Below are 56,397 nucleotides of genomic sequence, written 5' to 3' on the forward strand. Positions count from 1 at the left end.
GAGCGCACGGCCATTATCCACGGTGCCTTCCGCCAGGACTGGGGCAGCACCCGCGATCGCTGTCGCCGGCTGGCCAGCGCGCTGGCGAAGCGGGGCGTCAGGCGCGGCGACACGGTCAGCGTCCTGGCGCCGAACACGCCGGCCATGCTGGAGGCGCACTTCGGCGTCCCGCTCAGCGGCGCGGTGCTCAACGCCATCAACTGCCGGCTCGATGCCGACGGCGTGCGCTTCATTCTCGAACACGGCGAATGCCGCGTTCTGCTGGTGGACCGCGAGTTCGCCGGCCTGGCCGCCGCGGCGCTGGCCGGGTCGGCGCTCAGGCCGCTGGTGATCGACATCGCCGACCTCGAAGCGCCACCGGGCGAAACCATCGGTTCGCTCGACTACGAAGCCCTGCTCGCCGAGGGCGACCCGACCTTCGAGGGCGTGTGGCCCGACGACGAATGGGATGCCATCGCACTCAACTACACCTCGGGCACCACCTCCCAACCCAAGGGCGTGGTACCCAGCCACCGCGGCACCTACCTGATGAGCCTGCTGCAGATGACGGACTGGGGCATGCCCCGCGCCCCGGTGTATCTGTGGACGCTGCCGATGTTCCATGCCAACGGCTGGTGCTTCACCTGGGCCGTCACGGCCGCCGGCGGCACCCACGTCTGCCTGCGCAAGGTCACCGCCCCCAACATCTTCAACGCCATCGTCGAGCACGGGGTCGATCACTTCTGCGCCGCCCCCATCGTCCTGGCCACGCTCGCCAGCGCACCGGCCGAAGCGCGCCGCCCGCTGCCGCACACCGTGCGCGTGCGCACCGCCGGCTCCCCGCCGCCGGCCACCGTGCTGAAAACCATCCTCGACATGGGCTTCGACGTCGAGCACGTGTATGGCATCACCGAGGCCTCCGGCACCCCGGTCAGCTGCGTGGTCGACCCGGCCTGGAAGGCCCTGCCCGGCAACGAGCGCGCCCGCCTGATGGCGCGCCAGGGCAACCGTGCCGCCGGCCTGGAGGGCCTGTGCGTGGCCGACCCGCTCACGCTCGAACCGGTCCCCCGCGACGGCAAGACCCAGGGCGAGGTCCTGATGCGCGGCAACATCGTCATGAAGGGCTACCTGAAGAATCCGTCCGCCACCGCCGGCGCCTTCTGCGGCGGCTGGTTCCACACCGGCGATGTCGCGGTGATGCATGCCGACGGCTACCTGCAGATCACCGACCGCTCGAAGGACGTGATCATCTCGGGCGGCGAGAACATCTCATCGGTCGAGGTCGAGGAGGTGCTGTATCGCCATCCCGCCATCCTGGCGGCGGCCGTCGTCGCCCAGCCGGATGCCAAGTGGGGGGAGACGCCCTGCGCCTTCATCGAGCTGAAGCCGGGGGTCGCGGCACCCGCCGAGGCCGAGGTGATCGGTTTCTGCCGCGAACGGCTCGCGCACTACAAGTGCCCGACCCGCGTCATCATCGGCACGCTGCCGAAGACCGGCACGGGGAAGATCCAGAAGTTCAAGTTGCGCGAGATCAGCGGCAGCCGAGAAGCGATCACCGAACTCGCCCGCCTCGCCTCCTGAGGCGACTTCCGTCCGCCACGCCCGGCGCCTCCGCGCGCCGGGCGCTCAGGCGCCATGTCCGCGCACGAAGTGGCGCAGGCCCTCCAGGTCGAGAATCTGCACCGAACCGTAGCTGACGCTCAGCAGGTGTGCAGCCGCCAGCTCGCGCAGCGCGCGGTTGGTGTTCTGACGCGACAAGCCCGACAGACGCCCGATCTCTTCCTGCGACATCTCGAGCGTCGTGCCGGTCGCCGGGTAGAGCTGGGGGTTGAACATTTCCGACAGGCAGAAGGCGACACGCACCGCGGCATCGTTGAGGCGCAGGTTCTCCACCAGCGCGACGTAGTACCCGCAGCGGATGTTCAACTGGTCGATCACGAAGCGGCTGAACGAGCGGCTGTGATCGACCAGCCATTCGAAGGTGCTGCGCGGCACGAAGGCAACCCGGCTGGCGCGCACCGCAACCACCGAATACGGCCGCGGATCGCTGCGCAACACCGCCCCTTCGCCGAACCATGCCCCCGCGGGCACGCCCGCGAAGGTCGTCGGCCGCCCGTCGCGCGAGACGGTATCCACCTTGACCAGACCCTCGATCACGCCCAGCCAGTGATCGACCGGGGTGCCGCGATGGCACACCACGGCGCCGGCCGGGAACTGCCGCTCGAAGGCCTCCTGGCGCACCCGCGCCAACGCGTCGGCGCTCAGGCCGGCCGACCAGCGCGACTGCGCGATCAGGGATTCGAATTCGGGCGACAAGGGCATCGGGCAAGCACACTCCTCGGGCAGCGGGCCGGTTCGCCGGTAGCACGAACCGCCTTGCACTATACCGCCCTCGCCCGAGGCGAAGTCGGCATCGGCGCCGCCAGTGCGCCAGGGCAACGCTTGTCGCAGCGGCCGGTCTCGCGTTAGATTCCGAAGGCATCCCGGCCGTCATGAGCGGCCGGGCCCCATGTTCGCCAGGCCATCCCGCCCGGCCGATCCCGGAGCCCCGCATGATCCCGCTGACCGACCTCCTCCTGTTTGCCGGCGCCGCCTTGCTGGTGGTGCTGACGCCCGGCCCGAACATGATCTACCTGATCTCCCGCTCGATCTGCCAGGGCCGCAAGGCCGGCGTGATTTCGCTGCTCGGTGTCATCGCCGGCTTCCTGGTGCACATGCTCGCGGCCGCCATCGGCCTCACCACCTTGTTCCTGTCGGTGCCAGTCGCCTACGAGCTGCTCAAGTGGGCCGGTGCGCTGTATCTGCTGTACCTGGCCTGGCAGGCGGTGAAGCCGGGCGCGCGCTCGCCCTTCGAGGCGCGCCAGCTGCCGGCGGATCGACCACACAAGCTGTTCCTGATGGGCTTTCTCACCAATCTGCTCAATCCCAAGATCGCGGTGTTCTACCTGTCGATCTTTCCGCAGTTCGTGTCGCCGGAGCGCGGCTCGGTGTTCGTCCAGAGCGTGGTACTCGGGGTGACGCAGATTTCGGTGAGCTTCACCGTGAACCTGGCCATCGCGCTGTCGGCTGCCGGTCTGGCGCGCTGGTTCGTGCGCCATCCGCAGTGGCTGGCGGCGCAGCGCTATGTGATGGGCAGCGTGCTGGCCGGCATGGCATTGCGCCTGGCCTCGGAGCAGCGCCGGAGCGCCTGAGCGCCCGGCCGCCATGCTCACGCTCCCGCCCCCCCATACCCTGATCGCCTTCGAGGCCGCCGCCCGCCACGGCAGCTTCCTGCGCGCGGGCGAAGAGTTGTGCATCACACCGTCGGCGGTGAGCCATCGCATCAAGGCCCTGGAGGACTGGCTGGGGCAGGCGCTGTTCCTGCGCATCAACCGGCGCATCGAACTGACACGCGCTGGCGCGGCCTATCTGGCCGAGATCCAGCCGGCGCTCCAGCGTGTCGACGCCGCCTCGCGCCAGCTGCGCCGCCAGGCCGGCCACACCTTGCGCATCAGCGTGGCGCCGGCCTTCGGCGCCAAGTGGCTGGTCGGGCGACTGGCCGGCTACCAGCAGACGCATCCGGCGCTGGAGTTCACGCTGTCGGCCTCCACCCGGCTCGACCCGATGCTCGACGGCAGCGCCGACCTCGGCCTGCGCTACGGCCGCCCGCCCTGGCCGGGCCTGAGCGCCTTCAAGCTGAGCGACGAGACGGTGGCGCCGCTGTGCACGCCGGCGCTGGCCGCCAGGCTGACGACGCCGGCCGACCTGGCCCACACCCGTCTGCTGCGCCATCCGCTGCTGCGCTGGCAGCCCTGGTTCGCCGCCGCCGGGCTCGACTGGCCGGAGCCGGACAGCGGTGCGGAGTTCGACGACGCGATGATGATGCTGGAGGCGGCCGCCGCCGGCACCGGCGTGGCGCTCAGCGTCGGCCTGCTGGCGCGCAGCTACCTGGCGGCCGGCACGCTGGTGGCGCCCTTCGACATCGCGGTGCCGGGCCAAGGCTTTTATGCGGTACTGCCGCCGGCGGCGGCCGGCCAGGCGTGGATCCGCGATTTCGTGCGCTGGCTGCAGCAGCAGGTGCGCGCACCGCAGGCGGGCTGACGCGCCATTTTCCTGCGCTGGATCAGAGCGGCGCCGCGCCGGGGGCGGCACACTGCGCGCTGTTTTCCACTGCATCGGAGCGTTTTCATGCGTTTGCTGTTCGCTGCCCTCGCCCTGGCCGTCCCCCTGACCGCTGCCGCCGCGCCAGTGGCCTGCCCGGACGCGGCCACCGTCAAACAAGTCAATGCCTGCCCGTCGATGGAAGAGCTCAAGTACACCTTCGACGGCTACTGCGGCGACAACGCCCGCCTCTACAACCCCACCGACACCACCTGCGAGACCTTCGAGAACTATCGCAAACTCAAGGACATCGCGCTGTGGGAGTCGGCCGACGGCGAGTTCGCCAACTATCTGTCCTGCGACATGGCGGCGGCGGAGATGGCCAAGGCGCGGCCGGTGAAGATCAGCGTGAGCCAGAAGAAAGGGCTCACCCTGCTGCGCTGCGACTATTCCAACGGCACCTATTTCGTGCATCGCACCCGCGCCACCTGCACGCTGCCGGCCGAGGGCGCCTGCCCCGCCGACGGCCCCTGCGTGGCCCAGTGCGAGTGATCAGTCACCAGCGCGTGTCGCCGTAGATTGGTCGGCCCCGGCGAGGGCGAACTCGCCCTGCGCCACCACGGCCAGGAAATCGGCGTTGAGCGCGCCCTGGAGCGCCAGGCTGCGCGCCGCTGGGCAGAACAGCTGGACCGAGAAGCTCAGCAGGCCGGCATCGGTACTGCCCACATGGATGACCGGGGCGGGGCCTTGCACGTCGGCCGACAGGGCCCGGTCCACCGCCACACTCACCCGCCCGGCCTCCTCGGCGAAATCCGCGCAGGCGGCACTGGCGGCCCGCGCCCACCAGGCCAGCGCCGCCTTGACGTCGATACCTGCCTCGACCGTCACCGAAAAGGCGTGCTGGACATAGTGGTGCTTGAGTCGCCCGCTGCGCACCGGGTGGCTGAGGAACAAGCTGTTGGGGATCACCACCACCTCGCCGGTGTAGCCATGGCCGCGCTCGGGCGGGGCCAGCACCAGCAGCGTGGTCGACAGCAGGTTGTAGTCACTCACCTCGCCGCGCAGACCGTTCACTTCGATCCAGTCGCCGATCGAGAACAGGCTGGCGCCGGTGCGCAGGGCAAAGCCGCTGACGCACATCAGCAACTCCTTGGTCGCCAGCACCACCGCCACGATCACCGCGGTCAGCGACAGCACCAGGTTCTGCACATGGCCCAGCCAGATCATCAACAGCGCGAAGGCCAGCGCCAGGTTGAAGGCGCTGCGCACATAGAACACCTGGCGGCGCCCCATCGCGTCGAGCACATCGGCCTTGCCCCGCACCAGACGCGTCGCCATGCGGCGCGCGGCGACGAAGACGATGAGCAACACCAGGGTCAGCGCCACGCGCGGCAGCCACTGGTCGTCGCTGAAATAGTCCTGCAGCTTCATTGGTATTGACACATTTTCGGAAAGGCCCAAGGATACCCGCTGCAACTGCCCTACGCCCAATGTAGGCTGGAAAGCATGCCGAAACAGGGGTCTACCCCGACTTGGCATCCCGCATCGAAGCGGCGATCATGACCAGAATGTTGCAGCGCAACCCTGCATTGGTACGGCGTGGCCAACCCGCCGGCCCCACCCCCTCCCCGTTTTCGACAGAGCCCCTTCATGCACCCGATCCAGAGCATCCTCGTCGCCAACCGATCCGAGATCGCCATCCGCGTGTTCCGCGCTGCCAGCGAGATGAACATCCGCACCGTGGCCATCTACTCCAAGGAAGACCGCCTCGCACTGCACCGCTTCAAGGCCGACGAGGCCTATCTGGTGGGCGAAGGCAAAGGCCCCATCGCCGCCTACCTTGACATCGCCGACATCATCCGCGTGGCCAAGGAAGCCGGCGTGGACGCCATCCACCCCGGCTACGGCCTGCTCTCCGAGAACCCGGACTTCGCCGAAGCCTGCGCGGCCGCCGGCATCCGCTTCATCGGCCCGAGCCCGGCGGCGATGCGCGAGCTGGGCAACAAGGTGGCAGCGCGCGCGCTGGCCGAGCGCGCCGGCGTGCCGGTGGTGCCGGCCACCGGCGCCCTGCCCGCCGACCTCGACGCCTGCAAGGCACAGGCCGCGGCGGTCGGCTACCCGCTGATGCTCAAGGCCAGCTGGGGCGGTGGTGGCCGCGGCATGCGCGTGGTCGAGACCGAGGCCGACCTGGCCGGCGCGCTCGAAGTGGCGCGCCGCGAGGCCGCCAGCGCCTTCGGCAACGATGAGGTGTATCTCGAAAAGCTGGTGCGTCGCGCCCGCCATGTGGAAGTCCAGGTGCTGGGCGACACCCATGGCAACCTGGTGCATCTGTTCGAGCGCGACTGTTCGGTGCAGCGACGCAACCAGAAAGTGGTCGAGCGCGCCCCGGCGCCCTACCTCGACGACGCCACGCGCAGCGCCCTGTGCGCCGACGCGCTGCGCCTGGCGCACGAAGTCGGCTACAGCCACGCCGGCACGGTCGAGTTCCTGATGGACGCCGACACCGGCGCCTATTACTTCATCGAGGTGAATCCGCGCATCCAGGTCGAGCACACCGTCACCGAAGAAGTCACCGGCATCGACATCGTCAAGGCGCAGATCCGCGTCACCGAGGGCGCACGCATCGGCGATGAGGCCAGCGGCATCCCCGCGCAGGACAAGATCCGCCTCAACGGCCACGCTCTGCAGTGCCGCGTCACCACCGAAGACCCGGAGAACGGCTTCGCCCCCGACTACGGCAAGCTCACCGCCTACCGCAGCGCCTCGGGCATGGGCGTGCGCCTCGACGGCGGCACGGCCTACGCCGGTGCGGTCATCACGCCCTACTACGACTCGCTGCTGGTCAAGGTCACCGCCTGGGGCAACACCGCGCGCGAGGCGGCCAGCCGCATGGACCGCGCGCTGCGCGAGTTCCGCATCCGCGGCGTGACCACCAACCTGGCCTTCCTCGAAAACGTGATCGGCCATCCGCAGTTCGTCTCGGGCGAGTGCATCACCCGTTTCATCGACCAGACGCCCGAGCTGTTCGAATTCACCCCGCGCCGCGACCGCGCCACCCGCCTGCTCAACTTTATCGGCGAAGTGACCGTCAACGGCAACCCCGAAATGAAAGGCCGCACCGCGCCGGCCGGCCCGCTGGCCGCGCCGATCCTGCCCAAGTGCGACCTCACCGCCGAGCCGCCCGCCGGCTCGCGCGACCGCCTCAAGACCATGGGCGCCGACGCCTTCGCCAAGTGGATGCGTGAAACGCCGCAGGTGCTGCTCACCGACACCAGCATGCGCGACGCCCACCAGTCGCTCTTCGCCACCCGCATGCGCACCCGCGACATGGTCGCCGTGGCCCCGCACTACGCCCGCCTCGCCCCCGACCTGTTCTCGATGGAGTGCTGGGGCGGCGCCACCTTCGACGTGGCGCTGCGCTTCCTCAAGGAAGACCCGTGGGCGCGCTTGGCCGAACTGCGCCAGGCCATGCCCAACCTGCTGCTGCAGATGCTGCTGCGCGCCTCCAACGCGGTGGGCTACACCAACTACCCCGACAACGTGGTGCGCCAGTTCGTGCAACGCGCCGCGGCCGGCCGTGACGGCGAAGGCGGCATCGACCTGTTCCGCGTGTTCGATTCGCTCAACTGGGTGGACAACATGCGCGTGGCCATCGACGCGGTGCGCGAGACCGGCGCGCTGTGCGAGGCGGCCATCTGCTACACCGGCGACCTCTTCGACACCGCGCGCCCCAAGTACAACCTGCAGTACTACGTGAAGATGGCCAAGGCGCTCGAAAAGGCCGGCGCCCAGATCCTCGCCATCAAGGACATGGCCGGCGTGTGCCGCCCGCGCGCCGCCAGCGCGCTGGTCAAGGCGCTGCGCGACGAAGTCGGCCTGCCGATCCACTTCCACACCCACGACACCAGCGGCATCGCCGCGGCCAGCGTGCTGGCGGCCGTGGAGGCCGGCGTGGATGCGGTCGACGGCGCGCTCGATGCGCTGTCCGGCCTCACCGCCCAGCCCAACCTCGGCTCCATCGTCGCCGCCCTGCAAGGCCATGAGCGCGACCCGGGTGTGAATCTGGCCAACCTGCAAAAGCTCTCGCGCTACTGGGAAGGCGTGCGCCGCCAGTACGCGCCCTTCGAGGCCGACATCCGCTCGGGCACCTCCGATGTCTACCTGCACGAAATGCCCGGCGGCCAGTACACCAACCTGCGCGAACAGGCCCGCGCCGTGGGCATCGACCACCACTGGCCGGAGGTCGCCCAGGCCTACGCCGAGGTCAACCTGCTGTTCGGCGACATCGTCAAGGTCACCCCCACCTCCAAGGTGGTCGGCGACATGGCGCTGTTCATGGTCACCAACGGGCTCACCACTGCCGACGTGACGGACCCCGAGCGCGACATCGCCTTCCCCGAATCGGTGGTGCAGCTGATGCGCGGCGAACTCGGCTACCCGGCCGACGGCTTCCCCGCCGCCCTGCAGGCCAAGGTGCTGGCCGGCGAGAAGCCGATGGTCGGGCGTGCCGGCGACCATCTGCCGGCGGTCGACCTGGCGGCCGCGAGCGCCGAACTGGCCAAGCTGCTCGAGCGCGACGCGACCGACGCCGAACTGGCCGCCTCGCTGATGTATCCCAAGGTCTTCCGCGACTTCGCCGCCCATGAGGCCAAGTACGGCGACGTCTCGGTGCTGCCCACGCCGGCCTTCTTCTACGGCCTGGCCGACGGCGAAGAGATCGTGGTCGACATCGACCGCGGCAAGACCCTGGTCATCCGCCTGCTCGGCCGCGCCGAATCCGACGACGGCCACATGAAGCTGTTCTTCGAACTCAACGGCCAGCCGCGCCTGATCAAGGTCCCCATCGCCGGTGTCGCCAACACCAGCGAGCGCCCCAAGGCGCAGGACGGCAACGCCGACCAGGTCGGCGCCCCCATGCCCGGCGTGATCGGCAGCATCGGCGCGCGCGAGGGCAAGCTCGTCAAACGCGGCGACACGCTGATGACGCTCGAAGCCATGAAGATGGAACTGGCCATCAAGGCCGAACGCGACGGCACCATCGGCGCCGTGCATGTGAAGCCGGGCACGCAGGTCAACGCCAAGGATCTGCTGCTCGAGTTCAAGGCCTGAGGCAGCGTGCAGACGCCTGCGGGCCTTGGCGGGTCCGCAGGCGGTGCACGGCAGATTTCAGCTTCCCGGTAGAACGCAAGCCGACCGGCAGACGACGCCCGATCAGGGGGGCGACGACATGACGGCACCCGGCAGGTAACCCACCGCCAGCGCCTCGAAGGCAGCGACCTGCGCCGCCACCCAATCCGTGTCGCACACCAGCTCATCGGCCAGGATGCGCGCCACCTCGGGCGCCGCTTCACGCGCCGCGGCGGCGTCCAGAAACAGCGCACGGCTGCGTCGCGCCAGCACGTCTTCGACGCCGAGTGCGAACTGTTCGCGCACGGCATGGCGCACCTGCGCCTCGGTCAGGGTCAGGCGCGGATGCAGGGGCTCACCCGCCAAGGGCGCGGGCTCGGCATGTAGCGGCAGATGCGCCGTCCGGCAGGCGCGTGCCGTCAGAGCACCCTCGCGTGCGGCGCGGTCGACCACCTCCTCGGCCATCTGCCGGTAGGTGGTCCATTTGCCGCCGGCGATGGTGACCAGCCCCTGCGGCGAGACGCGGATCACATGCTCGCGGGACAGCGCGCTGCGTGCGGCGTCGGGGTCGCTCGCGATGAGCGGGCGCAGCCCGGCGAAGACGCTGCGGATGTCGGCACGGGTCGGTGCGCGTTCAAGGTAGCGCGCCGCGGTGCGCAGGATGAAATCGATCTCGCCGTCGAGCGCCTGCGGCTCGAAGGGGCAGTCTTCGCGCGGGGTGTCGGTGGTGCCGAGCAGCACCTTGCCCTGCCACGGAATCATGAACAGCACCCGGCCGTCGTCGGTCTCGGGCACCAGCAGGGCCCGCTTGCCGGGCAGCCAGGCGGCATCCACCACCACATGCACACCCTGGCTGGGGGCGAGCATGGGGGGCGCCTGCGGCACCGCCATGCGGCGGATGTCGTCGACCCACACGCCGGTGGCGTTGATCACCGTGCGGGCGGTAAAGGCCAGCGCTTCGCCGGTGATCGCATCGCGCGCCCGCACCCCGGCGACGCGCCCGCCCTGCATGTCGAGGCCGGTGACCGGCGCATGGTTGAGCGCCAGCCCGCCATGGTCGAACACCGTGCGTGCCAGCGCGATGGCCAGGCCGGCGTCGTCGAATTGGCCGTCGACATACTCCACCGCACCGATCAGCCCATCGCGTCGCGCATTGGGCAGCGCCGCCACCGCATCGGCCACCGTCAGCCCGCGCACCCGGCCCAGGCCGTAGCGCCCGGCCAGCCAGGCATAGGCGGTCAGGCCGAGGCGCAGCTTGAGGCGGTCCCAGCGGCTATACACCGGCACCACGAAACGTAGCGGCTTGACCAGGTGCGGTGCGTTGCGCAGCAGGCGGGCGCGCTCGACCAGCGCCTCGCGCACCAGCCCGACCCGCCCCTGACCGAGATAGCGCACCCCGCCATGGATGAGCTTGGTGGAGCGCGAGCTGGTGCCCTTGGCGAAATCGTGGGCCTCCAGCAGCAGCGTGCGATAGCCGCGACTGGCCGCATCCACCGCCGCGCCGAGGCCGGTGGCGCCGCCGCCGATGACGATCACCTCCCAGTCGGTTTCCGACACGGCGCGCGCGAGCAGCTGCGGACGTGCCAGCGCGGCGGCGCCCAGATCGGCGTCGTCAGGCGCCATCGGCCCAGCCTCGCGCCCGCTCGACCGCCTTGTGCCAGCGCGCGCGCATCGCCTCGCGCCAGTCGGCCGAGGCGGTCGGCTCGAACACCCGGTCCACCTGCCAGTGCGCCGCCAGGGCGGCATCGTCTTCCCACACGCCGACCGCCCGGCCGGCCAGCAAGGCGGCGCCCAGCGCCGTGGTCTCGGTCTGGCGCGGGCGCAGCACCGGCACGCCGAGCAGGTCGGCCTGCAACTGCATCAGCAGGTTGTTGCGGGTCATGCCGCCGTCGACCCGCAGCTCCTTGACCTCGACCCCGTCGGCGGCCATGGCCGCGAGCAGGTCGGCGTTCTGCAGGGCCACCGCATCGAGCGCGGCGCGGGCGATATGGGCGGCGGTGGTGCCACGCGTCATGCCGAGCAAGGTGCCTCGGGCGTAGGCGTCCCAGTGCGGCGCGCCGAGGCCGGCGAAGGCCGGCACCATCACCACCTCGCCGGCGTCCGGCACGCTGGCGGCGAGCGCTTCGATCTCGTCGGCGGCGCGGATCAGCCCGAGCCCGTCGCGCAGCCACTGCACCACCGCGCCGGCCATGAAGACGCTGCCTTCGAGCAGGTAGTCGGTATGCCCGCCGCGCTGCCAGGCGATGGTGGTGAGCAGGCGGTTGTCGGAGGCCACCGCCTGGGTTCCGGTGTTGAGCGTGAGGAAGCAGCCGGTGCCGTAGGTGTTCTTGGCCATGCCGGGGCGCAGGCACAGCTGGCCGAAGGTGGCCGCCTGCTGGTCTCCGGCCACCCCGGCGATGGGGATCGCGCCACCGAACAACTCGGCGGTGGTGTGGCCGAGCACGCCGGAGGAGTCGACCACCTGCGGCAGCACCCCCGGCGGGATGTCGAGCAGCGCCAGCAGATCCTCGGCCCAGCAGCCGCGATGGATGTCGTAGAGCATGGTGCGCGCCGCGTTGCTGGCGTCGGTCACATGCCGCGCGCCGCCGGTGAGCTGCCAGATCAGCCAGCTGTCGATGGTGCCGAAGGCCAACTCGCCGGCCTCGGCCCGCGCGCGCGCGCCGGGCACGGTGTCGAGCAGCCAGGCCAGCTTGGTGGCCGAGAAGTAGGCATCGAGCTCCAACCCGGTGCGCGCGCGGATCAGGGGCGCATGGCCGGCCGCACGCAGGGCATCGCAGCGCGCGGCGGTACGGCGGTCCTGCCAGACGATGGCCGGTGCCAGCGGCTGGCCGGTGCTACGGTCCCACAGCACGGTGGTCTCGCGTTGGTTGGTGAGGCCGATGGCGCGCACCTGCGCGGCCGCCACGCCGGCCTCTTGCAGCACCTGCTGCGCGCAGGCCAGCTGAGTGCGCCAGATCTCCATCGCGTCATGCGCGACCCAGCCGGGCTGCGGAAAATGCTGGGTGAATTCGCGCTGGGCCTGCGCGCACACCTGGGCGCGGGCATCGAACAGCATCGCGCGGGAGCTGGTCGTGCCCTGGTCGAGGGCGAGCAGATAGTCCATGAGGCAGATCCTTTGCGGCAAAGGCATCACCGCGACATGTGCATGTGCGCCCCCGACGATAGCCGATTCGACCGCCGGGCGGAACCGGCCCCGGCGGCGTCGCATGAATTTGGCTCACCTATCACCCAGCCGTTTTCGTTTGATGCCCGGCCCCACCGGGCCGCATCCTGAGCGCATCCCTTCTCCGCCCGGAGACGCCCCGCCCACCCGGCCATCGGCACCCCTCCCGGCCCCGCGCACCGCACAACGGACGTCCTGCCGGCAGGCTTGCCGGTTCATTCAACGTATTTGAGGACGCACATCATGAGTATGGAAAACCGCGACGGCTGGATCTGGATGGACGGGCAATGGACGCCCTGGCGCGACGCCCGGGTGCACGCCATGACCCACACCCTGCACTACGGCCTGGGCTGCTTCGAGGGCATCCGCGCCTACGCCACCGGCCAGGGCCCGGCCATCTTCCGGCTGGACGAACACATCGAGCGCCTGTTCGACTCGGCCAAGATCCTCGGACTCGACATGCCCTACGACCCACCCACCCTGCGCCAGGCCTGCATCGACGCCATCGGCAAGAACGGGCTGGAGAGCGGCTACATCCGCCCGCTGGTGTTCCTCGGCGCCGAAAAGGCCGGCGTCGATCCGGTCGGCACCGAGGTGCACGTGATGATCGCCGCCTGGGCCTGGGGCGCCTACCTGGGCGACGACGGCATGGACAAGGGCATCCGCGTCAAGGTGGCGAGCTTCGCGCGCCATCATGTGAACGTGCAGATGTGCCGCGCCAAGTCGGTGTCGACCTACACCAACTCCATCCTCGCCTGCCGCGAGGCCCGGCAGGAGGGCTATGACGAGGCGCTGCTGCTCGACACCGACGGTTTTGTCGCCGAAGGGCCGGGCGAGAACGTGTTCGTGGTCAAGCGCGGCACGCTCTACGAGCCGGAGATCACCTCCGCGCTCGACGGCATCACCCGCCGCACCATCCACGCGCTGGCCGCCGACGCGGGCTATACGATCGAGGCACGCCGCATCACGCGCGACGAGCTGTACGTGGCCGACGAAGTTTTCTTCACCGGCACCGCCGCCGAAGTCACTCCGGTGGTGGAGGTTGACCGCCGCCGTGTCGGCGCCGGCACGCCCGGCCCGATCACGCGGGAGTTGCAGCGCCGCTTCTTTGCCACCGTGCGCGGCGAAGACACGCAGCACGCCGACTGGCTGACGCCCTGCCGAGCGTGACGCCGCCGGGCCGGCGGTGGCAAGATGGGCGCTCGCCCCGTCCATCGAGCCATCGCCTTGCCCGCTGACCCACCGCCCGACTCGCCGACCTGCTGGCACGCCTGGTTCGACGGTGCCGCCTCGCCCAACCCCGGCCGACTCGGCCTCGGCGTGGTGCTGCAGTCGCCCGAAGGCGCGCTGACCGAAGTGTCCACCCGCGGCGAAGGCACCGGCTGCAGCAACGAAGCCGAGTTGCATGCCCTGCGCACCGCCCTTGAACACGCCCACGCCGCCGGTGCCCGTCGCCTCGTTCTCACCGGCGACAGCGACTTCGCCGTGCGCCATGGCGCCGGCCTCGACCACACCGCCGTGCCGCGCCTCGCCGCACTGATCGCCCAGGTGCAGGCCTGGGCCGCACGCTTCGAGCAACTCGAATGGCGCTGGGTGCCCCGGCATCGTAATCAAGTGGCCGATCGCCTCTCGCGCCAGGCCCTCGGCCTGCCGCCAAAACCGGCGCCGCATCCGGGCAAGCGGCGAACCGCCCAAGGCCACACCGGGCGCTGACCTGCACCACCGCCGACACGGCTTTTTCGCCAGCGGGTGCAATCCGCCACGCCAAGCGGGCCGGGTCAGCCCATAGAATGCGGTTTTCAAAGGAGGAGACTGGCCGTGAACATCCGTGGCGTCTTCCATGCCTTGCCGCCTAGCGTGTTTGGCAGCCGCATCCGTACCCGCGACGATCTGGCCGCCTTCGTGCGCGGCACGCATGCCATCGCCGCCAGCGACCGCCTCGACATCGCCGACGCCGCCGACGGTCTCACCGCCTTGTGCGAGCGCCTCGAACTGCATGGCGCCATGGGCCGGCAGCCCCTCGCCATCCCCGGCACCGTCACCGCCGACTACCTCCCCGCCTATCGACTGCCGGCGCTGGCCGATCGCATCGACGCGGTCACCCCCGGCACGTTGGCCGCTGCCATCGGCAGCCTCGGCACCCATCCGCTCGCCCGGGACTCGCACTGGATCGCCGACAAGGGCGGGCTGGCACGCCTGTTCCTGCAGCTCAAGCGTTTCCATCGGAACTGCGCCACGCAGCGCGCGGATGTGCTGTTCGTCCAACACGCGGCCCCGGACGGCGCCGAGGGCTGATGCCCGCCGACCGCGATCGGGCAGATCGGCGGCGGGCGTGTTTTGCGGGGCGCGACCCACAAAACAAAAGAGCCCTTGAAGATCAAGGGCTCAAAAGAATTCTGGCGGAGAGGGAGGGATTCGAACCCTCGGTACGCTTGCACGTACGCCTGATTTCGAGTCAGGTACATTCGACCACTCTGCCACCTCTCCGCTCGAAGGACGGCATTATAGAAAGGTTCTTGAAAAAAAGCACCTCCAAACGATCTTATTCGCTCTTCGGCAGCATCTCGTCGTAGGCGCGCACGGCTTCGGCGGCGTACATCAGGGTCGGGCCGCCGCCCATGTAGGTGCAGATGGCGAGGGTTTCCATCAGTTGCTCGCGGGTCACGCCGAGACGGATCAAGGCCTTCACGTGGTAGCCGATGCACGCATCGCAGCGCGACGAGATGCCGATGGCCAGGGCGATCAGCTCCTTGTGCAAGGCGCTGATGCTCCCTTCGGCCAACGCCGCCCGAGCCATCGCCGAGAAGCCTTTCATGGTGTCCGGAACTTCCTTGTGCATGGCCTCGAGGCCACGAGACACGTCGCTGGTGATCTGCTTGAAGGATTTGCTGCCCACGGGTCGACTCCGTAAATAAGATTATTCGAATATTCATTCTATCGAATTTCTTGAAGAAACGTACCTGTACGTATGGTCTACGTCGCGCCACCGGCCCGCGGACCGACCGGGTCACGACCGCACTTGCGAACCCGTCGTCATGGCCAGCCGTCGCCCGACCGACCGGAAGGAAAACTTGATGTAGCCGATTTGCGGCATCCGGCGCCTGCGGCGACAATCGGCGAGCCCGTTTCGGAATCCGTCGTATGCGCACGCTCCTCGTCCTGCTGATGGCTGTTCTCTTGACCGGATGCCCGCGCGGCGAGGCCCCGGTGATCGTCGATTTCCGGACCCTCGGCGAGCTGCGCGTGGCCACCCGTGTCGACGCCATCAGCTACCGCACCGACGCCGACGGCAGCAGCGGTGGCTTCGAGCACGACTTGCTGCTGGAGCTTGGCAACGAGCTGGGCGTACCGGTGAGGTTCATCATCTACCCCAGTGCGGCGCGGGCGCTGGAAGCGGTCCAGCGCGGCGACGCCCACTTGGCGGCCGCGGCCCTGGGGCGCAACGACAAAACCCGCCATGTGCGCTGGTCGCCGATCGTGCGGGACATGAAACTGCTGATCGCCGGTACCACCACGACCGCCGGCACCGTCCAGTCATTGCAGGATCTGGCGGGCAAGAGCGTCACCGCACGCCAGGGCACGCTGGCGGCGCGACGCTTGCGCGAACTGCAACGTCAGGTGCCGACGATGCGCATCAACACGGTGGCGGGGCGGCCGGACCAGACCCTGCTGAGCGCCGTGGCCGACGGCCGTATCGCCCTGCTCGCCACGGACGAGGCCAATCTGGCGCTGGCCGCCGAGTTGCGCCCGGAGCTGCAGTCGATCCACGATCTGCCCGGCACCGCGGCCATGGCCTGGGCGCTGCCGGAGACCGGCGCCCCCGAGCTCTACGAGGCCGTGACCCATTTTCTTTTCCGCGCCCATGAAGACAACACCATCGCGCGCCTGGAGGATCGCTACCTGGGGCACATCCAGCGTCTGAGCAGCATCGACATCGCCGCATTCGTCGATCGCATCCAGACCCGCCTGCCACGCTACCGCGGGCTGTTCGAGCAGGCCGGCACCAAGACCGGGCTGGACTGGCGGCTGCTGGCCGCCATCGGCTACCAGGAGTCGCAGTGGGACCCCTTCGCCATCTCGCCCACTGGCGTGCGTGGTCTGATGATGCTCACCGAGGAGACGGCGACGCGGATGGGCGTGCACGACCGCCTCGACCCGGCCCAGAGCATTCTGGGTGGTGCGCGCAACTTCAAGCTGATGCTCGAATCGATCGACGAGCAAGTGGCCGAACCGGATCGTACCTGGATGGCGGTGGCCGCCTACAACCTGGGGCTGGGCCACCTGCGCGGTGCGCGCCAGATTGCAAAGAGCCTTGGCCGCGACAACCTCAACTGGGTCTCCATGCGCGCAGTGCTGCCCTTGATGTCGCGCCCCAGCTTTGCGCGACGCCTGAAGGCCGGGCCGGCGCGTGGCGGCGAGGCGGTGCACATGACCGAAAACGTGCGTGCCTACTATGACATCCTGCGCCGCCTCGATATCGCCACCGCCGATGGCACCGAGGCGGTCCTGCCGCCAAGCACGCCGATGCCCAACCGCGGCGCTCAGGGCGCGGTGGTCAACACCTCGAGCCCGCCCATGTAAGGACGCAGCACGGTCGGCACCACCACCGATCCGTCGGCCTGCTGGTAGTTCTCGAGCACCGCCACCAGCGTCCGCCCCACGGCCAGACCGGAGCCGTTGAGGGTGTGCAACAGGCCCTTCTTGCCTTGCGCATCCTTGAAACGCGCCTGCATGCGGCGCGCCTGGAAGGGCCCGCAGTTGGAGCAGGACGAAATCTCGCGATAAGTGCCCTGCGCCGGCAGCCACACTTCGAGGTCATAGGTCTTGGTCGCGGCAAAGCCCATGTCGCCGGTGCACAGCACGATCTTGCGATAGGGCAGCTCGAGCTTTTGCAGGATGGCCTCGGCATGGCCGGCCAGTTCCTCCAGCGCGGCGGCGGAGTTGTCGGGATGCTCGATGCGCAGCAGCTCGACCTTGTCGAACTGATGCTGACGGATCATGCCGCGGGTATCGCGCCCGTAGGAGCCGGCCTCGGAGCGGAAGCACGGCGTGTGGCAGACGAACTTGAGCGGCAGGGTCTCGGCCGCGATCATTTCACCGCGCACGATGTTGGTGACCGGCACTTCCGAGGTCGGGATCAGGTAGAACTTGCTGCCGTCGGCCTTGGGCACCGAAAACAGATCTTCTTCGAACTTCGGCAGCTGGCCGGTACCGAACATGCTTTCGGCGTTCACCAGATAGGGCGAATAGAGCTCGGTATAGCCGTGGTCAGCGATATGGGTGTTGAGCATGAACTGCGCCAGCGCCCGATGCAGCCGGGCCACGCCGCCGCGCATCATGGCGAAGCGCGCGCCGGAAATCTTGGCCGCGGTTTCGAAGTCCAGCCCGCCCAGGCCGGCGCCGATGTCGACATGGTCCTTGACCTCGAAATCGAACTGGCGCGGCGTGCCCCAGCGCGACACCTCGACATTGGCCGACTCGTCCGTGCCGGTCGGCACATCCTCGGCCGGCAGGTTGGGCAAGGCCGCCATGAAGGCGTCGATACGCGCCAGCAGCACCGCCAGCGCTTGCTCGTTGGCCTTGAGTTCGTCGCCGATGCCGCCGACCTCGGCCAGCACGGCGGAGGCATCCTCGCCCTTGCCCTTGAGCATGCCGACCTGCTTGGACAGCGTGTTGCGCCGGGCCTGCAGCTCCTGGGTGCGCGTCTGGAGCGCTTTGCGCTCGGCCTCCAGCGCATTGAAGGTGGCGGTGTCGAGCGTCACCCCGCGGCTGGTCAGCACAGCGGCCACGGTATCGATGTCGGAGCGAAGTTGTTGGATGTCGAGCATGTCGAAAGCCCGCCCTCAAGGGGATCGGGCGCCAAAAGAGAAACGCCTATTCTAAACCGCTGCGTCGCACCATTGAAGGGTGCTATGAAAGGAAACAAACCGAGAGAAAAACGGAATTTGCCAAGTCCGATTCCCGGCTTATCCTGAGAAAACAAGACACATAAAACAGATGGGGTCAGATCAAAAAGAACCCATCGAAAAGGACCGGAGGAGAACCACCATGCTATCGATTCGCGATTGCCTGGATTACTGCGATTTGACCGACGACGAAGTCGCCCTGATCGCAGAACACGAAGGCATTCCAGACGTGGCCGCTGCCCAGGTGGCATGCGGCTTGGTGCAGACGCCCGAGGGCACGCTGCTCATGACCCGCTACATGACCGATCTGCTCGAACGCGCCGAACGGGCGGGTGAGCAGGACAAGGCGACCCGCGCACGGGCCGTGATCGCACGCTTCAGCGCCGACCACCCGCTCGCCCACTGAGCACTACAGGCGTCACGTCAGCCGCGCGGCCGTTTGGCGGCGCGCTGGTCGAGTGCGCGCAGGCTGTCGAGCTTCTCGCGAATCCGCGCCTCCATACCGCGATCGGTGGGCTGGTACCAGTGCGTGGCGTCGACGCCATCGGGCAGATAGCGCTCGCCGGCGGCATAGCCCTCGGCCTCGTCATGCGCGTAGCGATAGCCTTCGCCATGGCCCATCGATTTCATCAGCTTGGTCGGTGCATTGCGCAGATGCATCGGCACCGGCCGTGAGCCGTCTTCGGCAATGAAGCGGCGCACCGCCTTGTAGGCGGTATAGACCGCATTGGACTTGGCCGCGCAGGCCAGAAACACGGTGGCTTGCGCCAGCATCAGTTCGCCCTCGGGCGAGCCCAGGCGCTCGTACGCGGCGCAGGCCTGCAGCGTCATCTCCAGCGCGCGCGGGTCGGCCAGGCCGATGTCTTCGCTCGCCATGCGCACCAGGCGCCGGCCAATGTAGCGCGGGTCGGCGCCACCGTCGAGCATGCGGCACAGCCAGTACAGGGCGGCATCCGGGTCCGAGCCGCGCACCGATTTGTGCATGGCCGAGATCTGGTCGTAGAAGGCGTCGCCGCCCTTGTCGAAACGCCGCAGGTTGCGCGACAGCGCCTGATCGACGAACTCGGCCGAGACCGGATTGACACCGGCCGTCTGCGCCGCGACCACCAGTTGTTCGACCAGCCCGATCAGCCGCCGCCCATCGCCGTCGGCAAAGCCGATCAGCCGGTCGCGAGCTGCGTCGTCGATCGCCAGTGCGGCGTCGGCGGTGCTGCGGGCGCGTTCGAACAGCACCTTCAGCTCGGCCTCGTCGAGCGACTTGAGGACATACACCGCGGCCCGCGACAACAGCGCCGCGTTGACCTCGAAGGACGGGTTCTCGGTGGTGGCGCCGATGAAGGTCAGCAGCCCCTGCTCGACGAAAGGCAGGAAGGCGTCCTGCTGGGCCTTGTTGAAGCGGTGCACCTCATCGACGAAGAGAATCGTGTGGCGCCCGCGCTCGCGCGCCATCTGCGCCCGCTGCACGGCCTCGCGGATGTCCTTGACGCCCGAGAACACGGCCGACAAGGCGATGAAATCTGCCTCGAAGGCCTCGGCCATCAGCCGCGCCAGCGTGGTCTTGCCGACGCCGGGCGGGCCCCACAGGATCATCGAGTGCAATCGCCCAGAGGCAAAGGCCAGCCGCAGCGGCTTGCCCTCGCCCAGCAGATGCGCCTGACCGACCACCTCGTCCAGCGTCGCCGGGCGCAGGCGCTCGGCCAGCGGGACACTACCCGAAGGCGTGTCGGCGAACAGGTCTCCCGAGCTCACCGCAACGGCCGCTTACTCGCCGACCACGTCGACGCCGGCTGGCGGCGTGAAGCTGAACAGGTCGGCCGCGAGCGTGGGATTGGTCTTGAACTCGGTGAAACGCAGCACGGTGGTCTGGCCGAAGTTGTCCTGGATCTCCATGGCGGCCAGGCGTCCGTCGGCAAAGCCCATCTTCATGCGCTCGAAGCTGCTGTCGGCGGCGCGCGGCGTGGCCACGGCCCAGTCGAGCTCGTTCATCCGGCCGCCGTCTTCGAGGGTGAAATTCTTGTCGAGATCGCCGTTGCCGGCCAGGATGGCGGCCGGCGTCGCCCCCAGGGCGTCGCCCAGGGTCTTGACCGTCACCTGTTGCAGCTCCGGATCGTAAGACCACAGCTTCTTGCCGTCGCCCACCAGCAACTGGCGATAGGGTTTGGCGTATTCCCAGCGGAACTTGCCGGGGCGCTCGAAGGCGAAATGCCCCTCCGACTGCTCGCCGCGGCCACCGTTCTGGCGATACACCGCCTGCACGAACTGTCCTTCGGCACGCGCCGTCTGCTGCACGAAACGCTTGAGCAGCGCTACGCCGGACTCGGCCCACACCGCCGTCGACAGCCCGAACGCCAGCACGGCGACGAGCCCGCGGCTCATGCCCTTTCTTGCCTGTTTCAATCAGCTCTCCTCGCGCACCGGCGCCAGCACTTCGCGGTTGCCGTTGCTCCCCATCGGAGACACCAGCCCGGAACGTTCCATTTGTTCGATCAGTCGGGCCGCCCGGTTGTAGCCGATGCGCAGATGCCGTTGCACCAGCGAAATCGAGGGGCGGCGGGTTTTGACCACCACTTCGACCGCCTGGTCGTACAAAGGATCCGCCTCCATGTCCTCGCCGTCGCCGCTCGACAGGCCGTCACCGGATTCCTCCTGCGCATCGAGGATGCCTTCGACATAGTCGGGCGCACCCTGCTTCTTGAGGAACTCGACCACCGTGTGCACTTCGTCGTCAGCGACGAAGGCGCCATGCACCCGCATCGGCAGACCGGTGCCGGGCGGCAGGTAGAGCATGTCGCCCATACCCAGCAGGCTTTCGGCGCCCATCTGGTCGAGGATGGTGCGCGAATCGATCTTGGACGACACCTGGAAGGCCATGCGGGTCGGGATGTTGGCCTTGATCAGGCCGGTGATCACGTCCACCGAGGGGCGCTGGGTGGCCAGGATGAGGTGGATGCCCGCCGCCCGCGCCTTCTGCGCCAGACGGGCGATCAGCTCTTCGACCTTCTTGCCGACCACCATCATCATGTCGGCCAGCTCGTCGACCACCACCACGATATGCGGCAGGGTTTCGAGCGGCTCGGGGTTGTCCGGGTTGATGGCGAAGGGGTTGGTCAGCGGCTTGTCGGCCTTCTTCGCCTCACTCACCTGCTTGTTGAAACCGGCCAGATTGCGCACGCCGACGGCGGCCATCAGCTTGTAGCGTTTTTCCATCTCCGCCACGCACCAGTTGAGCGCGTTGGAGGCATGCTTCATGTCGGTGACCACCGGCGCCAGCAGGTGCGGGATGCCCTCGTACACCGACAGTTCGAGCATCTTCGGGTCGACCATGATCAGCCGCACCTTGTCCGGCTCGCTCTTGTAGAGCAGCGACAGGATCATGGCGTTGATGCCCACCGACTTGCCCGAGCCGGTGGTGCCGGCCACCAGCAGATGCGGCATCTTGCCCAGGTCGGCCACCACCGGGTTGCCGGAAATGTCCTTGCCCAGGCCCATGGTCAGCGGCGAGTGCATATCGTGATAGGCCTTGGAGCCGAGAATCTCCGACAGGCGCACGGTCTGGCGCTTGGGGTTGGGCAACTCGAGCGCCATGCATGATTTGCCCGGCACGGTCTCGACCACGCGGATGGAGATCAGCGACAGCGCACGCGCCAGATCCTTGGCCAGATTGACCACTTGCGAGCCCTTCACGCCGGTGGCCGGCTCGAACTCGTAGCGGGTGATGACCGGGCCCGGATAGGCGGCGATGACCTTCACCTCGACACCGAAGTCGGCCAGCTTCTGCTCGATGAACCGCGAGGTGAATTCCAGCGTCTCGGCGCTCGGCGGCGTCACATCCTGCGAGGCCTCGTCGAGCAACGAGACCGGCGGCAAGGCGCCATCGCCGGCCTCGCCGAAGAGATTCTGCTGGCGCTCTTTCTGCACCCGCTCGGACGGCACCACCACGGCCATGGCCGGTTCGATGCGCACCGGCGGCGCCGGCGTGCGCACCGCCTTTTCGCGCCGCGTCTTGACCACCGCCTCGCGTTTTTGCGCCAGCTCGCGCCCGGCACGGCGGTCGCGCCAGGCCTGCGTGGCACGTTGGAAGGCCTGCCAGCTCTGCTCCAGCCACAAGCCCAGCCGCTCGGTCGCCGACAACCAGGAGATGCCGGTAAACAAACTCAGGCCACCAGCGATCAAGGCCAACAAGACCAGTGTGCCGCCGGTAAAGCCCAGGTAGCGCAGCGCCGCGGCGCCGAGCTCGGTGCCGAGCAGCCCGCCGGGCGCCAGCGGCAGGCCGGCACCGGTGGAGTGGAAACGCAGGGATTCGAGCGCGGCACTCGACAGCAGCACCGTCAGGAAACCGGCCATGACGATGAAGAAGGAGCGCTTGTCGGCGTTGAACTCATGGCGGAAGCGACGGAAGCCCCAGGCGATGCCATAGCCGAGGAAAATCACCAGCCACCAGGCCGAGCCGCCGAGCAGGTAAAGCAGCACATCGGCCAGCCAGGCACCGAAGCGCCCGCCGGGATTGGTCACCCGCGCCACTTCGGTGGCATGCGACCAACCCGGATCGGCCTTGTTGTAGCCGAGCAGAATCATCGCCACGTAGATGGACACGACGCCCAGTACGATCCAGCGGGTTTCCTGGAGCAGATGGGCAATACGCTCAGGCAAAGGCTGATTGCGGGAACGGGTTTGAGACGAAGACGCCATGGGAGGGCACACACACGCTGCGCGACGCAGCGGCCAGAAGACACTGGCGCATTATACGAAAATGGCCCGCCCTCTGCGGCAGGCCACACGAATCCGGCACCGAGCGTCGGGCCGGTGGCGCAACGATGGAATCAGAGTTCCTGGATACGATCGCGCAGGATGATGCCGCGCGGCGTCTCCTCGATCAGGCCCTGCAGGCCCAGATCCTTCATGACACGACTGACCATCTCGCGCGAGGCGCCGATCATCTTGGCAATGTCCTGTTTCGATATCTTGCGCACCACGATCATCTCGCCGTCGTGTTCCTCGCCCATTTCGAGCAGCAGATGCGCCACCCGGCCATACACATCCATCAGCGCCAGGCTTTCGATCTTGCGGTCGGCGTTGCGCAGGCGCTCGGCCAGATTGCTCATGATGCGCCAGGCGATATCGAAATCGTCGCGCATCAGCTGCTTGAAATCGTGCTTGGAGATCATCACCAGGTCGGAAGGCATCACCGCCACCACCGACGCCGAGCGCGGCTGCTCGTCGAACATGCCCATCTCGCCGAACAGCTCGCCCTGGCCGAGGATGGTCAGGATCACTTCGCGGCCGTCTTCGTCGCTGACCAGCACCTTGAGGCTGCCGGTGAGCACGAAATACACGTAATCCGGCGCGTCGCCGGCATGCACCACCGCCTGGCCGCGTGGCACGCGCCGCATCATGGCACAGCGCGCCACGCTGTTCAGGCGGTCGTCGCCGAGCCCCTGAAACAACGGAAAAGTTCGCAATGCAATCGGTGAAACCGCGGCCGTCTGGACCATACAACGCTCCTGTCGCAAAAGCAGCACCGGCACCAAGCCCCTGAGAATGCGGACGATTCGCGGCTACCGGGCAACCGAGACACTATCACGTTCTCATAGAAACGTAACGCCCCCCGCAGTACGCCCAGGCTATCGCCGCGATACATACGCTTGAAATGCCCCGGCGCCGGCTCCAGTTATAATCGGCCGCGAACCTCCTTCCACCACCGAAAAGATCCCAAACCATGAGCACCCGTCACGAAAAACTCCTCATCCTCGGTTCCGGCCCGGCCGGCTACACCGCCGCCGTCTATGCCGCCCGCGCCAACCTCAAGCCAGTGCTGATCACCGGCATGGCCCAGGGCGGCCAGCTGATGACCACCACCGATGTGGACAACTGGCCGGCCGATGCCGACGGCGTGATGGGGCCGGATCTGATGGCGCGCTTCCAGAAGCATGCCGAGCGTTTCGACACCGAAATGGTGTTCGACCACATCCACACCACGCATCTGCACGAGAAGCCGATCCGCCTGGTCGGCGATCAGGGCGAGTACACCTGCGATGCGCTGATCATCGCCACCGGCGCCACCGCCAAGTACATCGGCCTGCCCTCCGAGGAGGCTTTCATGGGTAAAGGCGTGTCGGCCTGCGCCACCTGCGACGGTTTCTTCTATCGCAACAAGCCGGTGGCGGTCATCGGCGGCGGCAACACCGCGGTCGAAGAAGCGCTGTATCTGGCCAACATCGCCAGCAAGGTCACGCTGGTGCATCGCCGCGACACATTCCGCGCCGAGAAGATCCTGATCGACAAGCTGATGGCGCGCGTCGACGAAGGCAAGATCGAGCTCAAGCTGTTCGCCACGCTCGACGAGGTACTGGGCGACAACATGGGCGTAACCGGTATGCGCATCCGCAACGTGCAGACCGACGCCACCGAAGACATCGAACTGATGGGCGTGTTCATCGCCATCGGCCACAAACCGAACACCGACATCTTCGCCGGCCAGCTGGAGATGGAAGGCGGCTACATCGTCACCTTCGGTGGCCGCGAAGGCAACGCCACGGCCACCAGCGTGCCGGGCGTGTTCGCCGCCGGCGACGTGCAGGACCACATCTACCGCCAGGCCGTCACCAGTGCCGGCACCGGCTGCATGGCCGCGCTCGACGCCGAGCGCTACCTCGACAGCCTGAGCGTGGCGGGCTGAGGCCATGGCTCGCAAGCGCCGTCCGGCCGCCGCCCCCGCGGCTGCGCCGGCGCGCTTGCCCGACGCACGCTTTGCCGCACTCAAGCCGCTGAAAGCGGCCCGGCGCGGCCAAGCCCCCCAGCCACCCGCCCCGCCTCTTGATGCCGCCCCTGACGAGCCGGCGGACGAGGCCGCGTCGGACACCGAACTCTTTCGCAGCGCCATCGGTACCATCCAGCCGATCGACGACGGCAACCGGGCCGAGATCGCACCGCCGCGCCCGGCCCCGGTGCCCAAGGCCAGGCCCGTCGAAACACACGACGACGCACCGCGCCGCCACGCCCCGGCGCCTGGGCAGGACGAGGCTGCCTGGTTCCAGCATCAGATGCAGGACGTGATTCCGCTGCCGGACGACGACCACGCCTGGCCGGAAGACACCCCGCCCCTGCCCGCGCCCCCTGCGGCCGAGCCGCTCCCGCCGCCGACCAGTGATGTCATGGCCTGGCTGGCCAGCGGCACCCAGCCGCTCAAACCCGCCAATCGCGCCGATGTCGTCACACCGCCGCCGGTGGCCGCACCGCGCCTGCGCGAGGCCGACGAGCAGGCCGCCCTGCGCGAGAGCCTGGAGGCCCCGCTGAGCTTCGAAGACCGGCTCGACATGGGCGACGAGGCCGCCTTCCTGCGCACCGGCCTGCCGCGCCGGGTGCTCACCGATCTGCGCCGCGGCCGCTGGGTGGTGCAAGGCGAAATCGACCTGCATGGCCTGACCCGCGACGAAGCCCGTGCCGCCCTGGCCGAGTTTCTCGCCGGCGCACTGCGCCGCGGCGCGCGCTGCGTGCGCGTGGTGCACGGCAAGGGGCTGCGCTCGCCGGGCAAGATCGGCATCCTCAAGCAGTTGTCGAAGGGTTGGCTGTCGCAGCGCGAGGAGATCCTGGCCTTCTGCCAGGCGCGTGCCAACGAGGGCGGCAGCGGCGCCCTGCGCGTGCTCTTGCGCGCGCCGGACAAGGCCCGCCCCTAGACGGCACAACGGCTGCCCGCGGGCAGCCGTTGTCGTGTGGCGGCGAGCGATCGATCAGATCGCGTCTTCGTTCAGCTCGCCGGTGCGGATGCGCACTACCTGCTCGACCGGGGTGACGAAGATCTTGCCGTCACCGATCTTGCCGGTGCGCGCGGCCTTGACGATGGCCTCGATGGCCTGCTCGACCACATCCTCGCCGACCACGATCTCGATCTTGATCTTGGGGAGGAAATCCACCACGTATTCGGCGCCGCGATACAGCTCGGTGTGCCCCTTCTGACGGCCGAAACCCTTGACCTCGCTGACGGTCAGGCCGGTGATACCGACATCCGACAGCGCCTCGCGCACTTCATCCAGCTTGAACGGCTTGATCACCGCTTCGATCTTCTTCATGCATCGCTCCTGTGTCGTATCGTTCTGGCGGCCTAGCAGGGATCCTGATACCGGGCCGTGATGGGGAAGCGCCAGTCCTTGCCGAAGGCCCGCCGCGTCAGGCGGATACCGACCGGCGCCTGGCGGCGCTTGTATTCGTTGCGTTTGAGCATGCCCACGGTGCGTCGCACCACGGCCTCATCATACCCCTGGGCAATGATCTCGCGCGGCGACTCGTCGCGCTCCATGTAGGCCTCGATGATGGCATCGAGCACCGCATAGGGTGGCAAGGTGTCCTGGTCGACCTGGTCGGGCTTGAGCTCGGCCGAGGGCGGCCGGGTGATGATGTTCTCGGGGATCACCTCGCCGCGCGCGTTGCGCCACACCGACAGGCGGTACACCAGCGTTTTATAGACATCCTTGAGCACCGCAAAACCGCCCGCCATGTCGCCGTACAGCGTGGCGTAACCGGTGGCCATCTCGCTCTTGTTGCCCGTGGTCAGCACGATGCGGCCGGTCTTGTTGGACAAGGCCATCAACAGCATGCCGCGGATCCGGCTCTGCAGGTTTTCTTCGGTGGTGTCTTCGGGCAGGCCGGCGAACTGTTCCTTCAGCATGGACGAGAACACGTCCATGGCCGGCGCGATGGGCAGCACGTCGTAGCGCACGCCCAGCCGGCGCGCCATCTCGGCCGCATCGTCGAGGCTCATCTGCGCCGTGTAGGGCGAGGGCATCATCACCGCGCGCACCTTGTCGGCACCCAGCGCGTCGACCGCCACCGCCAGCGTCAGGGCCGAATCGATGCCGCCCGACAGGCCGATGATCGCGCCGGGGAAGCCGTTCTTGTCGAGGTAATCGCGCACGCCGACCACCAGTGCCGAGTAGGCCTCCTCTTCCACATCCGGCAGCGGGGTGACGTCAGCCGGCGCCCACACGCCGTCGACCCAGCGCACGGTGGTGGTCCCGGCGGCAAAGGCCGGGGCCTGCCAGGCAATCGAGCCGTCCGCCTGCATGGCGAACGAGGCGCCGTCGAAGACCAGCTCGTCCTGCCCACCCACCATGTTGGCGTAGAGCACCGGAAGGCCGCTCTCGGCCGCGCGCGCACGCGCCATCCGGTAGCGCTCCTGCTGCTTGCCCAGGTGACAGGGCGAGGCGTTGAGCACCAGCAACACATCGGCACCGACCTCGATCACGCGCTGAGTCGGCTCAGGCCCCCACAGGTCGGCGCAGATCTGCACGGCACAGCGCACGCCGTCGATCTCGAACACACAGGCTTCGTCGCCGGCCTCGAAATAGCGCACCTCGTCGAACACTTCGTAATTGGGCAGGCGCAGCTTGCGATAGTTGGCAATGACACGGCCGTGGCGCAGAACCGCCGCGGCGTTGTAGCACCGCTCGCCGTCGGCTTCCGGGTAGCCGACCACCACCGCCATATCGCCGGTCTGCGCCGCCAGCGCATCGACCGCCTCGCGGCAACTTTCGTAGAAGTCGGGGCGCAGCAGCAGGTCTTCGGGCGGATAGCCGCAGATCGACAGCTCCGGCGTGAGCAGCACGCGCGCGCCCTCGGCGGCGGCAGCCTCCATGGCGGCACGGATCTCGGCGACGTTCCCCGACAGGTCGCCGACCACGGGATTGATCTGGGCGGCGGCAATAGCGAGCGATGTTTTCATAGGCGTGTAACTATACCGTCTGCCCTCGGGTTTGTGCGGCCCCCGCCATCGGCGCGCATCGCCAAGCTATCCACAATCCCGGTGCACAAAGCTGTGGATAATCCGTGGATAAGGCCGGCAGCCCGGGGGACCGGTCGGCGCGGCTTACGCTGCCTCATCCTGCAGCAACATCGACCACCACCTGCCACTATTGACCCCTTGGGCCCCGGACGCCTCCCCCCGACATGAGCGACTCTCTCCGCTTCTTCGAACGCATCGACGCCATTCCCGCCGCCGCCTGGAACCGCCTCGCCGGCCCCCACGCCGGGCTGCAACACGCCTTTCTCCATGCCCTGGAGGCGAGCGGCTCGGTCGGCGGCAACACCGGCTGGACCCCTCATCACGCCACGCTGTGGGAAGGCGATACGCTGGTGGCCGCCATGCCGCTGTACCGCAAGTGGCATTCCTGGGGCGAGTATGTGTTCGACTGGGCCTGGGCCCAAGCCTATGAGCAGCACGGTCTGGCCTACTACCCCAAGTGGCTGTGCGCGATCCCCTTCTCGCCGCTGCCGGGGCGGCGCCTGCTCGGCGCCGACATCGCCCACCGCGCGCAGTTGCTGCGCGAGACGCTGGGCTGGATCGCTGCCGGCGAGGCCAGCTCCTTCCACCTGCTGTTTCCCGATGCCGACGACACCGCCCTGGCCGCCGCTGCCGGCCTGCAGATCCGCCACGGCGTGCAGTTCCACTGGCACAACGCCGGCTACCAGGACTTCGCCCACTTCCTGAGCCACCTGACCCGCGACAAGCGCAAGAAGATCCGCCAGGAGCGCCAGCGCGTGGCCGCCGCGGGCGTGATATTCGACTGGCTCGCGGGCGGGGACATCGGCGATGCCGCGCTCGATTTCTTCTACCACTGCTACTGCCTGACCTACGCCCTGCGCCGCTCGACGCCCTACCTCACGCGCGACTTCTTCGCCCGCCTGATCGCCACCGCCCCGGACAATGTGCGCCTGCTGATCGCCCGCCGCGACGGCAAGCCGGTGGCCAGCGCCTGGTTCCTGGCGGACGCACAGGCGCTGTACGGGCGCTACTGGGGGGCGGTCGAGGACATCTCCTGCCTGCATTTCGAGGCCTGCTACTACCAGGGCATCGACTACGCCATCCGCCATGGTCTGGCGCGCTTCGAGGGCGGCGCCCAGGGCGAACACAAGCTCTCGCGCGGGCTGGTGTCCACACCGGTCAGCTCGGCGCACTGGATCCGCGACGCGCGCTTCAGCGCGGCGATCGCCGACTATCTGCGCCGCGAGCGTGCCGGGATTGCCGGCTACCTGGACGAACTGGACGAGCGCAGCCCCTTCCGTTCCCAGCCGCCGGCATGAAAAAAGCCCGCGCGAAGGCGGGCTTTCGGAACAACCTGACGCAGGCTCAGGCGTTGGCGATGCCGTTCAGGATTTCCTGACGGGCCTCGTCCACCGTGCCCCAGCCGACCACCTTGACCCACTTGCCCGGCTCGAGATCCTTGTAGTGCTCGAAGAAATGCACCACCTGCTTCATCAGCAGCTCGGGCAGATCGTCGGTGCTCTGCACCTTGTCGTACAGCGGCGTCAGCTTGGACACCGGCACGGCCACGACTTTCGCGTCTTCGCCCGACTCGTCTTCCATCTTCAGCACGCCCACCGGACGGCAGCGGATCACCACGCCCGGCTGCAGCGGGAAGGGGGTGACCACCAGCACGTCGACCGGGTCGCCGTCGCCCGCCACCGTGTGCGGCACATAGCCGTAGTTGCACGGATAGCGCATGGTGGTGCCCATGAAACGGTCGACATAGACGCAGCCGCTGTCCTTGTCCACCTCGAACTTGATCGGCTCGCCCTGGGCCGAGATTTCAATGATGACGTTGATGTCGTTCGGCACATCCTTGCCGGCCTTGACCTGATCGAATCCCATACAACCCTCCCCTTGAAAAAATTCGGACAATTATAGGGGTTTTTGCGGATGGCCAAAAATCTGCCGGCCAAATCGCGCCCCCGGCGCACTCAAGCTCCCGCCGCCCCGGCCGATAAATCGTCCACAGAAAATATGTTCGACGCGCCGGCCATGTCCCGGTCCGTCGCAGGAGACCCGCCCGCCCATGACAGGCGTCCGACCGAGCCCGGTCCGTTCCTCGATCCCTGCCCAGCGCGTGGCGGCCCCGCCTCTCCAGCCGGAATCCGCCACACGCGCCGAGCGCTGGCTGCCGCGGCTGATGCTGGGCGCCATGCTCGCGCTGGTGCTGGTGCTGCTGGTGAGCATGGGCAGCTACTACATCTACCGGCACGAACAAGCCTTCGAGAGCCGCGCGGCGGACATCGAAAAGCACGCGTTCGCGCGGCTGGAGCAATCGCTGCACGAAGAGGTGGCCTATCTGGGCAAGAGCCTCAAGGAGCACCGGGAGAGCTTCGACACACGCCTGGCGGCACGCCTCGACTATCACAGCCGACTCGCCCTCGACGCCGCCGAACGCACCTATCGCAACCTGCGCACCACGGCCAGCGACGCGCAGGCACGGAAGATGGTGCTCGAGGTGCTGCGGACCATGGGCCAGCCGGATGCCGGCCTCGTGCCCTTCATTGTCGATGCCGATGGCCGGGTACGCCTCTTCGCCCTCGATCCGTCGCAGGAAGGGCACTCGCTGGCGACCGTGATCGACGACACCGGCCTGCCGCTGATCGACCGTCTGGTGGATGTGGCCACCTTGGGCGACGGCCATCTGCGCCTGCGCTGGCGCCCGCAGAGCGGCGACGGGTCGATGACCGACCTGCAGGCCCATGTCGGTCGCTTTGCGCCCTTCGGCTGGATCGTCGGCGTCGGCATCGATCAGGCGCAGGCGCAGGCCACGGCCCGCGAGCAGGCGCTGGGCATTCTCTCGCGGCACAGTCCGCCCGACGACCGGGTCATCCTGGTGGTCAACCAGCATGGCCAGATCCTGGCGGGCGGCCTGCCCGCCCTCGGCGATCAGCTGCCCGAGTGGATCGGCGAGATCGCCCGCACCGGGCGTCGCGGCGGGCAGGTGCTGCGGATCGACATGCGGCAGGCCCCCTCACAGCCGATCGCGCCGCACCTGGTCCATGTCGCAGGCCAGGACGAATGGGGCTGGACGCTGGCCGCGATTGCCCGACTCGACGATGTCGACCAGGTCATCGCCGCCGAACGCGAACGCATGGAAGCGAGCAAACGCGAAGACTTCACGGTGACGCTGTTCGCCATGCTCACCGCCACCGCCCTCGCGCTGCTGCTGTCGATGGTCTTCTATCGCTGGATCAACCAGCGCTTCCAGCGCTACCAACAGGACATCGGCGCGCGCAACCAGGCGCTCAAGGAAAGCGCCCGCGAGCTGCGCCTGTCGGCCCAGGTGTTCGACGCCAGCAACGAGGCCATCGCCATTCTCGACCACCGCTTCCGCATCGTGTCGGTGAATCCGGCGCTGGCGCGGATCAGCGGCTTCCACCAGGCCGACATCGTCGGGCGCCACTGCGCCGAGCTGCTCATCGGCGAGCATGCCGACGGCGAGGTGTGGCGGCGCACCGCCTCGCGCCTGCGCTCTGCCCGCCACTGGTCGGGCGAGATCGAACTGCAGCGCGCCGACGGCAGCCACTACCCGGGCTGGATCTCGCTCGGCGCCATCACCAACGACACCGGCCGGATCACCCATTTCGTGGTGTCGATCTCCGACATCTCCGAGCGCAAGCGCACCGAGCAGCGCTTGCGCCACATGGCCGAATACGACGCGCTGACCGGCCTGCCCAACCGCATCCTGCTGCTCGACCGCATGGGCAGCGCCATCGAGAATGCACGGCGCAACGACGGCCACCTGGCCGTGCTGTTCATCGACCTGGACCGCTTCAAGAACATCAACGACTCGCTCGGCCATGCCGCCGGCGACGGCCTGCTGCGCCAAGTGGCCGGTCGGCTCAGCGCCGTGGTGCGCAGCTGCGACACGGTCAGCCGCCTGGGCGGGGACGAGTTCGTCGTGCTGCTCATCGATCTGGACAGCGCCGCCCGCGCGGCCACCGTGGCCGGCAAGATCCTCAAGGCGCTGGCCACGCCCTATGAAGTCAATGGCCATGAGCTGTCGATCACGCCGAGCATTGGCATCACCGTCTTCCCCGAAGACGGCGACAACCGCGAACTGCTGCTCAAGAATGCCGACGCGGCGATGTACCACGCCAAGGAAAACGGCCGCAACAGCTACCAGTTCTTCACCGACGAACTCAACAACCGCGCGCACACCCGGCTGGCGCTGGAGAACGAATTGCGCCGGGCGCTGACACGCCGGGAATTCTCCCTGCACTTCCAGCCCCAGTTCGATCTGGCCCACCGTCGCCTGATCGGCGCCGAAGCCCTGCTGCGCTGGAATCACCCCGAGCGCGGCATGATCCCGCCCGACCAGTTCATCCCCATCGCCGAAGAGACCGGCCTGATCATCCCGCTCGGCGCCTGGATCCTGCACGAGTCCTGCCGCATCGCTCAGGGCTGGCGGGACGAAGGCCTGCCCGATCTATGCATCGCGGTGAATATTTCGGCCCTGCAGGTGCGCCGCGGCCAGCTCGACAGCACCGTGGTCGAGGCGCTCGGCGAAAGCGGCCTACCCGCCCGGCTACTGGAGCTGGAGGTGACCGAAAGTGCGCTGATGACGCATCAGGCGCATGTATCGGCCACCCTCGACGCCATCCACGCGCTGGGCGTCAAGCTGGCCATCGACGACTTCGGCACCGGCTACTCGTCGCTCGCCTATCTCAAGCGCTTCAAGCTCGACAAGCTCAAGATCGACCGCTCCTTCATCCGCGACCTGCCCGACGACGCCGAAGACGCCCACCTGACCCGGGCCATCGTCGGCATTGCCCATCACCTGGGCATGACGGCCGTCGCCGAAGGCGTCGAGACCAAAGCCCAGGAGGCCTTCCTCTCCGAGCTGGGTTGCGATCTGGCGCAGGGCTATCTCTACGCCCGGCCGCTGCCCGCCGACGCCTTCCGCCAGATGCAGATCGATCTCGGCCTTCAGGCCGCGTCGAAACCCGCCGCCTCCACCGCCTGACGCAGCGCCGCCGCATCGGTGCGCTGCGGATCGAAGTCGACCGTCGCCGCGCCCGGCGTCAGCGTCACGTTCACCGCTTGCACGCCCGGCACCGCCTGCAGCGCCGTCGTCACGCCTTTCACACAGCCCTGGCAGCTCATGCCGCCCACCTGGATTGTCACCTGCGTCATTGCCCGCTCCTGTTTGAATACAAAATCATCGACTCGGCCGCCAGCGCTTGAGCCACAGCGAGTTGCTCACCACCGACACCGAACTGAGGGCCATCGCCGCCCCGGCCACCACCGGGTTGAGGAAGCCGAAGGCCGCCAGCGGAATGCCCAGAATGTTGTAAATGAAGGCGAAGAACAGGTTCTGCCGGATCTTCGCCAGCGTGGCGCGCGACAGCTCCACCGCATCGGCCACGCCATTGAGGTCGCTGCACATCAGCGTGATGTCCGCCGCCGCCACCGCCACGTCGGCCCCGGTGCCGATGGCGAACGACACCTCGGCAGCCGCCAGCGCCGGCGCATCGTTGATGCCGTCGCCGGCCATGCCGACCCGCCGGCCGCCCGCCGCCAGCGCGCGCACCGCCTGTGCCTTGTCGGCCGGCAGCACGCCGGCCTCGAAATGCGCAATACCCACCGCCTCGGCCACCGCGCGGGCAGTGGCCGGATGGTCGCCGGTGAGCATCACCACCTCGATGCCGGCGCGCTGCAAGCGGGCCACCGCCGCCACCGAGGTCGAACGCACCGGATCGGCCACACCGATCAGGCCGGCAAAGCGCCCATCGACCGCCACCGCCACCAGCGTGCGCCCCTGCGCCGCCAGCGCCTCCGCCTCGGCCGTCGGCACCTCGACACCGGCCTCGCGCAGAAAAGCCGGGCTGCCCACCTGAACCGCCCTGCCCTCGACACTGCCACGCACCCCGCGGCCCGGTACGGTGTCCACCGCCTGCGCGGTCGGCACCCGCCCCGCCGCAGCGACGATCGCCCGCGCCAGCGGATGCCCGCTGGCCGATTCCAGCGCCGCCGCCCAGGCCAGCAACTGGTCGCGATCGACCGCCGGCGCCGGATGCACATCGGTGACTTCGGGGCGCCCTTCGGTCAGCGTGCCGGTCTTGTCCACCGCCAGCACGCCCAGTTTTTCGGCGCGCTCCAGCGCCTCGGCGTTCTTCACCAGGATGCCGTGCTGCGCACCCAGGCCGGTGCCCACCATGATCGCCGTCGGCGTCGCCAGACCGAGCGCACACGGGCAGGCGATCACCAGCACCGCCACGGCATTGATCAAGGCCTCGGTCGCCGCACCGCCCCACCACCAGCCGCCGAAAAAGGTCAGCACCGCAATGGCCACCACCACCGGTACGAACACCGCCGCCACCCGGTCGGCCAACCGCTGCACCGGCGCCTTGCTGCCCTGCGCCTCCTCGACCAAGCGGATGATGCCGGCCAGCAAGGTGTCGGCGCCCACGCCCGTGGCCTCGCAGCGCAACGTGCCGTCGCCGTTGACGGTGGCCGCATACACCGTGTCGCCCTCGGCCTTGGCCACCGGCAGGCTCTCGCCGGTGAGCATCGATTCATCCAGCGCCGACTGGCCACCGCGCACCACGCCATCGACCGGCACGCTGTCGCCGGCGCGCACCACGAAGCGGTCTCCCGGCGACAGGCTCGCCACCGGCACCTCGGCGAGGGCACCGTCGCGCGCCACCCAGGCAGTACGCGGCTGCAAGCGCACCAGCGCTTCGAGCGCATCCGCGGTGCGCGCCTTGGCCCGCGCCTCGAGCACCTTGCCCATCAGCACCAGGGTGATGATGGCGGCCGAGGCCTCGAAATACACATGCAGATCCATCCGCCCCAAGAGCGTGACGATGGCGCTGAAGCCGTAGGCCACCGAGGTGCCCAGCGCCACCAGCACGTCCATGTTGGCGCCCCCGCCGCGCAAGGCCGACCAGGCGCCGCGATAGAAGCGCAGGCCGATCCAGAACTGCACCGGCGTGGCCAGCAGCCATTGCCAGGCGCGCGGGATCAGATCGTGCTCGGCCGAGCCGAAGAACATCGCCGGCATCTGGGCCAGCAAGGGCGCGGTGAGCAGCAGCGAGATCAGGAAGCGGTTGCGCTCGGCGCGCCACTCGGCAGCCTTGCGCGCCTTTTCCTCGGCACGGGCGGCCTCGCCACGCAACCGGGCGGTAAAGCCGGCGCCGGCCACCGCCTCGATGATCCGGGCCTCGCTTACGGTGCCCGGCGGGTAGTGCAGCTGGGCGCTCTCGGTGGCGAAGTTGACCGTCGCTTCGACCCCCGGCAGGCGGTTGAGTACCTTCTCCAGGCGGCTCGCGCAGGCCGCGCAGGTCATACCCGAAATGGCCAGCTCGGTGCGCGCATCGGGCACCTCGAAGCCCGCCCGGCGGATGGCGTCGACCACGGCCTGCACATCAGGGGCATCGCCCGCTGCCAACCGGACCGACGCGCGCTCGGTCGCGAAATTGACCTGGGCGTCGACGCCCGGCAGGCGCTTGAGCACCCGCTCGATACGACTGGCGCAGGCGGCACAGGTCATGCCGCGAACCGGCAGATCGAGGCGTAGCGGGCGGTCGGTGACAGAGAGATTCATGGCTTGACGGAACGGAGACGACGGGGCCAGTCTAATGTCTGTAGTCAGGTACGGAGTCAAGCATGACATCGATGACCATCGGTCGCCTCGCGGCGGCTGCCGAGGTGGGAGTTGAAACGGTGCGCTACTACCAGCGGCGCGGCCTGCTGGCAGTGCCCGAGCCCGCGCGTGGACAAGTGCGTCACTATGGCGACACCGCGCTGTCGCGCCTGCGTTTCATCCGCCGCGCGCAGCAACTCGGTTTCAGCCTCGACGAGATCGCCGAGTTGCTCGACCTCGATGAAAACACCGATCGTCAGGCGGCGCGCGCGCTGGCCCGCGACAAGCTCGCCCAGATCGACGAGCGCATGGCCCGGCTGGCGGCCATGCGCACGGCGCTGACCGAGTTGGTCAGCTGCTGCGAGCACACGACCTCGGCCCAGCCCTGCCCGATCCTGCACACCCTCGCCCATCCGGACGAGGACGTGCCCGCCTTACTCGAAGTCGATCGGCGCCGGTAGATCGACCGGCAGGCCGCTGGCCGCCCAGGCATCGAAACCGCCGGCCAGCGACACCGCGTGGGACACGCCCATGCGCTGCAGGACGACAGTCGCCAGCGCGGCCCGACCACTGGTCTTGCAATAGACCACGATCGTGCGGCGCGGATCGTTCAGCTCGGGGATACCGGCCAGGCGGAATTCGAGCATGCCGCGCGGAATGTGGAGGGCGCCGGGCAGATGTCCGGCGGCGAACTCCTCCGGCTCGCGCACATCCAGGACGACTGCGCCGCCCTGGATCAGACGCCGGGCGTCCTCTGGGCTCACTTCACGAATGGCTTGCTTGGCTTCGACCACCAGGTCGTGGCTGGTTTTGGGCATGACGGGCTCCAAATGCTGAATGGCGCCGGAGCGGCGCCAAAAAACACATAAGGATACTCTAATGTTTCGCCCGCTGCCGCAGCGCGCTCAGGTCACGCAGAGCACGCCGTTCCACAAGCGGCTGCCCAGCGTCGAGGCATTGACCAAGCCGAACACCCCGAAACCAAGCACCACCGAGCCGGCCAGGGTGCGCACCCAGGGGCGACGCGTCACCCCTTGCAAGCGCTTGAGCAGCACCCCGGCCAGCATCAGGTTGGGCAGGGTACCGAGACCAAAGGCCAGCATCAGCCCCGCCCCGCCGGCGGCCGAGCCGGTGATCAGGGCCGTGGTCAGCACGCTATACACCAGGCCACAGGGCAACAGCCCCCACAGCAGCCCCAGCGGGATCGCCTGGCGCATGCCGCGCGCCGGCAGGAAACGCCGGGTCAGCGGCTGGACGCGGCGCCACAACCGCTGGCCCATGCGCTCGAGCGGGGCCAGCAAGCGGGTGAAGCCGGTGAGGTAGAGGCCGAGGGCCACCAGCATCAGATTGGCCATCAGGTAGAGGACCATCTGCACGGGCAGGAAGTCGTCGAACAGCAGGCCGACCGAGCCGATGGCGCCGAGCAGCGCCCCGAGGCTGGTGTAGGTGGTGATGCGCCCGAGGTTGTAGGCGAGGTGGATCGGCCATTGCCGCCGCACCTGGCCGGGGATCTGCACCGTCAGCGCGCTGACGATGCCGCCGCACATGCCGACACAGTGCGTGCCGCCAAGCAGGCCGATGAGGAAGACGGCGATGTAGCCGGTTTCAGGCATGGGTCGGGGCGTCGAATCGAGAGCCGGGGCGCCGAGCCTATCACAGCCCGACGCCGCGCCCGACTCAGATCACCTTGGAGTAACGCGCGCGCTCCCGGTCGGAACGCAGGTAGCGGTCGAAAACCATGGCGATGCCGCGCACCAGCAGACGCCCCGGCGGCAGCACGGTGATCCACTTGTCTTCGAGCTTGAGCAGGCCGGCGGCCTCCATGGTGCGCAGGTCTTCGAGCTCCTGGGCGAAGTAGCGCTTGAAATCGACCATGTAGGCGACTTCGATCGAATCGATCGACAGCTCGAAATGGCACATCAGCGCCTGGATGATGGCGCGGCGCAGGATGTCGTCGGGCGTCAGCTCGATGCCGCGCAGCACCGGCAGGCGGTCCTGATCGAGGATGTCGTAGTACTCGTCGAGCGTCTTGACGTTTTGTGCGTAGGTGGGCCCCACCTTGCCGATGGCCGACACGCCGAAGGCCAGCAGATCGCACTCGGCATAGGTCGAGTAGCCCTGGAAATTGCGGTGCAAGCGGCCCTGGCGCTGCGCCACGGCAAGCTCGTCGTCCGGCTTGGCGAAGTGGTCCATGCCGATATACACATAGCCCGCCTCGGTCAGCCGACGAATGGCCAGCTGCAGGATCTGCAGCTTGGTGTCGGCCGAGGGCATGTCGTCCGGTGCGATGCGTCGCTGCGGCTTGAACAGGCCCGGCAGGTGCGCGTAGCTGTAGAGCGAGATCCGGTCGGGCGACAGTTCGAGCACCCGTTCGAGCGTGCTGTTGAAGCTGATCACGTTCTGCTTGGGCAGGCCGTAGATGAGGTCCATGCTCACCGATTTGAAACCGGTCTGGCGCGCAGCGTCCTGCACCAGCTTGGTTTCCTCGAAGCTCTGCACCCGGTTGACCGCGCGCTGGACGTCGATGTTGAAGTCCTGCACACCGATGCTCATGCGGTTGAAGCCCAGTTCGGCGAGCAGCGCGACGGTTTCGAAGTCGACCTTGCGCGGGTCGACCTCGATGGAATACTCGCCGTTGGGCAGCAGCTTGAAATGCTGGCGCACGGTGGCCATCAGCTGGCGCATTTCGTCATGCGAGAGGAAGGTCGGCGTACCGCCGCCCAGGTGCAACTGGATGGCCTCATGCCCGCCGTCGAGCTGCGCCGCCTGCATGGCGACCTCTTTGGCCAGGTAGGTCAGATACTTGGCCGAGCGCCCATGATCTTTGGTTATGATCTTGTTGCAGGCGCAGTAGTAGCAGATCGTATTGCAGAACGGGATATGGAAGTACAATGACAGCGGCCGGCCAAAACCACCGACCGCACGCTGCCCCAACCAATTTCCCAACGCGTCGGCATTGAACGCCTCGACAAAGCGGTCAGCAGTCGGGTATGAAGTGTACCGCGGGCCGTTGACGTCGAATCGGCGAATCAGTTGCGGATCGAAAACGAGTTCTTTCTGGTTATCCATAATCAGGCTTCTGCTCAATGACACTCACGATCTCAAAAAGCTGAACCAAGCGGGTTGACGTGGATCAAACGCCCCATCGCCGAGCGAAAACGAATCAAGGAGAGCGCAGGACATGCCAAATCGGGCCGTCGTGCCAATTACCGTCGAAGGCCTGAAAACGGCTTGTTCCCAATGCAACCTGCAGGAGCTGTGCCTGCCCTACGGCATGAGCGAAGGCGACATCAACCAGCTCGATGCGCTGGTCGGCGCGCGCCGCAAGGTCAAGCGCCATCAGCACCTGTATCGCGCCGGCGACACCTTCGAGTCGATCTACGCCGTGCGCACCGGTTCGTTCAAGACCGACGTACTGCTCGAGGACGGCCGCGAGCAGGTCACCGGTTTCCAGATGTCCGGCGAGATCATCGGGCTCGACGGCATCAGCACCGATGCGCACAGCTGTAACGCCGTCGCCCTCGAGGACAGCGAGGTGTGCGTGATCCCCTTCGCCAACCTGGAGGAAATCTCCCGTGAAATCGGCTCGCTGCAGCACCAGTTCCACAAGGTGATGAGCCGCGAGATCGTCCGCGACCATGGCGTGATGATGCTGCTCGGCTCGATGCGTGCCGAAGAGCGCCTGGCGGCCTTCCTGATCAACATGTCGCAGCGCTTCACCGCCCGTGGTTTCTCGGCGGCGGAGTTTCACCTGCGCATGACGCGCGAAGAAATCGGCTCCTACCTGGGCCTCAAGCTGGAGACGGTATCGCGCGCCTTCTCGCGCTTCCAGGAAAACGAGCTCATCACGGTGCAGCAAAAACACATCCGCATCCGCGACATCGACGGCCTCAAGGCCCTGCTCAGCCACCTGCCCAACGTCTGATCAGCGCGGCAATCGGCGGCGCGCCACCATCTGCTCGCTCAAGGCGGTCAGGTCGGCCGCGCTCAGCAGCTGGGCCGCATAGGGAAACAGCTCGTTGTCTTCACGGTCGATATGGCTGAGATAGCGCGAGGCATAGTTGGCCACCTCGTCGGCGTCCAGCTCGGCCGACGTCCCGGCGGCAATCGCGGCTAGCTGGGGGCGCAGCCGCTGCCAGGCGGCCGCCATCTCCTCGTGATCCTGGCGAATCCAGTCCACCAGGCGCTTCAGGCGGGGTCGGCCCGCACTCGACACCCGCTCAAAGAGCAGCGGAAACAGGCTGACCTCTTCGTCCTGGTGGTGATTGACGGCCGCCGTATCGAAATAGCGAATGATGTTGGTGGCCGCCTTGCGCGCGTCGTCGTCGGCGCCATGCTCGGGCAACCAGCGCACCAGCCGGTCGAGCGTTCGCAACTGCGACTGCATGCGTGAATGACAGGCGGTCAGCACTTCCAGCGGCTGATCCAGCCCCGGCGCCAGCGGCAACAGGGATTCGGTCATTGGGTTCCTTTCCTGTTTACAAGCATCCGAAAAATCCCGCGACAGACTTGGTGAGTGCCACGGACACGATCCAGCCGAAGGTGCCTATCGCGGCCACCAGCGCCGCGATGCGCACCGAACGTGTTCGCCCGCGCTTGAGCGCCAGGCTGCCGAGGACGACATACACCACCAGACCGGCAACCTTGGCCCAGACCCAATCGGGGACCGCGCCATAGTACGTCACCAGCACGATGGCGGAGCCCAGCAAGAGGGTGTCGACCACATGCGGCAAGATGCGGGTCAAGCGATGGCTCAGCAGCGGCGAGCCGCTCAGCATCCAGCCCGCACGCAACAGAAAACCCAAGCCGGAGAGGCTCACACAGGCGACATGAAGGTGTTTGACGGCTTGATACATCGCTAGCACTCCGGAATCGTGATACTGGGCCGCCGCATGACGCCGCGGGCGCGAGCGGCATGGTGCGCGGCTGCTGGGCCGAGACCGTGGAAACGAGGAACGGAGAAACGATGGATCATGATTTTCTGATATTTAGACAGCCATTACGCCCAAGTTTGGGGCGTGGTACATTCTGCCGCTACTGGTGACCTGTGCCCGATCATGAGTCAAGAAAAAATCGATATCCCCGGATTGCTCAGCCGCATGCCGCTCTTCAGCGCCCTGTCGTCGGAAGACTTGCAGCAAGTCGCCGACGCCACCCGCGAGAAGCGCATCCAGAAAGGCGAGATGCTGTTCCAGCGCGGCGACCAACCCAAGGGGTTTTACTACGTCATCTTCGGCCAGATCAAGCTGGCCTTCTCCTCGCCCAACGGCAACGAAAAAGTGGTCGAAATCCTCGGACCGCACCAGAGCTTCGGCGAGGCCGTGATGTTCATGGATCGCCAATACCCGGTGTTCGCCGAGTCGCTGGCCGACACCCTGCTGCTGCACATCACCCGCGATGCGGTGTTCAACCTCATCGACCAGGACGCCGGCTTCGCCCGCCGCATGCTGGCCGGCATGGCGATCCGCCTGCACAGCATGGTGCGCGACGTGGAATCCTACTCGCTGCGCTCGAGCACCCAGCGCGTGATCGGCTACCTCTTGCAGCAAGTCTCCGATGCGCCCTGCAAGGGGGCCACGCAGGCCGCCGTCGATCTGCCCACCAGCAAGCAGATCATTGCCTCGCGCCTGAACCTGACGCCTGAAACCCTGTCGCGCATCTTCAACGAACTGAGCAACGCCGGCCTGATCACCGTGCAGGGCAAACATATTTCCCTGCACAACGTCGACAAGCTGCGCAACTACGAAGGCTGAGCCTTCTTCAGCGCGGCGCGGGCCCGCTGCACCACCCGCCACAGCTGCGCACCGAGCAGACCGGCGCCGGCCATCAACAGCCCGCCGGCCGGATACACCATCGGCCACCACACGGTCGCCAGCACCGCCACCATGATCGTCGCCCCGTGCACGCCCTCGTGCCAGCGCAGCCAACGCTCGTTGAGCATGCGCGTCATCGGCGGCACCCCCTGCACCCGTGGCTGAAGATAGAGCCACAGGATGAAGGGCACGATCTTGTACAACATACCCACGATCACCGAAACGAAGCCGCCGAGAATCGCCAGCACGCCTGCCGCGATCGGCATCGCGTTGCCGCCGACATCGAAGATCGCCAACAGCGCAGCGCCGCAGGCGAGCAGCACACAGATCATGCCCAGGCGCCAGAAGCGGAAGGTGGCGTCCACCTTGGCGCGGCGGCGACGTCGCTGGCGATCGAGCGTGACGCCGGCAAACAGGGCGATCAGGCCGAGCAGCGGAATCCATGCCACGGCGCGGGCCACGATCGCACCGAACGCGATCGCCAGCGCGACGGCGCCGGCGAAACGGCGGACGAACCAGCCCGGGTAGGCGGGCGTCAGCTGGAACATCGGCACCACCAGGTAGCCGGTTGCCGCGACCAGAATGGTGCCCCAGCCGGCCAGCCCGAGGGCCACATGTGTCGATGTCAGTGTGAGCCACTGTCCATCCGCAGTGCCGGCACGGGCGAGGGCCATGCCGCCGCCCGCCACCACGGTCAACAAGAACGCCGGCAACGCGATGCGCAGCGCCGTCATCGACGGGCTGGTCGCCGGGCTGCGCCACAGCGCGACGAGTGCCGCCACCACGAACACCATGACGCCTGCGCCCAGGGCCAGCACGGCCGCCTGATAGGCCCAGGCGAGTTGATGGTGAAACCCCACCGCCAGCAACAAGGCGCCGAGCACGGCGCCCACATGCACCGGCAGCGCCAGCAGGCGCGGTCGCCACAGATTGGCGCCGGCGGCGACGGGCATTAGCTGGAACAGGGCGCCGAGCATGACCTGGAGCATGAAGCCGGCCGTCATCAGGTGGGTCAGCGCCAGAGCGGCCGGCGTCCAGCGCGAGGCCATCACCACCTCGCCATCGACGAGCAGCAGCGCGCCGGCCAGCAGCAGGAACAGCGGCGCGGTCAGAAAGAAGCGCAGCGGCACCGACGGTGGCGGGGCCTGCTCGAAGGACATGGCCTGCATCATGTGCGCCTCAGGGCGTCGCGCGGCCACCGGGCGCGAGCGCCGGGAGCCGCCACCGCCGGGCCGGTTCAGTCGCCGTCGGCCTGGCGGATGTGGATGTGGAACATGCCATCGGGCTGGGGCTCGACGGTGTAGGCATAGCCGTTATTGCGCAACATGTCGAACAGCGGCGCCGGCTGGCGCGGAATCATCAGCAGCACCGCCTGCCCCGGTTGCAGCGCGTCGAGCGCTTCGAGTGTGCGCTCCATGGGTTCGGGCGGCATCATCAACCGCGCATCGACGACGATCGGCGGCATGGGTTCAGTCATGGGGGCCCTCCTCCACCAGGTCGGCGACCGCGCGGCACACTGCCGGGTCGCCCGCCACGGTCTGATCGCACATGGGGTAGAGGATGTTCTCCTCCTTCATGTTGTGCTGCTGCATCAGGAGCAGCAGCGTTTCGGCCGCATCGGAGAAGCCGTCGCCATCCGCCGCTGCGGCGGCCTCGACCAGCAGGCTCATCAATTCGCGCATCTGCACGTGCTCGCCGCGCATCACCCGGGTCGGCCCCTCGGTCATGCCGGTTGCCGCTTCGAAGGCAGGGAAGATCGCCTCTTCTTCGGTCGTGAAGTGGGCCAGCACCGCGGCGCGAAACTGCCGCGCAGCCTGTTCGCAGGCCGGCCAGTCGGCGCGCTCGGCGGCGGCTTCGGCCCGGGCAAACACGTCATCGCAATGCGTGTGATGGCCGGCCATTGTTGTTGAGAGGGATGTCATACCGTTCGATGCTCCGTGAATTCCAGCAACTGCTGGAATCGATTGTCTCGCACCGGCATTGAACCGCATTGACACGCATCAACCGATGTTTCTCCCCGCCGCGGCTCAGTGCTCGTGCACGTAGGCGCCGGGCGCGGCACCCAGGCTGGGGTGAGCCGCATCGGCAGCCGGCCGGGCACGCGTCTGGGCGCCGCTGCGCGGTTTGAGCCAGCGCATCCAGTCTTCCCACCAGCTGCCTTCGGTGGGCGTGGCACGCTCGCGCCAGGCTTCCCAGCGATCGGCGCGATGCGCCGTTGCGGCCCAGTAGCGGCGTTTGGCCGGCTTGGTCGGCGGATTGACGATGCCGAGGATATGCCCCGAGCTGGACAGCACGAAGCGTTTCGGGGCGGCGACGAAGTGGATGATGCGGAAGGTCTGCTGCCACGGCGCAATGTGGTCGTCTTCGGCCGACACGGCGTACAGCGGCTGGGTGATGCGATTGAGGTCGATCGGCTCGCCGGCGATCGTCAGCGCGTCCGGCTCGACCAGCCGGTTGTGCAGATAGAGCTCGCGCAGGTACCACGAATGCATGCGGTAGGGCATGCGCGTGGTGTCCATGTTCCAGAACAACACGTCGAAGGCGGGCAGCTTCTCGCCGTACAGCCAGCTGCGCTCGGCGAAGTTCCAGATCAGCGAATTGGCGCGCAGCAGGCGGAAGGCCGAGGCCATCTGGCCGCCGTCGAGGTATCCCTTGCGCGCCATGCCGGCGCTGATGAAATTGACGCTGCCTTCATCGACGAACACTTCGATGTCGCCCGGTTTGCGAAAATCGACCAGGGTGGTGAACAAGGTCCAGTCGGCCACCGGCATGGCCTCGGCGCCGAAGCGACGATTGGCCCAGGCCATGTAGACCGCCAGCGCCGTGCCGCCGATGCAATAGCCGATGGCGTGCACATTGGGCTGCCCGCTTTGCTCCCGCGCCGCTTCGATGGTGGCATGCACCCCGTCGAGGATGTAGTCGTCGAAGCGCAGCTCGCGCAGACTGGCGTCGGGGTTCTTCCAGCTGGTGATGTAGACGTCCAGGCCCTGATCGAGCAGGTAGCGGACCATGCTTTTGCGCTCGGTCAGATCGAGGATGTAGAACTTGTTGATCCACGGGGTGACAATCACCACCGGCCGGGCCCGGATCCGGCTGCGCGTGGGGGCATAGTGGATGACCTCGACCAGCCGGTTGCGAAACACCACTTCGCCCGGCGTGGTGGCCAGGTTGCCGCCCACCTTGAAGCCGTCCGGGTCGCTCATGCGCACCATGCCGGCCTGCATGTCGTCCAGGAAGTTCTGCCAGCCCGCCTGCAGGCTGCGCCCTTGCGTCTCGGCGGCCTTGCGCAGCGCCACCGGATTGCTGATCAGGAAGTTGGTCGGCGCCACCGCGTTGAGCCAGTTCCGCCACCAGAAGGCCGCCCGTCGCCGCTCGCCGCTCGACAGCCCGGGCGTGGCGTACAGCATGTCCTGGGTATGGCGGGTGGTCATCAGGTACCACGATTTGACGAGGTTCCAGGGCACCGAGTCATGCCACACCGGATCGCGGAAGCGGGTGTCGTCGTCATGGGGTTGCACCGGATCCACGCTCGACGCGCCGACCATGCGCCGGTAGCTGTGCCACTGCAGGGCCCACAGATGACCGGAAAAGCCGACCATGGCCTCGGCCAGCTCCTGAGGATGCGACAGCCACGCCAACTGGGCATGGACGAGGGGTGCGTAGAGGCCCATCGGATCGATCATCGACTCCCACTGCACATGCCAACGGCGCAGGGCCTGGTCGGCCAGTTGGAGCGGCGCCAGATGGCGGTCGGCCACGGCGTTTGAAGACGAAGCCATCATTTTCTCCTGTGTCGCGTGCGGGCCGGCCGAAAGTGGTTCGGTGCCATGCTCGCTGACTCATTGTGCGCGGCTCGCCCACGCGGTATTTGATCGGTATCAATCATGGTTTTCGTCAGGCGACGACTATAATCGGTACGTCAATTCGAATGGGAGCAAGGCCATGTTCAAGCATCTGCTGGTCCCCACCGACGGGTCCGATCTGTCCGAGGCCACCGTCAATCGTGCCATTTCCTTCGCCAAGGAAACCGGGGCACGCATCACCTACTTCTATGCCCAGCCGGACTTCCCGATGCCGATCTACGGCGAAGGTGCCCTGATCGACCCCACGACGCCGGAACAGTTCGCCAAGGGCGCCGAGGAAGAGGCACAGAAGATCCTCGCCAGCGCCCGCGGCAAGACCGAGGCGGTCGGCGTTGCCTGCGCAACCGACACGACGGTCAACGAGGTGCCTTACGAGGCCATCATCGACGCCGCCGAGCGCCATGGCTGCGACCTCATCTTCATGGCCTCTCACGGCCGCCGGGGCCTGGCCAGCCTGTTGCTGGGCAGCGAAACGCAGAAGGTACTGACGCACACGCGGATCCCGGTGCTGGTGTATCGCTGAGCCGGCATCCGAGAAGCAAACGCGCGGGGAGGCGCCCTCCCCGCCCTGCGTCCTTGACGATCTCACCTTCGTTCGGAGCCCGGTCATGTTCAACGCAGCCATCCACATCATCCAGGAAGAACACCGTTCGCTGGCGGCGATCGTGCATGGCCTGAAATACCTGGTCAATGACGCCCGCAGCAACGGCGCCCAGGCCAACTTCAAGGTCCTGCGGGCCATGCTCCACTACATCGACAACTTCCCCGAACGGCTTCATCACCCCAAGGAAGATGCCTATCTGTTCGCCCACCTGCTCAAGCGCACCCACGAAGCCGATGCGGTGATCGACGAACTCAAGGCACAGCATGAGGACGGTGCCCGACTGGTCAGTGCCCTGCACACCCGGCTGGATGCCTACGAGGCCGGCGAATCGGGTGGCTTGGCGGCGTTCGGCGAGGCAGTCGACACGTTTGCCGATGCCATGTGGCAGCACATGGCCCTGGAAGAGAAGGTCCTGCTGCCGCTGGCCCGGCAACACCTGACGGACGCCGACTGGGTGGAGATCGGCCAGGCCTTCGGCGACAACGGCGATCCGCGCTTCAGCGCCGATGCCGAGAACGAATTCAGCACGCTGTTTTCACGCATCGTGACGATCGCCCCGCCGCCGATCGGCGTGGGCCCGTCGTCAGGCCGCTAGGCGGTCGGCGACGCTCAGTTGCCAGCGCGTCCGGCGCGGTTGATGTCCTCGCCCGGGCGCTGGAAAAACACCGTCAGCAGGCTGGAGGCCGCGCACACCAGCCAGAAACCGAAGAACCCGATCGAGTACGTGGCAATCGGCGAAAAATCCACCGGTTTTCCAAACAGGAACAGCTGCTGCGGATCCACCACCGTAAAAAACACCATCTCAGCAATGCCGGCCACCAGAAACGACGGCCAAAGTACGAGAATCTGCTTCATCGTTGGTCCTTGTCTGATCCGCAGCAGCCCGGGCGCTTAGTGTCCCTGACCGTGGGCGCGTTCATCTTCCTGCACATGCTGCTTGACGTAGCGGCCAATGAAAACCGCCATGCCGATGATGAACGCAATGGTGAACACGCTCAGCAAGCCGATATCGGTGCTGAACAATTCCTTCAAAGCCATGATGCTTCTCCTTCAGTTCACAGGGGGGAGCGCCGCGAGGCGCACTTCTGTCTCTGCAGGGAGGTCAATGGTCCCGGTCAAACGCCATGCGCGGGACTCGTCTTCGAGCAGCACTTGCCAATGCCCTTCGGGCACCTCGGTGCTTGCTGTGTATATGCCGTTTTCGCCGACCAGCGAGAGGGTGCGATCCAGGTCGGTGCGGGTCGGGTGAATCAGCCCCAGGAACACCGACGCGGGCGCCACGCCATCGCGACTCGACAGCGTCAGCTTCACCTGGCCGGCCTCGAAACGCATCGTGGCGGCGAGGCCCAGCCGTGTGGCCTCGTGATCGCGGACGATCGATTTCTGGAGCGCCAGCCCTTGCTTGTAGTAGTCGTCCGCCACCAGGCCGTCGTCGGACTCCACCGCCAGCCAGAAGGTGATGAACCCGGCAATCACGGCCGTCGCCGGCAGGGCGATCAGGAACCAGGGCCACGATTGGCGAAACCAGGGCTGTACGGATTTGTTCAGGGACATGCTCATACTCAACGCGGCAAGAGGAAAGTGGACGCTTCATGGACGGCAACGGACGTATCGTCCTTCGCCTTGATATCGAAATGGATCACGTTGGAGGAGCCCGGCTCGCCGGTGTCGACCGGCACCCGAACTTGCAGCGTGAGCGCATGCATGCTGGCCGAAGGCACCTCGACCTGACCGCCGAAATCCGCGATCCGGATGCCGTCGAGGCCACTTACCGACACCTCGAAACTGCGAGGCGCCTCGGTCATGTTCATGATCTGGAGCTGATACACGTTCTCGATCAGCCCGCCCGCCACTTCACGCGACAGCGTCGCACGGTCGCGGATCACGTCAACCCGCAGCGGTTCGCGTGTGGCCAGCCCCCACACGAAGGCCATGCACACCAGCGCCAGGATACCGCCGTAGATCAGGGTGCGCGGGCGCATCACATGGCCGACGATCTCCTTGCGCCCCCAGTGCTTCTTGAGCGCATTTTCGGTGGAGTAGCGGATCAGGCCACGCGGATAGTTCATCTTGTCCATCACCTCGTCGCAGGCATCGATACACGCCGCGCAGCCGATGCACTCGTATTGCAGGCCCTTGCGGATGTCGATCCCGGTCGGACAGACCTGGACACAGAGGCTGCAATCGATGCAGTCGCCCTTGCCCACCGAGGCCGGATCGACCCCCTTCTTGCGCGAGCCGCGCGGCTCGCCGCGTTCCTCGTCGTAGGTGATGATGAGCGTGTCGGGGTCGAACATCACGCCCTGGAAGCGGGCGTAGGGGCACATGTACTTGCACACCTGCTCGCGCATGATGCCGGCGAAGAAATAGGTGAAGGCGCCGTAGAACAGGATCCAGAAGATCTCCCACGAGCCGAAGGCGAAGGGCACGAACGAGCCCAGCAACTCCTTGAGCGGCGTGAAGTAGGCGACGAAGGTAAAGCCGGTCCACAGCGCGACGACCGCCCACGCCGTGTGCTTGGCAGCCTTGAGCCCGAACTTGCGCCCGCTCATCGGCGCCTTGTCGAGCTTCATGCGCTTGTTGCGATCGCCTTCGATCTTCTCCTCGATCCACAGAAAGATCTCGGTATACACCGTCTGCGGACAGGCGTAGCCGCACCACAATCGACCGGCGATCGCGGTGAAGAAGAACAGTGCGTAAGCGGAAATGATCAGCAGGATGGCCAGGAAAAACACATCCTGCGGCCAGAACACCCAGCCGAAGATATAGAACTTGCGCTCGACCAGGTGGAACAGCACGGCCTGCCGGCCATTCCACTGCAGCCACGGCAGGCCGTAGAACAGAAGCTGCGTGACCCACACCAGAATCCAGCGCCAGTTGGCAAACACGCCGGAAATGGAGCGCACATAGACCTTCTTGCGCGACTCATAGAGCGAACCTTCCTGCTCAGCCGTTTCGGCGGCCTTTTGGGACGGGACGAGCTTGATGGGCTGAGAGTCTGGATGGTTCATGATCGCTATATCACTACATTCTGATTTTGTCGCCGCAAATATCCCCGGGGCACGCCCGGGGATACCTGCAATCCAACAAACGACGTGCCGGCCTTACTTGTCGCCGGCCTTGTCGGACAGGCCATACACATAGGCGGCCAGCAAGTGCACCTTGTCGTTGCCGAGGAAGGCTTCGAACGCGGGCATACGGTTGCTGCGACCCTTGGTGATGGTCTCGATGATGGTCGCTTTCGACGAACCGTAGAGCCAGGTTTCATCCGTCAGGTTCGGCGCGCCCACGGCGTGCATCCCCTTGGCGTCGGCACCGTGACATGCGACACAATTCTGCTCGAACAGTTCCTGGCCGCGCTGCGCACGCAGCGAATCGTGCGCCAGATTGGACAGCGAGCGGACATAGTTGGCCACATCTTCCGTGCCATCGCTGCCCAGCGCGGCGCCCAGCGGCGGCATGACGCCCTGACGGCCACCGAGAATCGTGGTCTTGATCATGTCCGGTTCGCCACCATACAGCCAGTCATTGTCGGCCAGATTCGGGAAGCCCTTGGCGCCGCGCGCATCCGCACCGTGGCACTGAGCGCAGTAGGTCAGGAACAGACGACGCCCCATGGCCTTGGCTTCCGGATCGGCAGCCACTGCGGCCAGATCCATCTCCGCATACTTCTTGAAGATCGGCGCGTAGGTGGCTTCGGCCTTGGCCATTTCACCCTCGTACTGGCCTTTCGACGACCAGCCCAGGAAGCCCTGGACATTTCCGAAACCCGGGTAAGCCGCCATATAGACGATGGCGAAGAACACGGTGATCCAGTACAGGTATTTCCACCACTGCGGCAGCGGATTGTTGTACTCGGCCAGCGTCTCGTCCCACACGTGACCGTGCAGTTCGACCTTCTCGCCCTTCTTGGCGCCCTTACCCTCGCCCATGTTCGACATGAGAATGAACACACAGAAAGCGATACTCAGGGCCACCAGGACCATGACGTACGCGTTCCAGAAGCCGCTCACAAAGTCAGCCATTTTTTTATCCTTCCTTCCGTTGCTGGTCCGGCTCTTTCCGGACCGGCGGATCGTCATCGGTGAAGGGCAGTTGCGCCGCTTCGTCAAACCCCTGCCTGGCCGACTTGCTGTACGCCCAGAGACAAATCCCCAGGAAGCACACCAAGCCCAGCACCGTCAGGATCGAACGCAAATCATTGAGTTCCACGACGCAACCTCACCCTGTCACTGCACGTTCTGAAGCGCGAGACCCATACCCTGCAGGTACGCGATCACGGCATCCATCTCGGTCTTGTCTTGGAGGGCCGCCTTGGCGCCGGCGATCTCCTCGTCCGAGTACTTGTGCAGGCCAACCATGTTGAGCGAGCGCATCTTGTCTTCGATGTCACTGGCGTTGACCGGGCGCTCCAGCCACGGGAAAGCCGGCATGTTCGACTCGGGCACCACGTCACGCGGATTCATCAGGTGAACACGATGCCATTCGTCGGAGTAGCGGCCGCCCACGCGGGCCAGATCCGGCCCGGTGCGCTTGGAGCCCCACTGGAAGGGATGGTCATAGACGAACTCACCCGCCACCGAGTAGTGCCCATAGCGCTCGGTTTCGGCGCGGAAGGGACGGATCATCTGCGAGTGGCAGTTGTAGCAGCCCTCGCGGATATAGACGTCGCGCCCGACCAGGCTGAGCGGGTCATACGGCTTGACCATCTCGTTGGCCGGCGTGGTCGTCGACTTCTGGAAGAACAGCGGAACGATCTCGACCAGACCGCCGACGCTCACCACCAGCAGCGTGAGGACGATCATCCAGCCGACGCTGCGCTCGATAAAATCATGCTTCGATTGAGCCATTTTCGTCTCTCCGGATTAGGCGTGTGCGGCCTGCGGCGCGACCACCGGTGCGCTGTAGGCTTTCTGACCAGCGATCGTCTTCACCATGTTGTAGAACATGAGAAGCATGCCGCCGAGGAAGAGCACACCGCCAAGCAGACGGATCGACCAGAACGGATAACTGGCTTTCACCGACTCGACGAAGGAGTAGGTCAGCGTGCCGTCCGGGTTGGTGGCGCGCCACATCAGACCCTGCATCACACCGGCGATCCACATCGAGGCGATGTACAGCACCACGCCGATGGTGGCGATCCAGAAGTGGGTCGTGATCAGCTTGGTCGAGTACATCTCGGTCTTGCCGTACATACGTGGCAGCAGGTAGTAGATGGCGCCGATCGACACCATGGCCACCCAGCCCAGCGCGCCGGAGTGCACATGGCCGACCGTCCAGTCGGTGTAGTGCGACAGCGCATTGACGGTCTTCACCGACATCATCGGACCTTCGAAGGTCGACATGCCGTAGAAGGACAACGAGGTGATCAGGAACTTGAGGATCGGATCGGTGCGCAGCTTATGCCAGGCGCCCGACAGGGTCATGATGCCGTTGATCATGCCGCCCCAGGACGGCGCCAGCAGAATCAGCGAGAAGATCATGCCGACCGACTGGGTCCAGTCCGGCAGCGCGGTGTAGTGCAGGTGGTGCGGACCCGCCCACATGTAGGTGAAGATCAGGGCCCAGAAGTGGACCACCGACAGACGATAGGAATAGACCGGGCGATCAGCCTGCTTCGGCACGAAGTAGTACATCATGCCCAGGAAGCCGGCGGTCAGGAAGAAGCCCACCGCGTTGTGGCCGTACCACCACTGGATCATCGCGTCCTGCACACCGGCATAGGCCGAGTAGGACTTGGTCAGGCTGACCGGAATCGCCGCGCTATTGACGATGTGCAGCAGGGCCACGGCGATGATGAAGGCTCCGTAGAACCAGTTGGCCACATAGATATGCGAGGTCTTGCGCTTGGCAATGGTGCCGAAGAAGACGATGGCGTAGGAGACCCACACGACGGCGATCAGGATGTCGATCGGCCACTCGAGCTCGGCGTATTCCTTGCTGGTGGTGATGCCCAACGGCAAGGTGACCGCGGCGAGCACGATGATCAGCTGCCAGCCCCAGAACGTAAACGACGCCAGCTTGGGCGCGAACAAGGGTACGTGGTTCGTACGCTGCACCACATAGTAGGACGTCGCGAACAACGCACAGCCACCAAAGGCAAAAATCACTGCGTTGGTATGAAGCGGGCGCAGCCGACCGAAATGGAACCACTCGGCGAAGTTCAGTTCGGGCCATACGAGCTGTGCTGCGACGATCACGCCGACCAGCATGCCCACAATACCCCACACCACCGTCATGATGGCGAACTGGCGCACGACTTTATAGTTGTAAGTCGCTTGCGATTGCATGTGAGTCACCTCTTAGAATAAAAACCTGGAACCCCCCTGCACCGCGACATATCGCCGCGATGCTCCGGACGAAGGATACGCGCACGCCCGGGAAGGCTTTTGATACAGGTCAATATTCTATTGCACCGCAAGATGCCCGCAAAGCCTTGACGTTGCGGGGATTAGGAGTATACGGGCGAAAAAAAAGGGTGCGTTTTCACGCACCCCCAACCCCAACAGAGAGACTTGAAACTGTTCGATTGGTCCGGAATCGCCGCTTCGTTGCGGCCCCGTGCCAATAACCATGTGCGTAGTATGACTTTCTCAAAACTGTTGGCGTTGACATGGATCAATTTGGAAATTTTTTGCGATCGCCGGTCAGTCGTCAGCGCGGTTCGGTGTCGCTGTCCGGCGTTTTCCCGGCATCGGGCTGAGCAGATTTTTCCTTGGCGGTCGGGGACGCCGGCGGACGATCGTCGTCCATCATCATTCGGTAGGCCGGCCCCTCAAGGTCGTCGAACTGACCCGAGCGCACCGACCACCAGAACAGCAGGCCGATCACGAACACCAGCACGACAGAGAGCGGAATCAGCAGGTACAGGCTATCCATGATTACTCGCGGTGCGGTCGGACTCGTTGCAGCCGCAAGGCATTGAGGACGACGAAGAGAGAACTGGCGGACATTCCGATGCCGGCCATCCAGGGCGTCACCCAGCCGGCGACGGCCAGCGGGATCGCCACAAAATTGTAGCCGAAGGACCAGAACAGGTTCTGGCGGATGATCTTGAGCGTGCGCCGCGCCAACGCGATACCGTGGGTCAGCGCCATCAACTGGCCGCCGAGCAAAACGATGTCGGCATGCGTGCGCGCCAACTCCGTGCCCTCGCCCATCGCCACCGACACATGCGCCTTGGCCAGCACCGGCGCGTCGTTGACCCCGTCGCCGACCATCGCCACCACCCGGCCCTGCGCCTGCAAGGCCTCGATGGCGGCGTGTTTGTCCTGCGGCGACAGGCCGCCCTGGTAGCGACCGACGCCCAGCGCATCGGCAAACGCCTGCACGGTTGCCGGCGCATCGCCACTGAGGATGCCGATCTCCAGGCCATGCGTCCTCATCCATTGCATGGCGTCGCGGGCGTGCGGGCGCGTCACGTCCTCCAGCAGCAGCACTGCCAGCCAACGGCCTTCGCCCCCCAGGAAGACGCGGGTCTGGATCCCCCCGTCGGCCTCGCGCAACGCGACCGGAGCCGTCATGCCCACCAGTTCCGCGACGAAATCCTCGCGCCCGATGCGATAGCGCACACCGTCGACCACCCCCTCGACGCCCCGCCCGGTCTCGGCCATGACGGCCATCGCCTGCTTGCGAACGCCCGTCGAGGCCGCCCGCACGCCAGAGGCAATGGCGTGTTCCGAGCCCTGCTCGAGCGCCGCCGCGATCGCCAGCGCCACGCTGCCATCGACGCCCTCGGCGCTCACCACGCGGGACACGTGCACCGCGCCCTCGGTGAGCGTGCCGGTCTTGTCGAACATGATCGTGTCGGCATTGGCCAGCGCCTCGATGGCATGGCCGCGGGTCACCAGCACGCCCAGCCGGGCCATGGCGTCCGAGGACACCGTCAGCGCGGCCGGCGTGGCCAGCGAAAGGGCGCAGGGGCAGCTGACCACCAGCACCGAGACGAAGATCCACAAGGCCCGACTCGGGTCGACCAGATACCAGCCGATGCCGGCGGACACGGCCAGCACGATCAGCGCAGCGATGAACCAGGCGGCGATCCGGTCGGCCTGGCGCATCAGACGCGGCTTTTCGGTGGCGGCCCGCTCCATCAGGCGCAGGATGGCCGCCAAACGGGTCGCATCGCCCACCTGCCGGATCTCGACGACCATCGGACTGGCCACGTTCAGGCTGCCGCCGGTGACGGCATCGCCGATCGTCTTGGGTATCGGCCGGCTCTCGCCGGTGAGCAGCGACTCGTCCGCCGCGCTGCCCCCGTCGACGACCACACCGTCGGCCGGAATCGCCTCGCCGGGCTTGACCCGCACCCGGTCGCCGGGCACCAGGGTCGACACCGGCACCCGTTCGTCCGACCCATCGGCCAGCACCCGTTCGGCAAATGCCGGCAGCACCTTGCCCAGGGCCTCGACGCCGCGCACCGCCTTCTGCCGCGCGATCATCTCGAGATAGCGCCCGCACAGCAGGAAAAACACGAACATGGTCACCGAGTCGAAATACACCTCGCCCGAGGCCACCACCGTGGCATAGCAGCTGGCAGCGAAGGCGCTGCCCACGCCGAGCGCCACCGGCACGTCCATGCCCAGGCGCCGCAGGCGGATGTCGCGCCAGGCGCGCTGGAAGAAGGGCGCAGCCGAATACAGCACCACCGGCACGGTCAGCACCAGGCTGGCCCAGCGCAGCAGCTGGTCGATATCGGCGGTCATGTCGCCATCGCCGGCCACATAGGCGGGGATGGCGTACATCATCACCTGCATCATGCCGAAGCCGGCCACGAACAGGCGCCACAGCGCGCTGCGCCGTTCGCGCCGGGCGATCTGCTCGGAGCGCGCCTCGTCATAGGGATAGGCGCGGTAGCCGATGGCCTGAATCGCCGCGAGGATGTCCGACAACTTGACCCGCTCGGCGTCCCAGCGCACCCGGGCGCGGCGCGTCGCGTAGTTGATCTCGATCGCCTCGACGCCGGGCAGACGCGCCACATGCTGCTCGTTGAGCCACACGCAGGCGGCACAGGTGATGCCCTCGAGCAAGAGCGAGGCCTCGCGGCTGTTCGCGCCGAGCGGGCGCACGAAGGATTTCTGGAAATCCGGATGATCGAACAGACCGAGCTCGCCGAGCGCCTCGGGCAAGGCCTCCTTGCGCGACTCGGGCAAGGCGTCGCGATGGCGGTAGTAGTCGGTCAAGCCATTGTCGACAATCGCCTGCGCCACCGCCTGGCAGCCGGCGCAGCACATCTGCCGGCTGACGCCGTCGATCACCACGTCGTAGCGAATCGCCTCGGTCGCGGGCAGCCCGCAGTGGTAACACTCGGGGCTGTCGGCTTCGGCAGCCAGGGCTTGATCAGACACGATGAACCTCGAAATCGAACGGGCGCACGCTGCGCCGCATCAACCGACGCCTTGTATCACACTTGCCCCACTCTCCCCAAACCTGCCGGACATGAAAAACGCGACCCGCGGGCCGCGCTTTTTACGTGCTACGCCAATGGCTTACTTCGGCGCCATGCGGATCGCGCCATCCAGGCGGATCACCTCGCCATTCAGATAGCTGTTCTCGGCAATATGGCGCACCAGGGCCGCGTACTCGGCCGGTTTGCCCATGCGCGAGGGGAAAGGCACCATCTTGCCCAGCGCATCCTGCACCTCGGCCGGCATGCCCATCAGCATCGGGGTTTCCATGATGCCCGGGGCGATGGTCATCACGCGGATGCCGCTTCGCGCCAGTTCGCGCGCCACCGGCAAGGTCAGCGCCACCACGCCACCCTTCGACGCGGCATAGGCCGCCTGACCGATCTGACCGTCGTAGGCCGCCACCGAGGCGGTGCTGACGATCACGCCGCGCTCGCCCATGGCGTTCGGCGTGTTCCGGCTCATCGCCTCGGCCGCCAGACGGATCATGTTGAAGGTGCCCACCAGGTTGATGCCCACCACCTTGGCAAACGACTCGAGCCGGTGCGCGCCCTCGCGGCCGACCACCTTCTCCGCCGGCGCCACGCCGGCGCAGTTGACCAGGCCGGTGACCGGACCGAAGGCCTCGGCCGCCGCAGCAAAGGCCGCACGCGCGCTGTCTTCGTTGGTGACGTCGGTCAGCACGAAGCGTGCCGCCGCGCCCAGCTCGGCGGCACGCGCTTGCCCGGCTTCTGCGTTCACATCGGCCAGCACCACGCTGCCGCCGGCCTCGACCACCATCTGCGCCGTCGCCGCGCCGAGGCCCGAGCCCCCGCCGGTGACGACAAAAACACTGCCCTTCATTTCCATGAGATTCCCCTGCAACGCTTCCGCACAATGACGGACACAATAGGCAACGTTGACGTTAACGTCAACACGATGCCGACACCCCAACTTCATCCTTGCAGCTGTCGTGCCGGCGTCAAGTCCAACCGCTAGAATGTGAGGCTGTCATCGCCCACACCACAAGAACAGGACACCTCATGTCTCGCCATACCAAGATCGTCGCCACCCTCGGCCCCGCCT

General features: G+C 66.9%; 55 protein-coding genes and 1 tRNA gene (2 of these 56 running past the window's edge). 20 read left to right on the plus strand and 36 right to left on the minus strand.

All coding sequences use genetic code 11. The features are described from left to right. Window positions 1-1,560, plus strand: partial view of an AMP-binding protein gene (locus I8J34_RS08530; protein WP_214360974.1) — the 3' portion only. Its footprint begins 102 nt before the window's first position; only the last 1,560 of its 1,662 coding nucleotides appear in the window; its start codon lies beyond the left edge, outside the window; its stop codon occupies window positions 1,558-1,560. Between the two features lie 45 nt (window positions 1,561-1,605). On the opposite strand, the gene I8J34_RS08535 is transcribed toward I8J34_RS08530, so the two are convergent. Continuing rightward, window positions 1,606-2,418, minus strand: a complete 813-nt coding sequence (locus I8J34_RS08535) for a Crp/Fnr family transcriptional regulator (protein ID WP_214360975.1) — start codon at window positions 2,416-2,418, stop codon at window positions 1,606-1,608. A 113-nt stretch (window positions 2,419-2,531) separates the two neighbouring features. On the opposite strand from I8J34_RS08535, the gene I8J34_RS08540 reads away from it, so the two are divergent. The 3 genes from I8J34_RS08540 to I8J34_RS08550 all read left to right on the plus strand — a co-directional run bounded on the left by I8J34_RS08540 (window position 2,532) and on the right by I8J34_RS08550 (window position 4,611). Beyond that, on the plus strand, window positions 2,532-3,170 hold the full coding sequence (locus tag I8J34_RS08540; RefSeq protein WP_214360976.1) for a LysE family translocator: 639 nt from the start codon (window positions 2,532-2,534) through the stop codon (window positions 3,168-3,170). Between the two features lie 13 nt (window positions 3,171-3,183). Further along, window positions 3,184-4,059 (plus strand): LysR substrate-binding domain-containing protein, encoded by an 876-nt coding sequence (locus tag I8J34_RS08545; protein WP_214360977.1) that lies wholly within the window; start codon window positions 3,184-3,186, stop codon window positions 4,057-4,059. Window positions 4,060-4,146: 87 nt separating this feature from the next. Further along, on the plus strand, window positions 4,147-4,611 hold the full coding sequence (locus tag I8J34_RS08550) for a hypothetical protein (protein WP_214360978.1): 465 nt from the start codon (window positions 4,147-4,149) through the stop codon (window positions 4,609-4,611). Here the strand turns inward: I8J34_RS08550 and I8J34_RS08555 are convergent, their stop codons facing one another. Then, window positions 4,612-5,490 carry a mechanosensitive ion channel domain-containing protein gene (locus I8J34_RS08555; RefSeq protein WP_214360979.1) on the minus strand — a complete coding sequence of 293 codons (879 nt, stop codon included), beginning with the start codon at window positions 5,488-5,490 and terminating at the stop codon, window positions 4,612-4,614. A gap of 219 nt (window positions 5,491-5,709) precedes the next feature. Here I8J34_RS08555 and I8J34_RS08560 point away from each other — a divergent pair, with 219 nt between their 5' ends. Next, window positions 5,710-9,168 carry a pyruvate carboxylase gene (locus I8J34_RS08560; RefSeq protein ID WP_214360980.1) on the plus strand — a complete coding sequence of 1,153 codons (3,459 nt, stop codon included), beginning with the start codon at window positions 5,710-5,712 and terminating at the stop codon, window positions 9,166-9,168. Window positions 9,169-9,270: 102 nt separating this feature from the next. Here I8J34_RS08560 and I8J34_RS08565 read toward each other — a convergent pair whose 3' ends face one another. Beyond that, entirely contained in the window at window positions 9,271-10,809 is a 1,539-nt protein-coding gene (locus I8J34_RS08565; protein ID WP_214360981.1) for a glycerol-3-phosphate dehydrogenase/oxidase, read from the minus strand. Then, complete coding sequence (glpK, locus tag I8J34_RS08570; RefSeq protein ID WP_214360982.1) at window positions 10,799-12,289, minus strand: glycerol kinase GlpK; 1,491 nt, start codon at window positions 12,287-12,289, stop codon at window positions 10,799-10,801. Before glpK ends, I8J34_RS08565 begins: the two co-directional genes overlap by 11 nt. A 303-nt stretch (window positions 12,290-12,592) precedes the next feature. Here glpK and I8J34_RS08575 point away from each other — a divergent pair, with 303 nt between their 5' ends. The 3 genes from I8J34_RS08575 (at window position 12,593) to I8J34_RS08585 (ending at window position 14,644) form a co-directional block, all read left to right on the plus strand. Next, complete coding sequence (locus tag I8J34_RS08575) at window positions 12,593-13,519, plus strand: branched-chain amino acid transaminase (protein WP_214360983.1); 927 nt, start codon at window positions 12,593-12,595, stop codon at window positions 13,517-13,519. A gap of 57 nt (window positions 13,520-13,576) precedes the next feature. Continuing rightward, the gene (locus I8J34_RS08580) at window positions 13,577-14,062 is read left to right on the plus strand and encodes a ribonuclease HI family protein (RefSeq protein ID WP_214360984.1); all 486 of its coding nucleotides are present in this window, start codon (window positions 13,577-13,579) and stop codon (window positions 14,060-14,062) included. A 105-nt stretch (window positions 14,063-14,167) separates the two neighbouring features. After that, complete coding sequence (locus I8J34_RS08585; protein WP_214360985.1) at window positions 14,168-14,644, plus strand: hypothetical protein; 477 nt, start codon at window positions 14,168-14,170, stop codon at window positions 14,642-14,644. A gap of 102 nt (window positions 14,645-14,746) precedes the next feature. Here the strand turns inward: I8J34_RS08585 and I8J34_RS08590 are convergent. After that, window positions 14,747-14,836, minus strand: a tRNA-Ser gene (locus I8J34_RS08590). Window positions 14,837-14,891: 55 nt separating this feature from the next. Further along, complete coding sequence (locus tag I8J34_RS08595; protein WP_230411761.1) at window positions 14,892-15,245, minus strand: carboxymuconolactone decarboxylase family protein; 354 nt, start codon at window positions 15,243-15,245, stop codon at window positions 14,892-14,894. Between the two features lie 245 nt (window positions 15,246-15,490). Between I8J34_RS08595 and mltF the strand changes: the two genes are divergently transcribed. Then, window positions 15,491-16,930 carry a membrane-bound lytic murein transglycosylase MltF gene (gene mltF / locus I8J34_RS08600; RefSeq protein ID WP_214360986.1) on the plus strand — a complete coding sequence of 480 codons (1,440 nt, stop codon included), beginning with the start codon at window positions 15,491-15,493 and terminating at the stop codon, window positions 16,928-16,930. On the opposite strand, the gene serS is transcribed toward mltF, so the two are convergent. Further along, a complete protein-coding gene (gene serS, locus I8J34_RS08605; protein ID WP_214360987.1) occupies window positions 16,891-18,177 on the minus strand; it encodes a serine--tRNA ligase in 1,287 nt (428 codons plus the stop codon). The genes mltF and serS overlap by 40 nt on opposite strands. Before the next feature lie 220 nt (window positions 18,178-18,397). Here serS and I8J34_RS08610 point away from each other — a divergent pair, with 220 nt between their 5' ends. Further along, window positions 18,398-18,661 carry a hypothetical protein gene (locus tag I8J34_RS08610; RefSeq protein ID WP_214360988.1) on the plus strand — a complete coding sequence of 88 codons (264 nt, stop codon included), beginning with the start codon at window positions 18,398-18,400 and terminating at the stop codon, window positions 18,659-18,661. A gap of 17 nt (window positions 18,662-18,678) precedes the next feature. On the opposite strand, the gene I8J34_RS08615 is transcribed toward I8J34_RS08610, so the two are convergent. From I8J34_RS08615 to I8J34_RS08630, 4 genes are all read right to left on the minus strand, one after another. Continuing rightward, window positions 18,679-20,004 (minus strand): replication-associated recombination protein A, encoded by a 1,326-nt coding sequence (locus I8J34_RS08615; RefSeq protein WP_230411762.1) that lies wholly within the window; start codon window positions 20,002-20,004, stop codon window positions 18,679-18,681. Window positions 20,005-20,016: 12 nt separating this feature from the next. Further along, entirely contained in the window at window positions 20,017-20,652 is a 636-nt protein-coding gene (lolA, locus tag I8J34_RS08620) for an outer membrane lipoprotein periplasmic chaperone LolA (RefSeq protein ID WP_230411763.1), read from the minus strand. After that, the gene (locus tag I8J34_RS08625; RefSeq protein ID WP_214360989.1) at window positions 20,653-22,944 is read right to left on the minus strand and encodes a DNA translocase FtsK; all 2,292 of its coding nucleotides are present in this window, start codon (window positions 22,942-22,944) and stop codon (window positions 20,653-20,655) included. It lies immediately after the preceding gene. A gap of 131 nt (window positions 22,945-23,075) precedes the next feature. After that, a complete protein-coding gene (locus I8J34_RS08630) occupies window positions 23,076-23,747 on the minus strand; it encodes a Crp/Fnr family transcriptional regulator (RefSeq protein WP_214360990.1) in 672 nt (223 codons plus the stop codon). 224 nt (window positions 23,748-23,971) lie between these two features. Between I8J34_RS08630 and trxB the strand changes: the two genes are divergently transcribed. Beyond that, window positions 23,972-24,931: a thioredoxin-disulfide reductase gene (gene trxB / locus I8J34_RS08635; RefSeq protein ID WP_214360991.1), complete on the plus strand. Its 960-nt coding sequence runs from the start codon at window positions 23,972-23,974 to the stop codon at window positions 24,929-24,931. 4 nt (window positions 24,932-24,935) lie between these two features. Beyond that, a complete protein-coding gene (locus I8J34_RS08640; protein ID WP_214360992.1) occupies window positions 24,936-25,928 on the plus strand; it encodes a Smr/MutS family protein in 993 nt (330 codons plus the stop codon). A 54-nt stretch (window positions 25,929-25,982) separates the two neighbouring features. Here the strand turns inward: I8J34_RS08640 and I8J34_RS08645 are convergent, their stop codons facing one another. Both I8J34_RS08645 and I8J34_RS08650 read right to left on the minus strand, forming a co-directional pair. Then, on the minus strand, window positions 25,983-26,321 hold the full coding sequence (locus tag I8J34_RS08645; RefSeq protein WP_214360993.1) for a P-II family nitrogen regulator: 339 nt from the start codon (window positions 26,319-26,321) through the stop codon (window positions 25,983-25,985). A gap of 32 nt (window positions 26,322-26,353) precedes the next feature. After that, window positions 26,354-27,970, minus strand: a complete 1,617-nt coding sequence (locus tag I8J34_RS08650; RefSeq protein ID WP_214360994.1) for an NAD+ synthase — start codon at window positions 27,968-27,970, stop codon at window positions 26,354-26,356. A gap of 224 nt (window positions 27,971-28,194) precedes the next feature. On the opposite strand from I8J34_RS08650, the gene I8J34_RS08655 reads away from it, so the two are divergent. Next, on the plus strand, window positions 28,195-29,328 hold the full coding sequence (locus I8J34_RS08655; protein WP_214360995.1) for a GNAT family N-acetyltransferase: 1,134 nt from the start codon (window positions 28,195-28,197) through the stop codon (window positions 29,326-29,328). Between the two features lie 46 nt (window positions 29,329-29,374). Here the strand turns inward: I8J34_RS08655 and ppa are convergent, their stop codons facing one another. Beyond that, window positions 29,375-29,896, minus strand: coding sequence for an inorganic diphosphatase (ppa, locus tag I8J34_RS08660; RefSeq protein WP_214360996.1), 522 nt, complete (start codon window positions 29,894-29,896; stop codon window positions 29,375-29,377). Between the two features lie 184 nt (window positions 29,897-30,080). On the opposite strand from ppa, the gene I8J34_RS08665 reads away from it, so the two are divergent. Then, complete coding sequence (locus tag I8J34_RS08665) at window positions 30,081-33,023, plus strand: EAL domain-containing protein (RefSeq protein WP_214360997.1); 2,943 nt, start codon at window positions 30,081-30,083, stop codon at window positions 33,021-33,023. On the opposite strand, the gene I8J34_RS08670 is transcribed toward I8J34_RS08665, so the two are convergent. Continuing rightward, a complete protein-coding gene (locus tag I8J34_RS08670; RefSeq protein ID WP_214360998.1) occupies window positions 32,987-33,193 on the minus strand; it encodes a heavy-metal-associated domain-containing protein in 207 nt (68 codons plus the stop codon). The two genes, I8J34_RS08665 and I8J34_RS08670, sit on opposite strands and share 37 nt — an antisense overlap. 25 nt (window positions 33,194-33,218) lie before the next feature. Next, on the minus strand, window positions 33,219-35,606 hold the full coding sequence (locus I8J34_RS08675) for a heavy metal translocating P-type ATPase (RefSeq protein WP_214360999.1): 2,388 nt from the start codon (window positions 35,604-35,606) through the stop codon (window positions 33,219-33,221). Window positions 35,607-35,668: 62 nt separating this feature from the next. Between I8J34_RS08675 and I8J34_RS08680 the strand changes: the two genes are divergently transcribed. Beyond that, window positions 35,669-36,106, plus strand: coding sequence for a MerR family transcriptional regulator (locus I8J34_RS08680; protein WP_214361000.1), 438 nt, complete (start codon window positions 35,669-35,671; stop codon window positions 36,104-36,106). Here I8J34_RS08680 and I8J34_RS08685 read toward each other — a convergent pair. From I8J34_RS08685 to hemN, 3 genes are all read right to left on the minus strand, one after another. Then, entirely contained in the window at window positions 36,080-36,463 is a 384-nt protein-coding gene (locus I8J34_RS08685; RefSeq protein WP_214361001.1) for a rhodanese-like domain-containing protein, read from the minus strand. The two genes, I8J34_RS08680 and I8J34_RS08685, sit on opposite strands and share 27 nt — an antisense overlap. A gap of 87 nt (window positions 36,464-36,550) precedes the next feature. Continuing rightward, window positions 36,551-37,258 (minus strand): sulfite exporter TauE/SafE family protein, encoded by a 708-nt coding sequence (locus tag I8J34_RS08690; RefSeq protein WP_214361002.1) that lies wholly within the window; start codon window positions 37,256-37,258, stop codon window positions 36,551-36,553. Between the two features lie 64 nt (window positions 37,259-37,322). Then, on the minus strand, window positions 37,323-38,714 hold the full coding sequence (gene hemN / locus I8J34_RS08695; protein WP_214361003.1) for an oxygen-independent coproporphyrinogen III oxidase: 1,392 nt from the start codon (window positions 38,712-38,714) through the stop codon (window positions 37,323-37,325). Between the two features lie 112 nt (window positions 38,715-38,826). Between hemN and fnr the strand changes: the two genes are divergently transcribed. After that, the gene (fnr, locus tag I8J34_RS08700; RefSeq protein ID WP_214361004.1) at window positions 38,827-39,570 is read left to right on the plus strand and encodes a fumarate/nitrate reduction transcriptional regulator Fnr; all 744 of its coding nucleotides are present in this window, start codon (window positions 38,827-38,829) and stop codon (window positions 39,568-39,570) included. On the opposite strand, the gene I8J34_RS08705 is transcribed toward fnr, so the two are convergent. Both I8J34_RS08705 and I8J34_RS08710 read right to left on the minus strand, forming a co-directional pair. Then, window positions 39,571-40,107, minus strand: coding sequence for a hemerythrin domain-containing protein (locus tag I8J34_RS08705; RefSeq protein ID WP_214361005.1), 537 nt, complete (start codon window positions 40,105-40,107; stop codon window positions 39,571-39,573). It lies immediately after the preceding gene. A gap of 16 nt (window positions 40,108-40,123) precedes the next feature. Beyond that, window positions 40,124-40,501: a SirB2 family protein gene (locus I8J34_RS08710; protein WP_214361006.1), complete on the minus strand. Its 378-nt coding sequence runs from the start codon at window positions 40,499-40,501 to the stop codon at window positions 40,124-40,126. Window positions 40,502-40,702: 201 nt separating this feature from the next. Between I8J34_RS08710 and I8J34_RS08715 the strand changes: the two genes are divergently transcribed. Next, the gene (locus I8J34_RS08715) at window positions 40,703-41,398 is read left to right on the plus strand and encodes a Crp/Fnr family transcriptional regulator (protein ID WP_214361007.1); all 696 of its coding nucleotides are present in this window, start codon (window positions 40,703-40,705) and stop codon (window positions 41,396-41,398) included. Here the strand turns inward: I8J34_RS08715 and I8J34_RS08720 are convergent. The 4 genes from I8J34_RS08720 to I8J34_RS08735 all read right to left on the minus strand — a co-directional run bounded on the left by I8J34_RS08720 (window position 41,386) and on the right by I8J34_RS08735 (window position 45,141). Then, window positions 41,386-42,630, minus strand: a complete 1,245-nt coding sequence (locus tag I8J34_RS08720; protein WP_214361008.1) for a hypothetical protein — start codon at window positions 42,628-42,630, stop codon at window positions 41,386-41,388. The two genes, I8J34_RS08715 and I8J34_RS08720, sit on opposite strands and share 13 nt — an antisense overlap. A gap of 65 nt (window positions 42,631-42,695) precedes the next feature. Next, the gene (locus I8J34_RS08725; protein WP_214361009.1) at window positions 42,696-42,935 is read right to left on the minus strand and encodes a DUF2249 domain-containing protein; all 240 of its coding nucleotides are present in this window, start codon (window positions 42,933-42,935) and stop codon (window positions 42,696-42,698) included. After that, window positions 42,928-43,380 (minus strand): hemerythrin domain-containing protein, encoded by a 453-nt coding sequence (locus I8J34_RS08730; protein WP_214361010.1) that lies wholly within the window; start codon window positions 43,378-43,380, stop codon window positions 42,928-42,930. The genes I8J34_RS08725 and I8J34_RS08730 overlap by 8 nt, the downstream gene beginning before the upstream one ends. 105 nt (window positions 43,381-43,485) lie before the next feature. Next, complete coding sequence (locus tag I8J34_RS08735) at window positions 43,486-45,141, minus strand: PHA/PHB synthase family protein (protein WP_214361056.1); 1,656 nt, start codon at window positions 45,139-45,141, stop codon at window positions 43,486-43,488. Between the two features lie 259 nt (window positions 45,142-45,400). Here I8J34_RS08735 and I8J34_RS08740 point away from each other — a divergent pair, with 259 nt between their 5' ends. Together I8J34_RS08740 and I8J34_RS08745 are read left to right on the plus strand one after the other, a co-directional pair. Beyond that, window positions 45,401-45,844 carry a universal stress protein gene (locus I8J34_RS08740; RefSeq protein WP_214361011.1) on the plus strand — a complete coding sequence of 148 codons (444 nt, stop codon included), beginning with the start codon at window positions 45,401-45,403 and terminating at the stop codon, window positions 45,842-45,844. Window positions 45,845-45,929: 85 nt separating this feature from the next. After that, window positions 45,930-46,520 (plus strand): hemerythrin domain-containing protein, encoded by a 591-nt coding sequence (locus I8J34_RS08745; RefSeq protein ID WP_214361012.1) that lies wholly within the window; start codon window positions 45,930-45,932, stop codon window positions 46,518-46,520. A gap of 14 nt (window positions 46,521-46,534) precedes the next feature. On the opposite strand, the gene I8J34_RS08750 is transcribed toward I8J34_RS08745, so the two are convergent. The 11 genes from I8J34_RS08750 to I8J34_RS08800 form a co-directional block, all read right to left on the minus strand. After that, window positions 46,535-46,780, minus strand: a complete 246-nt coding sequence (locus tag I8J34_RS08750) for a hypothetical protein (protein WP_214361013.1) — start codon at window positions 46,778-46,780, stop codon at window positions 46,535-46,537. Window positions 46,781-46,816: 36 nt separating this feature from the next. After that, on the minus strand, window positions 46,817-46,963 hold the full coding sequence (locus tag I8J34_RS08755; RefSeq protein ID WP_214361014.1) for a DUF3149 domain-containing protein: 147 nt from the start codon (window positions 46,961-46,963) through the stop codon (window positions 46,817-46,819). A 12-nt stretch (window positions 46,964-46,975) separates the two neighbouring features. After that, window positions 46,976-47,479: a FixH family protein gene (locus I8J34_RS08760; RefSeq protein WP_214361015.1), complete on the minus strand. Its 504-nt coding sequence runs from the start codon at window positions 47,477-47,479 to the stop codon at window positions 46,976-46,978. A gap of 8 nt (window positions 47,480-47,487) precedes the next feature. Further along, on the minus strand, window positions 47,488-48,936 hold the full coding sequence (ccoG, locus tag I8J34_RS08765) for a cytochrome c oxidase accessory protein CcoG (protein ID WP_214361016.1): 1,449 nt from the start codon (window positions 48,934-48,936) through the stop codon (window positions 47,488-47,490). A 93-nt stretch (window positions 48,937-49,029) separates the two neighbouring features. Beyond that, window positions 49,030-49,950, minus strand: coding sequence for a cytochrome-c oxidase, cbb3-type subunit III (ccoP, locus tag I8J34_RS08770; RefSeq protein ID WP_214361017.1), 921 nt, complete (start codon window positions 49,948-49,950; stop codon window positions 49,030-49,032). Between the two features lie 4 nt (window positions 49,951-49,954). After that, complete coding sequence (locus I8J34_RS08775) at window positions 49,955-50,137, minus strand: cbb3-type cytochrome oxidase subunit 3 (protein ID WP_214361018.1); 183 nt, start codon at window positions 50,135-50,137, stop codon at window positions 49,955-49,957. A gap of 17 nt (window positions 50,138-50,154) precedes the next feature. Further along, window positions 50,155-50,775 carry a cytochrome-c oxidase, cbb3-type subunit II gene (gene ccoO, locus I8J34_RS08780; protein WP_214361019.1) on the minus strand — a complete coding sequence of 207 codons (621 nt, stop codon included), beginning with the start codon at window positions 50,773-50,775 and terminating at the stop codon, window positions 50,155-50,157. 15 nt (window positions 50,776-50,790) lie between these two features. Further along, on the minus strand, window positions 50,791-52,215 hold the full coding sequence (gene ccoN / locus I8J34_RS08785) for a cytochrome-c oxidase, cbb3-type subunit I (RefSeq protein ID WP_214361020.1): 1,425 nt from the start codon (window positions 52,213-52,215) through the stop codon (window positions 50,791-50,793). 364 nt (window positions 52,216-52,579) lie between these two features. Beyond that, entirely contained in the window at window positions 52,580-52,804 is a 225-nt protein-coding gene (gene ccoS / locus I8J34_RS08790; RefSeq protein ID WP_214361021.1) for a cbb3-type cytochrome oxidase assembly protein CcoS, read from the minus strand. A 2-nt stretch (window positions 52,805-52,806) separates the two neighbouring features. Next, window positions 52,807-55,275 carry a heavy metal translocating P-type ATPase gene (locus tag I8J34_RS08795; RefSeq protein ID WP_214361057.1) on the minus strand — a complete coding sequence of 823 codons (2,469 nt, stop codon included), beginning with the start codon at window positions 55,273-55,275 and terminating at the stop codon, window positions 52,807-52,809. A gap of 138 nt (window positions 55,276-55,413) precedes the next feature. Continuing rightward, on the minus strand, window positions 55,414-56,181 hold the full coding sequence (locus I8J34_RS08800) for a 3-hydroxyacyl-CoA dehydrogenase (RefSeq protein ID WP_214361022.1): 768 nt from the start codon (window positions 56,179-56,181) through the stop codon (window positions 55,414-55,416). Between the two features lie 173 nt (window positions 56,182-56,354). Here I8J34_RS08800 and pyk point away from each other — a divergent pair, with 173 nt between their 5' ends. Next, on the plus strand, window positions 56,355-56,397 hold the beginning of the coding sequence (pyk, locus tag I8J34_RS08805) for a pyruvate kinase (protein ID WP_214361023.1). It continues 1,403 nt past the right edge of the window; 43 of the gene's 1,446 nt are visible here — the first part of the coding sequence; it begins with the start codon at window positions 56,355-56,357; its stop codon lies off the right edge, out of view.

It is taken from the genome of Denitromonas iodatirespirans (assembly GCF_018524365.1).
GTDB lineage: Bacteria > Pseudomonadota > Gammaproteobacteria > Burkholderiales > Rhodocyclaceae > Nitrogeniibacter > Nitrogeniibacter iodatirespirans.

Coding starts and splice junctions, on each gene's coding strand:
- fnr (WP_214361004.1), top strand. CDS start 38,827: ATGCCAAATCGGGCCGTCGTGCCAATTACCGTCGAAGGCCTGAAAACG.
- ccoP (WP_214361017.1), bottom strand. CDS start 49,950: ATGGCTGACTTTGTGAGCGGCTTCTGGAACGCGTACGTCATGGTCCTG.
- I8J34_RS08720 (WP_214361008.1), bottom strand. CDS start 42,630: ATGATGCAGGCCATGTCCTTCGAGCAGGCCCCGCCACCGTCGGTGCCG.
- I8J34_RS08575 (WP_214360983.1), top strand. CDS start 12,593: ATGAGTATGGAAAACCGCGACGGCTGGATCTGGATGGACGGGCAATGG.
- I8J34_RS08650 (WP_214360994.1), bottom strand. CDS start 27,970: ATGAAAACATCGCTCGCTATTGCCGCCGCCCAGATCAATCCCGTGGTC.
- I8J34_RS08690 (WP_214361002.1), bottom strand. CDS start 37,258: ATGCCTGAAACCGGCTACATCGCCGTCTTCCTCATCGGCCTGCTTGGC.
- glpK (WP_214360982.1), bottom strand. CDS start 12,289: ATGGACTATCTGCTCGCCCTCGACCAGGGCACGACCAGCTCCCGCGCG.
- trxB (WP_214360991.1), top strand. CDS start 23,972: ATGAGCACCCGTCACGAAAAACTCCTCATCCTCGGTTCCGGCCCGGCC.
- ppa (WP_214360996.1), bottom strand. CDS start 29,896: ATGGGATTCGATCAGGTCAAGGCCGGCAAGGATGTGCCGAACGACATC.
- hemN (WP_214361003.1), bottom strand. CDS start 38,714: ATGGATAACCAGAAAGAACTCGTTTTCGATCCGCAACTGATTCGCCGA.
- I8J34_RS08755 (WP_214361014.1), bottom strand. CDS start 46,963: ATGGCTTTGAAGGAATTGTTCAGCACCGATATCGGCTTGCTGAGCGTG.
- I8J34_RS08540 (WP_214360976.1), top strand. CDS start 2,532: ATGATCCCGCTGACCGACCTCCTCCTGTTTGCCGGCGCCGCCTTGCTG.
- I8J34_RS08630 (WP_214360990.1), bottom strand. CDS start 23,747: ATGGTCCAGACGGCCGCGGTTTCACCGATTGCATTGCGAACTTTTCCG.
- I8J34_RS08565 (WP_214360981.1), bottom strand. CDS start 10,809: ATGGCGCCTGACGACGCCGATCTGGGCGCCGCCGCGCTGGCACGTCCG.
- I8J34_RS08560 (WP_214360980.1), top strand. CDS start 5,710: ATGCACCCGATCCAGAGCATCCTCGTCGCCAACCGATCCGAGATCGCC.
- I8J34_RS08735 (WP_214361056.1), bottom strand. CDS start 45,141: ATGATCGATCCGATGGGCCTCTACGCACCCCTCGTCCATGCCCAGTTG.
- I8J34_RS08610 (WP_214360988.1), top strand. CDS start 18,398: ATGCTATCGATTCGCGATTGCCTGGATTACTGCGATTTGACCGACGAC.
- I8J34_RS08760 (WP_214361015.1), bottom strand. CDS start 47,479: ATGTCCCTGAACAAATCCGTACAGCCCTGGTTTCGCCAATCGTGGCCC.
- I8J34_RS08545 (WP_214360977.1), top strand. CDS start 3,184: ATGCTCACGCTCCCGCCCCCCCATACCCTGATCGCCTTCGAGGCCGCC.
- I8J34_RS08745 (WP_214361012.1), top strand. CDS start 45,930: ATGTTCAACGCAGCCATCCACATCATCCAGGAAGAACACCGTTCGCTG.
- ccoN (WP_214361020.1), bottom strand. CDS start 52,215: ATGCAATCGCAAGCGACTTACAACTATAAAGTCGTGCGCCAGTTCGCC.
- I8J34_RS08750 (WP_214361013.1), bottom strand. CDS start 46,780: ATGAAGCAGATTCTCGTACTTTGGCCGTCGTTTCTGGTGGCCGGCATT.
- ccoG (WP_214361016.1), bottom strand. CDS start 48,936: ATGAACCATCCAGACTCTCAGCCCATCAAGCTCGTCCCGTCCCAAAAG.
- I8J34_RS08800 (WP_214361022.1), bottom strand. CDS start 56,181: ATGGAAATGAAGGGCAGTGTTTTTGTCGTCACCGGCGGGGGCTCGGGC.
- I8J34_RS08740 (WP_214361011.1), top strand. CDS start 45,401: ATGTTCAAGCATCTGCTGGTCCCCACCGACGGGTCCGATCTGTCCGAG.
- I8J34_RS08705 (WP_214361005.1), bottom strand. CDS start 40,107: ATGACCGAATCCCTGTTGCCGCTGGCGCCGGGGCTGGATCAGCCGCTG.
- I8J34_RS08670 (WP_214360998.1), bottom strand. CDS start 33,193: ATGACGCAGGTGACAATCCAGGTGGGCGGCATGAGCTGCCAGGGCTGT.
- I8J34_RS08680 (WP_214361000.1), top strand. CDS start 35,669: ATGACATCGATGACCATCGGTCGCCTCGCGGCGGCTGCCGAGGTGGGA.
- I8J34_RS08665 (WP_214360997.1), top strand. CDS start 30,081: ATGACAGGCGTCCGACCGAGCCCGGTCCGTTCCTCGATCCCTGCCCAG.
- I8J34_RS08625 (WP_214360989.1), bottom strand. CDS start 22,944: ATGGCGTCTTCGTCTCAAACCCGTTCCCGCAATCAGCCTTTGCCTGAG.
- I8J34_RS08715 (WP_214361007.1), top strand. CDS start 40,703: ATGAGTCAAGAAAAAATCGATATCCCCGGATTGCTCAGCCGCATGCCG.
- serS (WP_214360987.1), bottom strand. CDS start 18,177: ATGCTCGACATCCAACAACTTCGCTCCGACATCGATACCGTGGCCGCT.
- I8J34_RS08725 (WP_214361009.1), bottom strand. CDS start 42,935: ATGACTGAACCCATGCCGCCGATCGTCGTCGATGCGCGGTTGATGATG.
- ccoO (WP_214361019.1), bottom strand. CDS start 50,775: ATGGCTCAATCGAAGCATGATTTTATCGAGCGCAGCGTCGGCTGGATG.
- I8J34_RS08655 (WP_214360995.1), top strand. CDS start 28,195: ATGAGCGACTCTCTCCGCTTCTTCGAACGCATCGACGCCATTCCCGCC.
- I8J34_RS08550 (WP_214360978.1), top strand. CDS start 4,147: ATGCGTTTGCTGTTCGCTGCCCTCGCCCTGGCCGTCCCCCTGACCGCT.
- I8J34_RS08640 (WP_214360992.1), top strand. CDS start 24,936: ATGGCTCGCAAGCGCCGTCCGGCCGCCGCCCCCGCGGCTGCGCCGGCG.
- I8J34_RS08645 (WP_214360993.1), bottom strand. CDS start 26,321: ATGAAGAAGATCGAAGCGGTGATCAAGCCGTTCAAGCTGGATGAAGTG.
- I8J34_RS08685 (WP_214361001.1), bottom strand. CDS start 36,463: ATGCCCAAAACCAGCCACGACCTGGTGGTCGAAGCCAAGCAAGCCATT.
- ccoS (WP_214361021.1), bottom strand. CDS start 52,804: ATGGATAGCCTGTACCTGCTGATTCCGCTCTCTGTCGTGCTGGTGTTC.
- I8J34_RS08675 (WP_214360999.1), bottom strand. CDS start 35,606: ATGAATCTCTCTGTCACCGACCGCCCGCTACGCCTCGATCTGCCGGTT.
- I8J34_RS08555 (WP_214360979.1), bottom strand. CDS start 5,490: ATGAAGCTGCAGGACTATTTCAGCGACGACCAGTGGCTGCCGCGCGTG.
- I8J34_RS08730 (WP_214361010.1), bottom strand. CDS start 43,380: ATGACATCCCTCTCAACAACAATGGCCGGCCATCACACGCATTGCGAT.
- mltF (WP_214360986.1), top strand. CDS start 15,491: ATGCGCACGCTCCTCGTCCTGCTGATGGCTGTTCTCTTGACCGGATGC.
- I8J34_RS08710 (WP_214361006.1), bottom strand. CDS start 40,501: ATGTATCAAGCCGTCAAACACCTTCATGTCGCCTGTGTGAGCCTCTCC.